Below are 57,671 nucleotides of genomic sequence, written 5' to 3' on the forward strand. Positions count from 1 at the left end.
TCATTTTCGCCGCCAGATCCTCTTTTCCCACCTCAAAAACTAGTGGTTATTTACAATACACAAACTACCAAAGTAAACAAAACACGTGTTATGTTTAGCGCTTTGTACGATAATATTCGTGCAGGAAATACAAGTTTACCAAATTATCCAGGTGGAAACAGTTCTAGTTTCTTTGCTTCCGGACGTTTGCCTTATTTAGTAAATGTTGAAACGAACATTAACGGCGTTAAAAAAGAAATCAACATTATCGATCTTCACGGTCGTGCCAATAGCGGAACTGATATTTCGAAATATAACATGCGTAAATACGACGCTGAATTACTAAAGGATAGTTTAGATGTAGAATATCCAAATGCAAACTTTATGATTCTTGGAGATTATAATGATGATGTCGATGTATCTGTTATTACTCCGAATCCTTCTTCGTATCAAAAAATAGTAGAAGATACTGCTCGTTATAATGCTTTAACTTTAGAAATCAGTAAAGCCGGAGCTTATAGCTACTTAGCTTCGGGAGGCTTTTTAGATCATATTATTATTTCTAATGAACTGACAAACGAGTACATTCCAAATTCTATTGCTGTTTATGATCCTCGTTTAGATATTCCGAATTATGTAAATACAACATCTGATCACGGACCTGTTATTGCTCGTTTTGATTTTAAGAAAGCTGCACAAAGCATCAACTTTCCTTCCATTACGATTACAGAAGCTACATCTTATGATCTAAATGCTACAGCCACATCTGGTTTAGCGGTTACTTATGCAAGTTCGAATGAAGCTATAGCAAAAATTATTAACGGGAAAATCCAAATTCTTAGCGCAGGAACTGTAACAATTACAGCTTCTCAATTAGGAAACGAATATTATTTAGCTGCTGCTGATGTCGCTCAATCTCTAACCATAACTGATACAAAATTACCTGTTATTATAGCTCCGGCAACAATAAAGCAAGCTAATGATACAGGAATATGCGGAGCAAAAGTTACTTATGTAGCCCCAATAGGAACTGACAATTTTCCGGGAGCAACTACTGTTCAAACGACAGGATTGGCTTCAGGTAATGTATTCCCAGTTGGAACAACAACAAATACATTTAAAGTAACCGATGCATCTGGCAATACAGCAACATCTTCATTTAATGTAATTGTAACTGATACTGAACTACCAATATTAAGTTGTCCTGAAAACATTATCGAGAAAAAAGATAATAGATTAAACGGTGCAAAAGTAACTTATTCAATTCCTTTAGCAACTGATAACTGTTCAAGTATTACCGTTACACAAACATCAGGATTGGCTTCAGGAAGTGTTTTCCCAATGGGAATTACTACCAATACTTTCAAAGTAATTGATGCAGCAGGAAATACAACCAGCTGTTCATTTACCGTAAACATTGTAAAAACTTTACCACCAGATTGTGGACCAAACGGAGGAGTTTCAATAAAAGCATATCCTAATCCTGCAACTGACTTTGTCAATTTTACTGTTAAAGTAGATAAACCAAAAAATATGACGATAAAATTGTATGATATCTTCGGCTTTTTAGTTGCTGCACCAGTAGAAATAACAGGAAACACAACTGAAAGTACAGTGCAAATAGATATAAGTCGTCTTTGGAGAGGTATTTATATTTACACTTTAAGTAGTGGCAACAAAATACTATCTATTAATAAAATCATCAAAAAATAAAATAACTTCTCTTAATATAAAAATGCCAGATTCCTTTAAAAGAGTCTGGCATTTTTTTATGCTACAATTTTGTTTCCTATCATATTTATTGTTAAGTTTTTCTGTTTTTTTTTAATTTTAAAATTAAGGAATATTAAAGGTTATGCTGATCATTCACTCAAAAATTACTACAGATTTACAATTATCGTTGACAAAAAATAAATTTAGGTATGCATTGCGGATAATTAAACAAATTTGGATCTATAATTTTACTATCACAAAAATGAATTTTTCAAATTTAAATTAAACTAAAGAATATGTCTGATTTTTTAAAACAATTCGGAGAGGATCTCAAAAAAAATGTGGATGGCTTTATCGCAGTTGCAGTAACTGAAATCAAAAACGGAATGTCATATTATACTCAATCTGTTGTGAGTGATTTTGATCCTGAATTAGCTTCTGCATATAATCTCGAAGTCGTTAAAGCAAAAATGAATGCAATAAAAGCTTTAGATCTGAAAGATCAGGTTATTGACAGTATTATGATTACCCTTACTTCTCAAATTCATATTATTGACGTTTCTGATAATGGAGAATATTTCATTTACTTAGCAGTTGATTCTACTAAAGCAAATCTTGGTTTAACAAAATCTATACTAAATAAATACAAAAAAGAAATAGTAAATAAGCTATAATTGTTGTTGTTAAATTAAAAGGGAATATTTACTTAAATATTCCCTTTTTAATTAATGTTGTTTTTTTTAAATATAGGTTTCTTATATTTAATCCATAAAAAAACAAATATTTTAATAATGGAATTACAGGGATATTTCGAAAAATATCACAATGAAGAAACCTGCATCGAAGATTTCAAAAATAAGCGCCTAAAAAATGGCTTAGTTTGTAAGAAATGCTCAAATAAAGTACATTCTTTTAGAAGAGTTGATTTAAAATTTCAATGCACTAAGTGCGGAAAAAGAATTGGCCTTCGATCTGGTACAGTTATGGAGAATTCAAACTTGCCTTTTAGATATTGGATGATCTGCATAGAATTAATGACATTATCCAAAAGGAGATTCTCTATACTGCAATTACAATATCTCTTAGGACACAAACGTTACGAACCAATTTGGTTAATGGTACAAAAAATTCGTTTTGTAATGCAGCAAAGAGATGAAAAATATCTCTTAAGAGCTTATTCTGAATTTGATTCCGAATTTCTTAGAGAAATGGAAAAATTCACACGTTCAAAAGAAAAATCCGGTTTAAGTAAGACAAGTATTAAAAACCAAAATAAACCATTATCAAATTGAACCACTTCCTAAAATAAAAAATAATTTATATTGAAAATTCAAGGTTCTGAGAATTACTAATGAATCTCAAATTAATTTAGCTATAATTTAAAATCAAAATCCATTTTTCGGTATCCCTTCATTTTTATTACTTCAAATTCATCCAAAGTTTCTTTTACAGATTTCAGCTCTTCTAACTTATTTGCAATTATTAATTTGATCTTCTACTCTTTCCATAGTTATTTACGGTATTTTAATTTTACTTTATAAAATAAACTTTATTACAGATTCTTCCTTCTTGAATTATCAATTCATTTTTCTTAAGTTTTTCTACAATAAAGTATTTACGGATTGCTTGTTCTGTTTCAAAATCCATTACTTGAAAACTACTAATCACATCAATTAATTCTGTCATCCTTCAGATTATTATTTAACCAAATTTATCAATAAAATTTAGATCCGAATTTTAAAATGGTGATACAAATCAGTCAAAAAGTAAAACTGTAAAAAATAATCCATTTAAGGTGTTTTTAAATTACTTAAATGCTAGAATCATTTAAAATTTAAAAACAAGCCTTAAAAGAATTCAAAAATCACCAAATAAGATACTATTGTAGCCATAAAAGAAGTTTTGTTATTTATGGCGTTACCTTATGGGTCGGGCTGTACGCTAAATCTTTTGTGATAGTAGCTTTTGTTGAAAATAAGAAGTATAAGTTATCACAAAAGGACATCGCTCCTACCCCTCACGCGCTCTAAGATAATAGGAACAGCTTTTGTAAAACAGCCATTTAAAAAAGGTTATAAAACAAAAAATCCTCATCAAATAAATGATGAGGATTCTTTAAAGAAAGGCGACGACATACTCTCCCACATAACTGCAGTACCATCTGCGCAGGCGGGCTTAACTACTCTGTTCGGGATGGGAAGAGGTGAGCCCCGCCGCAATAACCACCTTAAGGTCGTTAGTTGCTTTAGGCAACTTCTGCATTTAATTAAAAATTTAGAATTAAAAATTAAAATTGCAGTAATATCTTAACATACTGAGATAAAGAAAAGTACTTTTATTTACTATTTTAGAAAGTTTCTCCCCGCACCTTGCGGTGCGGGAAAAGGGTGTACATAAGCTTACGGATTATTAGTACTACTCGACTATGACATTACTGCCTTTACATCTATAGCCTATCAACGTGGTCATCTTCCACGATCCTTAAAAGAAATCTCATCTTGTGGTGGGTTTCGCGCTTATATGCTTTCAGCGCTTATCCCTTCCAAACGTAGCTACTCTGCGGTGCCCCTGGCGGGACAACAGATACACTAGAGGTTTGTCCAATTCGGTCCTCTCGTACTAGAATCAGATCCACTCAAATTTCTAACGCCCACAGTAGATAGAGACCGAACTGTCTCACGACGTTCTGAACCCAGCTCGCGTGCCACTTTAATGGGCGAACAGCCCAACCCTTGGGACCTTCTCCAGCCCCAGGATGTGACGAGCCGACATCGAGGTGCCAAACCCCCCCGTCGATATGAGCTCTTGGGGGAGATCAGCCTGTTATCCCCGGCGTACCTTTTATCCTTTGAGCGATGGCCCTTCCATGCGGAACCACCGGATCACTATGCTCTACTTTCGTACCTGATCGACCTGTATGTCTCTCAGTCAAGCTCCCTTATGCCATTGCACTCTACGCACGGTTACCAAGCGTACTGAGGGAACCTTTAGAAGCCTCCGTTACTCTTTTGGAGGCGACCACCCCAGTCAAACTACCCACCAAGCAATGTCCCCCGGTTTCCGGGGTTAGGCCTCAGATAAACAAAGGGTTGTATTTCAACAATGACTCCACAACGCCTGGCGACGCCACTTCACAGTCTCCAACCTATCCTACACATCATTTATCCAAGGTCAATACTAAGCTATAGTAAAGGTGCACAGGGTCTTTTCGTCCCACTGCGGGTAAACGGCATCTTCACCGTTACTACAATTTCACCGAGCTCATGGCTGAGACAGTGTCCAGATCGTTACACCATTCGTGCAGGTCGGAACTTACCCGACAAGGAATTTCGCTACCTTAGGACCGTTATAGTTACGGCCGCCGTTTACTGGGGCTTCAATTCAATGCTTCTCCGAAGATAACATCTCCTCTTAACCTTCCAGCACCGGGCAGGTGTCAGGCCCTATACTTCATCTTACGATTTTGCAGAGCCCTGTGTTTTTGATAAACAGTCGCCTGGACCTCTTCACTGCGGCCAGCTTGCGCTGGCGACCTTTCTCCCGAAGTTACAGGTCTATTTTGCCTAATTCCTTAGCCATGAATCTCTCGAGCACCTTAGGATTCTCTCCTCAACTACCTGTGTCGGTTTACGGTACTGGTACTAATTACCTGAAGTTTAGAGGTTTTTCTTGGAAGCCCTTAGGCGCACTATCTCTTTGTCCGAAGACTCCGAGTACTATCGTATTTCCCCAAAAGATGTGGATTTGCCTGCATCTCTTATAGGTAGGTACTTCAACGAACTATTCCGTCAGTTCGCGGCGCTTTCATCACTCCGTCACCCCATCACAGTAATTAGTAGTACGGGAATATTAACCCGTTAGCCATCGACTGTCCCTTTCGGGTTCGCCTTAGGACCAGACTAACCCACAGCTGATTAGCATAGCTGTGGAAACCTTAGTTTTTCGGTGTGCGGGTTTCTCGCCCGCATTATCGTTACTTATGCCTACATTTTCTTTTCTAACCAGTCCAGCATACCTTACGATACACCTTCAACCCTGTTAGAATGCTCCCCTACCACTTACAATTGCTTGTAAATCCATAGCTTCGGTAATACGCTTATGCCCGATTATTATCCATGCTCGTCCGCTCGACTAGTGAGCTGTTACGCACTCTTTAAATGAATGGCTGCTTCCAAGCCAACATCCTAGCTGTCTGGGCAGACAAACCTCGTTCTTTCAACTTAGCGTATATTTGGGGACCTTAGCTGATGGTCTGGGTTCTTTCCCTCTCGGACTTGGACCTTAGCACCCAAGCCCTCACTGTTATGAAACATTATATAGCATTCGGAGTTTGTCAGGAATTGGTAGGCGGTGAAGCCCCCGCATCCAATCAGTAGCTCTACCTCTATACAACTTTAAGCATAACGCTGCACCTAAATGCATTTCGGGGAGTACGAGCTATTTCCGAGTTTGATTGGCCTTTCACCCCTACCCACAGGTCATCCGAAGACTTTTCAACGTCAACCGGTTCGGTCCTCCACTGTGTGTTACCACAGCTTCAACCTGCCCATGGGTAGATCACACGGTTTCGCGTCTAACACTACTGACTAAAGCGCCCTATTCAGACTCGCTTTCGCTACGGATCCGTGGCTTAACCACTTAACCTTGCCAGCAACGTTAACTCGTAGGCTCATTATGCAAAAGGCACGCCGTCACCCCACGAAAGGGCTCCGACCGCTTGTAAGCGTATGGTTTCAGGATCTATTTCACTCCGTTATTCACGGTTCTTTTCACCTTTCCCTCACGGTACTGGTTCACTATCGGTCTCTCAGGAGTATTTAGCCTTAGCGGATGGTCCCGCCAAATTCAGACAGGGTTTCACGTGCCCCGCCCTACTCAGGATACCACTATCTATTATACTCGTTACCCATACGGGACTATCACCCTCTATGGTGTCACTTTCCAGTAACTTCCGGTTCCTTGTACATAAAATATCGTGGTCCTACAACCCCAACAATGCCGTAACATCATTGGTTTGGGCTAATCCGCGTTCGCTCGCCACTACTTACGGAATCACTTTTGTTTTCTTCTCCTCCGCCTACTTAGATGTTTCAGTTCAGCGGGTTTGCCCACCTATCGGTGTACTATGTCTTCAACATAGTGGGTTGCCCCATTCAGGTATCTACGGATCAATCGGTGTGTGCCCGTCCCCGTAGCTTTTCGCAGCTTATCACGCCTTTCATCGCCTCTGAGAGCCAAGGCATCCCCCATACGCCCTTATTTTGCTTATTGTACCAATCATAAAATCAATTATGACCGTTTTTTTTTGTCTTTTGTTACTTGTATTACTACTATAACAAAAAACGCTTTCTACTTTTTATTATTTTCTTATCTCAATATGTCAATGAACTTTTATTTACTATCTTCACAGTAAATCAGTGGAGAATAACGGAGTCGAACCGTTGACCTCCTGCGTGCAAGGCAGGCGCTCTAGCCAGCTGAGCTAATCCCCCATTTTTCAATCTTAGATTGTAGAATTCAGACTTTAGATTTCTTAATTCTTCTCTAATTTCTTTTGGTGAATTCCAACTTCCAGAATTTCCTTTTTTCAAGTTAAATAGTAGTCCCGGGCAGACTCGAACTGCCGACCCCTACATTATCAGTGTAGTACTCTAACCAGCTGAGCTACGAGACTCTGTTTTACTTAAAATTTATTATTTGAATTAACAGCAAGAGTAATTGAATCCTTAAATTCAGAATGCACCTCAATAGCATCTTTTTTCCTCAACGTGTTGATTAATCAACTAACATTTGAGGCTCTAGAAAGGAGGTGTTCCAGCCGCACCTTCCGGTACGGCTACCTTGTTACGACTTAGCCCTAGTTACCAGTTTTACCCTAGGCAGCTCCTTGCGGTCACCGACTTCAGGCACCCCCAGCTTCCATGGCTTGACGGGCGGTGTGTACAAGGCCCGGGAACGTATTCACCGGATCATGGCTGATATCCGATTACTAGCGATTCCAGCTTCACGGAGTCGAGTTGCAGACTCCGATCCGAACTGTGACCGGTTTTATAGATTCGCTCCTGGTCGCCCAGTGGCTGCTCTCTGTACCGGCCATTGTAGCACGTGTGTAGCCCAAGGCGTAAGGGCCGTGATGATTTGACGTCATCCCCACCTTCCTCACAGTTTGCACTGGCAGTCTTGTTAGAGTTCCCGACATGACTCGCTGGCAACTAACAACAGGGGTTGCGCTCGTTATAGGACTTAACCTGACACCTCACGGCACGAGCTGACGACAACCATGCAGCACCTTGTAATTTGTCTTGCGAAAGATCTGTTTCCAAATCGGTCAAACTACATTTAAGCCTTGGTAAGGTTCCTCGCGTATCATCGAATTAAACCACATGCTCCACCGCTTGTGCGGGCCCCCGTCAATTCCTTTGAGTTTCATTCTTGCGAACGTACTCCCCAGGTGGGATACTTATCACTTTCGCTTAGCCACTGAAATTGCTTCCAACAGCTAGTATCCATCGTTTACGGCGTGGACTACCAGGGTATCTAATCCTGTTCGCTACCCACGCTTTCGTCCATCAGCGTCAATCCATTAGTAGTAACCTGCCTTCGCAATTGGTATTCCATGTAATCTCTAAGCATTTCACCGCTACACTACATATTCTAGTTACTTCCTAATAATTCAAGTTTAACAGTATCAATGGCCGTTCCACCGTTGAGCGATGGGCTTTCACCACTGACTTATTAAACCGCCTACGGACCCTTTAAACCCAATGATTCCGGATAACGCTTGGATCCTCCGTATTACCGCGGCTGCTGGCACGGAGTTAGCCGATCCTTATTCTTACGATACCGTCAAGCTCCTTCACGAAGGAGTGTTTCTTCTCGTATAAAAGCAGTTTACAATCCATAGGACCGTCATCCTGCACGCGGCATGGCTGGATCAGGCTTGCGCCCATTGTCCAATATTCCTCACTGCTGCCTCCCGTAGGAGTCTGGTCCGTGTCTCAGTACCAGTGTGGGGGATCTCCCTCTCAGGACCCCTACCCATCGTAGCCTTGGTAAGCCGTTACCTTACCAACTAGCTAATGGGACGCATGCTCATCTTTTACCGTTGTGACTTTAATTATAAAATGATGCCATTTCATAATACTATGAGGTATTAATCCAAATTTCTCTGGGCTATCCCTCTGTAAAAGGTAGATTGCATACGCGTTACGCACCCGTGCGCCGGTCTCTAATTCCGAAGAACTATACCCCTCGACTTGCATGTGTTAAGCCTGCCGCTAGCGTTCATCCTGAGCCAGGATCAAACTCTTCATCGTATATTTTAATATTATATATTCGACGCTATCTCTAGTGGTTCTTTTCAAATCTTACGATTCTATTACTCTTATTCTTTTGTTTTAACATCTCTGTTAAAACGGCTGTCAATTCAATATGTCTACGAACGTGTTTCTTTCTTGTTTCGCCTGTATCTCAAAGCGGGTGCAAAAGTAGAAAACTTATTTCTAACTGGCAAATGTTTTTTGAAGTTTTTTTTAAGAAAATTTTCTTCTCTCTAACTTCTCAAACCTGCCAATCTTTCAATGAACTTTCCCTGTTTTGCGGGGTGCAAATGTAATATCCCTTTTCGAATCTCACAAGCTTTTTTAAATCTTTTTTTGAAAATAAATTTTCAGTTTCAATTCCTTTGCTTGCCAGTATTTCTGTGAACGTATATCGCTGTTGCGGGTGCAAAAGTAGGTAGTTTATTCAGTTAAACAATACCTTTTCCAAACTATTTTTATTCTTTTTTCTAACTGACTGGTTTCGCGTTTTTTACACATCAAACTTTTTTTGAGGTTTTGCCAGTTTTGAGCGTTTTTGCCGTTTTTCGGTGGTTTGCCGTTAAAATACTAAGATGCAAAGGTTCTTTTTTCTGCGGTTTTGCTCAGGTTTTTTAATCGCGCAAAGACGCTAAGGCGCTAAGTTTTCTCTTTTGGAACGTATTTTCTTCTCAAATCCTCTGCCCTAGCCCCGATAGCAGGGGAAATCCTTTTGCTTTTTTCTTTAAAAAGCAAAAGATTGGAACGGATAGCGGGAAATAGCTCCTTATTCCAATAATGCTTCTTGAGAACCTTCGGTTCATTCAGAGGGATGAAACTTTCTCTTATATATAGAGTGGATCTTTGTCTTTATATATTAGGTACCAAAAATAAACCCGACAGGTTTTGAAAACCTGTCGGGTTGCGGAACGATATTCTTCCTTATATATAAGGAGTGTGATTTTATACTTATATATGTATACCTATTTACATAACATCTTAATTATTATTAATGATGACTTGTAGAGCTTCAGAACCGAATTAAAACACAAAAAAAGATTCAAAAACAAGTATAAATACCTGATAACAAACCAAGTAATTATGCTAAATTTAACTGTATTTCAAAAAAGACAAAACTAAGTGGTATTCCCATTATATATAAGGAGCATTCTTAAGTTCTACTAAGTGATAATAATTAAACCCCAAAGATTATGAAAATTGGAATTATAGGAATCAGTAGTCTTACGATGGAATTAGCGGTAAGATCTGCGCATGCAGGATATGATGTTATAATGTACAATCCCAAAGGCAATAGTCTTGTGAGGGATGTTGTCGAAAAAATGGGACCACATATTCAGCTTGGTTCTCTTCAGGAAGCTGTTACTACAGAAATGATAGTATTATTTATTCCTAAAGATGATTTGGAAAAGCTAAAACAGGACTTACCTGATATGACGGGGAAATTAATCGTTCATACCAGTGGTTTGATATTTGATCCTCAGTTGCTTTTATCAGGCATTACTAATGCCATGACTTATAAAACGACAGCTGCTTTATTTCATGAGGCTCATGTTGTAAAGCTATTTAATCCTGTTAATACCAAACCAAACAGTATATGCATCCAACAAAAAGATAAGGAAGACATATTTTTTATCGCAGATCATAAGGATTCGAAAAACTCTATAAGGGAGTTTTTAAGAAAATTAAAATTCTCGCCAATTGATCTTTCCAGTAGAGTGCATCTACAAAATGTCGAAGTGAATAAGAGTAAAGAGCAGTTTATTTAAAATAATAATCTTTTAAGAAATATAAAATCTGACTTGAAATTAGCTTTTATTTTAATTTCGCATCAAGCTCTCAATTCTAGAAGGTGAAATTTCCGGATTTGCTCCTGGTGCTTCAGCAACTAATGCTCCAATCGCGCATGCAAAATCAATTGAGTTTTGTGGTGATTTATTAGTAAGCAAAGATGTGATTAAAGCTGCCAAAAACGAATCCCCCGCTCCTACTGTATCAACTACTTTGACCGGATAACCGTCATTATTATAAAATTTTCCTTTCCACATTAACAATGCTCCATGTTTTCCTTTGGTGACACACATATCATTTACTTTGGTTTTCTCTGCAATGAAGCGCATATTTTCTTCCAGGCTTTCAAATGGTGATTGCATTGCTTTTGCAATTTCTGACAACTCCTCATCGTTGAACTTAATAAAATTAGCGGAATTCATTAATTCCTCCAGAATTTCATATGTATAATGTGGTTTTCTTAAATTGACGTCAAAAACTTTATAGGCTTTTGTGTTCAATAGCTCTTTTAAAGTATCTCTCGAAACTTTATCGCGACAAACTAAACTGCCATAAATTAGCAGATCTGCTTCTTGTACTGATTTTTTAGCTAAATCGTTCAATACAATTTTATCCCAAGCCGATGGATATTTGATTTCATAACTTGCCGATCCGCTATCGTTTAAAGTAACATTCACCAAACCTGTCGCGAAATCTTCTGAAGTTACAATAGTATCTGTTTCAAGTCCCAGACTTTTTACTTGTTCTTTAATTGCTTTACCATCTTCATCATTTCCTACGCAGCTGATCATGGTTGTATCGCAGCCAAATGTTTTCATTCGCAACGCTACATTTAAAGGTGCTCCGCCAATTTTTTTTTCGTCAGCAAAAACATCCCAAAGTACTTCTCCATAAGCAACCGCCTTAAGATTTTTTTCGTTATTCATTCTAAAATTATTTTATATTATTGCTATTCGAGCAATTTAATCATCGCTTTTTCTACTGTACACTGAGACATAAGTTTCACTATCTGAAACTGAATTTACTTAAACGATATCAATCTCAACAGTTTTTTAGTAAATAAATCTTTTACAGTTTTATATCCATTATTAAATATAAAGAAACTTATTCAATTAAATACTCAAGCGACAAACCTCTCTTGTCTATAGTTCCAGATCGTTTTTGATCGATATTTTGCATTTAAAACAAATCTGATTGCAATACAACTGAAAAGCAATGAATTTAGGATTTTTTTTGTTTCTATTTTTAGCAGGTTTTTTTTACATAAACAATACAAAAAAACAAATATACTTGAACTATCTGCATATATTTCAATACAAAAGCCTAAATATTTACAATTCAGCATTTTACACAGATAAAAAACATTATTTATTGCGAAAAATTGAAATTCTTTTCTAATTTTGCACCCTCGTTCATAACTGATAATCAAATATTTAAATAATGACAAAATTTAGCAAAACAGTGTTAATTGGTGACTTATTACTATCATCAATTTATACTTATGCTGATGAAGGCCCTCGGGATTACATTCTGACTATAGCAACCGGAAACGGAAAAGTAACAGACTTTAATCTAGCTAATGCCGAAAATTCATCTTTTAATATTTTTGATCAAAATTACAATTTAGTTTACGCAAGAGAATCTGAAATAACCATATTAGAAATATCATCAACAATTAGTTTAGAAGGCTATTCATCCGGAATTTATTTCCTGGAGATAATAGAAAATGGCAAAGCTACAATACACCGAATTAATGTTGAAGCTAAAAAAGTCAAAGCCAAAACTGTAAAACAGATTCCTTCTTTACAGCGTTAATTTTTTGCCCCCACAATTAAGAACAGCTCATTTTGAGTTGACTAAGAACAGCTCTCAATTGGGCTGTTTTTTTTATCTTTTATTTTACTTATAAAAAGATACAATGTTATGCAGGCTGTTTACAAGATTCAAAAAACTCGTAAGCTCTTTTCTCTACATAAGAATATGTCGAATCTCGTAATGGAAAAGCGCAATGTCCTCCGTATTTTGGGGTTTCCAAATAAACATAAGAACTGTCTTGAGCAATCGCTCTTGGATAACATCTTTCGCCTAAAAAAGGATCATCAAGCGAATTAATAATTAAAACCGGAGTGGTAATATTTTTAAGAGAAAATTCAGGAGAGACACGATGATAATAATCATCCCGACTTGCAAAACCATGTAACGGTGCTGTAAAATACTGATCAACCTCATCAAATGAAGTAATTTTATCAATTTGATCGCTATTTATGAAATCAGGAAATTGTGCTGCTTTATATTTCAGCTTTTTTTTAATATCAATTGTAAAATTCTTTAAATAAACTCTGTTAAAGCCTTGCTTGAGTACAGCTGCGCTTGTTGCAATATGTGTTGGAACTGAAATCGAAACCGCTGCCTTTACACGCTTATCGATTTTGGTCCAGCCTAAATAATTCAAAAGCTGAACTCCTCCCATTGAATATCCGATCAAATAAACATCTTCGAACTTTTTTTGTAAAACAAACTGAACTACTTCATCAAGATCGTCAACTGCTCCGTGATGATAAAGTCTCGGAAGTCGATTCATTTCTCCGCCACAAGTACGATTATTCCAAGCGAAAACTGAAAAACCTTTCTGCTGAAAATAAGCCGCACAACTATTATTATAAGTTCTGCGTGAATCACCTTCTAAACCATGGCATAAAATAACTGCCTTTTTAGAATCATTTATCACAAAATCAATATTAATAAAATCACCATCACTTAACTCATGTTTTTCTCTAGTATATCCCGGAACTTCAAATTTTTTGAATAAAGCAGCATAAATAGTAGAAACATGCCTGTTACGATGAATAATAGAAGGAAAATTATATTCTGATTGTTCAATTAGTGGCATGACAAAAAAATTTTATGATATTTACTACAAATCTATGAAATCAATCAACATCAAGTTTAATAAGGCCTTTTTTATTTCACTTTTTAAATCATTAATTACAGAAAATTAAAAAACGTAGCCCTAAACTTTATAATGCATAATATATGCGGGTTAACCTTATATCAAATCAGGCTTTCTCATAAAAAAAACCTCTAAATTAAATTTAGAGGTTTTAATATATCTTTCTTAAATAAAATTTAACCGATTAAATTAATTCGCCGGTTTTTCTTTTTCTTCAATGTTAGTCACAGAATTATTATCTCCAATATTAAAAGACAACGAGAATCTTAACATATTATCTAATGGAGTTTTCTGTTTTGCAGCAGAGCTTAGATATGAAAAATCAAATTTGGCTTTCTTGTATTTAAATCCAGCTCCAAGGGTAAAGAATTTACGATCTCCTTTTTCACTGCTTTCATGAAAATATCCTGTTCTTAAAGCAAAAGCTTTTTGGTATAAATATTCAAGTCCAACCGCCCAAGTCACTTCTTTTAATTCTTCGCCAAAACCACCCGGCGCATCAGAAAAAGAATTAAATGCTCCTTTTACAAATCCAGCATCCTGATATTGAGCATTGGTTTGGTTATTTTGCGGTGATGGAACCAATAGTTTATTAAACTCTATGGAAGTTGCCAATGTATTGTCCTGATCAAAAATAAAATCAAAACCTCCACCTACTTTTAAATTAGCCGGTAGAAAACTGTCAGATCCAGAATCTCCATTATATTTTAATTTAGGGCCAAGATTTGAAACATTAAATCCACCTCGCCAAATACCGTTGAAGTTTTTGAAAGCAGTTTCAGGTGTTTGATAATATCCTGCAATATCTACAGCAAATGAACCGGCTGCATGACCGCCTGCATTAGCTTGCTGAATTTCTAAATTAGAACGAATGTATCTTCCTGTAACCGACATTGCAAACTTTTCGCTTAGTTTTAAGGAATAAGATCCATCCAAAGCAAATTCATTTGGTTTCACTATTTGTCCGGCATCATCTTCATTTTGTTTGAATACAGTTTCTCCAATTCCAAAATATCTCAGACTGAATGCAAATGCACTTCTCTCATTGATCTTGTTAAAGAAATTTAAGTTCAATAAACCTGTATCATTTGACAATGAAGACATATATGGCGTATAACTTAATCCTATACCCAATTTATTTTCGGCAAAAGGATATTTCGCCGCGTTCCATTGTTGCGAATAAACATCGGCTGAAGTCGCAACTCCCAAATCTCCCATTCCCGAAGCTCTGGCATCTGCCGAAACTTGCAAAAAAGGAACTGCGGTGACAATTGGCCTGTTTTGTGCTTGTGCGAGTAAATTTCCAACTCCAAAGAGTAATGAAAATAAAAAATATATTTTTTTCATGTGTATCTATTAATTGTTTTTGATTGAAATTTCAATGCGTTTTGCGATACAATATTTAATACCAAATGTAATTTTGCTATAACATTAAACTTGTACCGCAACGCACTTCATCATTTCATTTCATTATTTACTCCCCTGATCTTTTGATAAATTTGAATACTGATGACGTTCCTTCTTTTCCACTAACATGTAAAAAATAAGCTCCGGTAGGCAAAGTGCTCAAATCTAACTGGCTGTAAGTTTTAAGTTGTACATCATCAATATCAAACTGGCGTACAATTGCACCGTTTAGCGCTACAACCTCAACAACAACATCTCCAGCCCAACGGCTTGTCCATTTAATATTGATTGTATTTACAACAGGATTAGGGAATATATTAAGTTCCATAACTTCTGATTGGTTTACGATAACTGTTACACGTTGTTCTGCAGTTGCTCCGTAAATATCAGTTGCTTTCAAGATCAATTCAGTTTCTCCGTTAGAAAGGCTTTCAATTGTAAAACCAGTCGCTGATGGCGCTATTGATGCAATTTTTCCATCTACTACAGTAGCTTCAAAAGTCAATTGATCACCATCCGGATCGCTGAAATATTTATCATAAGTAAAGCTTTCCTGAACAGACAATCTATTGAACAAAATTGCTTGTGCACCAAGTGCCAAAGGAGCTTTATTATTTACAACCGTTACTTTTATTTGTTGTACAGTACTTAAACCAAAAGCATCTGTTGCAGTCAGGGTTAAGATTGTTTCACCCGCAGCATGTGTTTCAACTACAAATTGACCCAATTCCTGTCCAACGGTTACAGTTGCAATATTTTCATTGGCTACCGTTGCATTAAATGTCATTTTATCTCCATCAGGATCTGTGAAATAATCTCCAAATTGACGCACATCAAAATAATTCAATTTAGAATAAACCATTTCATCTGACTTAATAACTTCAGGCGCACGATTCGTTTTTAATACTTTAACTTCTAATGATGCTGCTGAAGATGCACCTAAATCATCCACTGCAGTGTAATTCAATGTATATATTCCTGCAGTTTCATAACCCGGAGCAAGTTTTACTGAAAGCTCTCCATTAAGCAATTCAAATGTTGCCCATGCCGGTGCATTAGCAGATTGAACTGTAATTTTATTAGCTTCTTTATCAGTCAAGCCGATTTTCACCACTACTTCTGAAGCTTCATTAACAATTGTAGTTTCTACAGGTACATTAGAGAAAACTGGCGCTTCATTAATATGTAACTTAACCGGAATCTTTCCTGTACTGTTAACAGGATCGTTTGTTCTTACATTTAAAACTGCGTGTTGATTTCCACGAACTCCATTTGCAGCAGTAAAGTCAAGTTGAACATCTTTTTTTCCGCCAGGAGCAATAGTTCCGTTTGAAAGTCCGTTGATAGAAACCCATGCATTAGAAGCAAAATTTTGCTCGCCTGCTCTAACCATCCATCCATTCCCAGGATACAAATCTGAAGCTTGCAAATCATACCATTTTTCACCATCACTTAATGTATATCTACCCGGAGTGTTTACAATTCCTGACATAGAACCTTGTGCATAAGCCATTTCATAAGGATATGTAATCACAACGTAGAAATCTTCGTTTGGATAAAGTCCTTTAGGTTCTTTAATTGGCAATGTAACCCAAGATCCGGTTTTACCGCCTTCATAAACATAATCAACAGAACCTTGATCTATTATTGTTGCATCGGCTACAGAAGTTCCTCCTGCACGTATTTCGTAAACAATAGTTCCTGTTGGTTTATCAAGACCAAACATAAAAGTTTGAAAATGTGATAATGTAAAACCGTCTTTCCCAGCATTAAATCTGGTTGCAGTTGTAAAAGGTTCTCCTCCGTCATAACCAAAGTGAGAATCCGCAGCCATTTTATCTTCGTACTTTAATACTCGGTTAAAAGTAGGTTCAGCATAAACGCTAACTCCACCTTTAGGCGCAGGATTTGATTTTACTATAGAATCAACTTTGGCAGTTTTTGCCTTTTTTGCCATTGCTTGCGGACGTGAAGTAATTCCACTTGCCGCTTTTCTTAAATAATCAATACTCAATTCATATTTTAAAGCACCATTACCTTTACTATTATCAAAAACAGCAAATTGTGTATCTGTATCTGTTAAATAATTTACCGTACTATTAACTTCAGTCGTTTGTACTGCTAAAGTTGGCGGTAATGTAACTTCTGCTTTTATCGGAATCAAAAGTTTTGCTACTGTAGCATTACTTTCGATAACTAAATTATCAGTAATAGAACCTGCTGTTGTTGGAGCGTATGTAATTCTGAATTTAGAATTTTCACCCGGTAATATCGCTGTATAGCTTCCCGCTAAATCATTAATATTTGTCCAACTCCAATAACCTCCACCAAACCAGCTTGTGAAATAAGCATAAGCTTCAATCGTGTAAGCAGAAGATCCACTTTCTACAGAAATATTTGAAATTTGAAGTTTTTCAGCACCAGTATTTTGAACTAAAAATTCTTCAGTATAGCTTACTTCAGGATTCACCATAATTTCACCATAATTTATTTCTTCTAAGTTTGAAGTAATAATTGGTGCTCCGGTTACGGTTAATTTAATTGGTTTTTCAAGCCATTCCTGATTTGGAACATTAGTGCGTAATTTTAATGTACTATTATATTCTCCCGCATATATATTACGTGCATCAATATCAATTTGAGCATTCAAAGTAGTTCCAGCCGGAATTATATGTTTTTTTGCCGGACTGATTAAATATGCTAAACCTTGTCCGTGATTTACATTTGCATGATTAGAAATAAGAACAAAATCTGACTGATCGCCATTTTGAAGACCAATACTTGCCAAATTTGTAGTTCGATCTGCAGTTCCGCTTCCGTTAACTTTATATTGAAACTTCATAGTTCCATTTTTATAAATGATAATCTGAGCAGAAGTTGGATCTCCCATTCCACCAAAGAAATTCACAAAATATTCCCATGAAATAATCACTTTATCATTATCGCTGTAATAGAAAACACCTACTTCATCTTTTGGATAAGTTGTTGTATCAAAAGCACCAAATACCCAATATGGAGCAATAACAGTCTTCAATTGATCTGTTGGCATGTTTCCTATTATTGAAGGAGATTCTGTTGGTTGATCAAAAGTTAATAATCCGGTTGTACCAATGTGAATATCTGTATAATCCTTTCCATAATAATTAAATGACCACGGAAGTGTTTTTGTTTTCCAATATTCATCAACATTATTTAAATCACCATCTACTAATATTTGAGTTCCTGTTTTACGAATATCAATCCATTGATAGTTTGTTCCGTCATTTGAAGTTTCATAACTATACGTAAAATTCGGAATTGCTTCTGAAGTACTTACCGGTACAGACATTGTCAACCAATTTGTTCCTGTTGCTACAACTTCAAGGTCTGCTTTACCAGTATTTTCGATCAATAAAGGATATTTAGACGTTTGTCCGTGTTGCAAAGTCTCTGTTAATAAATCTAAAGTAGTAACTTTTATTCCCGGAGGATCTAATACTTTCCCCGCAAGAGTGATAGTATAATTACCACCTTTGTCATCTTTAATATGTAATGCATCTGTAAAATCAGCTACTACATCAGTCGGCAAAGTAACGTCGTAAACTTTAATAAGTCCAGGTGCTATAGTTGCACTTGTTTCGCCTGTTACTTGAAATTTATTATTGTCTAAAGTAAAACTCGTAAGTGCTACAGCTTTAGTACCTGTATTTTTAATACTAAATTTTCTAGATGCAACAGCTCCTTGAAATACATTTCCGAAATCAATATTTGTTTCAGAAACAGTAAGTTCTGCTTTACCGCCACTTGTAATATTAACTTGGATTAAAGGATTAACCTGCGTATTTACCGGATCTGTTGATACAATATTTACATATCTGTTAATTTTACCTTCGTGCAAAGCTGCAGTTTCCATAACAACATCCATCTTAGCAGATTCGCCAGGCAATAAAATTCCTCCCGCATTACTGATAGAAGTAATCATATCCGGACCAGGATAATCAAAACCTAAAGCCAATCCAGAATAAACTTTTGTTACTTTACTATAATTGCTTACCAAAATTCCGTCTACCTGATCATAATCTTCCATAAGAATGTTAAGATATCCTAAGGCATCATCCTGAAAAGTAATATCATTATAGTAAAAACGAATATTTCCGTCTGCAAACAATACCATTTGTGCACTAATATTTCCTGAATATCCATCAGTAAGATTAGAATATTGCACGATAACTCTGTCTGCTTCTACTTTATAATATATAGAACCGCCTTTGCTCAACTCAACATAAGTTCCCAAAGGAGAAATATATCCTTTTGGCGAATAAGGCGCTCCGTCTAAAGCTGGCTCATTAACCGGGTTTGTTGTATCATCAAAAGTTGTAAAACCTTTATAACTAATGAACAGTTTTTGCATTTTCTGAGCATAATAAGGAAAATCAAATCCCATTTCTACAGGATAATATCTGTTTGCTTCAGCTTTAAAATAATTAGTAATATCTGTTCCTGTTCCAGAAATATCTTGATAATCATAGGTTATCGGAGTTGTTTCTGATGCTAAACTTGTACGATATTTATATCCGTATTTGTGATATCCGCCTTCCCAAGTATCGCTGGTTCCTGATTGATCGTACTTTGGAACAAAATATTTCAATGCAGCTTTACCTTCATTTTTTACAGTAATTGATGCCGTAACTTTATCTCCCAATGCAACATTATCGATCAATTGAGTCATTGGATCAACTACGATTTTTGCAGGTTCAGAACTTACTCCAAATAAAATAACTCTTAATGTTTTAGGACTACTTGTAGATGTAAGCGTCAAAAATCCATTATCGTTTCCTGTAGCATTTGGCGTATATTTCACTTTAAGTGTTACTTCGCTATCTGCAGAAAGTTTATTTGGATAACTTCCAATAAGTTCAAAGTTTGGATTAGAAATATTAAGAGCAATATCATTATAATTCCCCAATCCTGTATTTTTTACTACAACTTCCAACTCTTTAGAACTTCCTTGAAATACACTTGAAAAATCCAATTTCTCAGCAGCTTTAAGAACCGGTTGTTGACCAGATACATTTACAGTAACCGGAACTTTTAATTCTCTATTTGTTGCATCATTAGATTTTAAAATAGCATTTGCATAATAAGTACCATTTATTAATTTAGAAGCATCAGCAGAAAGAACTGTTTTTTCATTTGCATTTCCGTTTACTTCACCACTTGTAGGATCTAAAGTCAAATATTCCCCCAAATATTTATTTTGACTTCCTGCAATATTGAACCATGCAAAATCATTACTCGCAAGAGCTACACTTAATGGTCCCCAAGTTTGTCCAACATCAAAAGATATATAACAATTATCTGAACCTTCAGCTGTATTTTCATAACCAATTCCTAAAGGGTAAAGACTTCCAGCCGGAATGTGCAATGCTACCCAAAAAGTTTCTCCTTGTTGAAAATATAATTGTTCATCCAAATTTATAGAAGCATAACCTTCAGTAGCACTAAAAGGTGTATATTCCTGTGCATAGATTAAATTCTCTTTGTTTAATGAAGTTCCTTTGTAAATTTCGATTACAACAGGACCAAATTTTGGATCTACTCTTAGATACGACGTAATTTGCGTTAAGTTGAAACCATCAGCTTCATTAACAAGATATTTTGTCGCAGCCGAATTTGGAATACTGGTATCTTCGTCTCCAATAATGTTTGTTGGATTATCACAATAACTTTTATCTTGTGGCGTAAATCCAAGTGTTTCTATTGCTGCGCTTTTTGATGAAGCTGCAATTTTAGATTTCGTTCTACCCACTTTTACTGCAGAAGTAACTTTTCCTGTTTTTGCAGAAGGATATTTAATATTCTTTGCAGAAAAAGCTGAAAGAGCAGTTTCTTTATGACGGGCTAAAAATTCCCACCTCAAAACACCTTCACCATTATTTAAGACAGTCATATCATGCGTTCCCTTAAAAGAAGTGCTCGCATCGACATCAATTACAATGTCTTTACTATTATCATCAACCGTAATTTTTGGACCTGCATTTGTTGTGCCCTGAACAATATTTGACAATTCAGATAAATTGTTCCATCTGTCTCCAGAAATTACCGTAAAATAATATTTAGTAAGACCTAAAAGTCCGTTAACAGAATGAGTAATTGTTGTTCCCGCTTCAGCCGTATTTTTAATAATATCATACTTTGCCGAAGCCAAATTACTTTTCGTTATTGGTGAAGTGCTGTAATAAATACGAAAATCAACAGGTTTTGTATCGTCAGTATCTGTTGGAACTGTCCATGATAAATTTGCAAATTCCTGAGCAACTCCTGTCAAAGCCAAATCTGTAATGGCATTTGGCGCAACGCCAGCATTATTTTGGATCGCCAAAAATGCATCTATATGTCCCGAACCTAATTTTCCAACGTAATCCGGATTATGAGAATCAATATCAACAACACCGGTTACAAGTTTAGTTCTTAAAACTTCAGGCGTTAATTGGCTTTTTCTATTTGCCAAAGCAAGTGCAGCAATACCAGAAACGTGCGGACAAGCCATTGAAGTTCCCTGATAGAAACCATATTGGTTCTTTGGCAATGTACTTAAAACACCGTTTTTAGATCCAAGTTCAGTTTCTCCACCCGGAGCAGCAACATCTACCCAAGTTCCATAATTAGAATAACTTGCTCTTTCCCAATTTGGTCCAATTGAACTTACACATAACGTATTTTCATAATGACCCGGAAACCAATCTCCATCAGAATTACTGTTTCCAGCAGCAAAAATTACGATTCCACCTTTCATTGGACTATTCGGAAAATCTCCCGCTTCAGCAATAAAATAATCTATCGCTTCTTTTATAGATTCGTCAAAATTTCCAGGTTCTGTATATCCCCAACTATTTTGAGAAATCACAGAACCATTGTTTGCCGCATAAATATAACTTTCTTCAAAACTTCCGCCTCCTAAAGTTTGAACGGACATGATTTTTGTACCATCGTTATTACCACTTCCTCCGGCAACACCACAAACACCAATTCCGTTGTTGTTTACCGCAGATATTGTACCCGCTACGTGAGTTCCATGAGGTTCAGCTTCGATTGCTCCGCTATTCTTGTCAAAATTCCAACCATGGATATCGTCGATATAACCATTTTTGTCATCATCAACTCCCGCAACTCCATTAAGCTCAGCTTGGTTTGTCCAAATATTTGCCTTTAAATCCGGATGTTCAATATCAACTCCCTGATCATGAATCGAAACAATAATTTCCGGATTCCCTTTTACAACATCCCAAGCTTTAAATAAATTAATATCAGAACCGTTTGGATATCCCGTTTGTCCCGTATTATTATAATGCCATTGTTCTGGCAATTTAGGATCATTAAAATAAGAAGCTGCTGCAGAAGATTTTTTACCATCAATTTTAACAGCCTTAAAATTGTAATCAGACAATACTTTTTGTTTCTCTGTTTCTGCTGTTTCTACTTCAGCAATTGCCTTGTATTTAAGTACTGCATCTTTTGCGCTCTGGTTCGCGTCAATGTCTACAACATACCATAAATCAAGTTTGTGTTTTCGCAATTTTGCTTCTAATCTCGGATTAGGATTTTCCGGAAATAGCCTGTGCATATTCCGTGCTCCAACTTTGCTCGAAACCTGATCAAAAGCCAGAATTCCCGTGGTAAGCTTTTTTCCCGTGCTCACATTCATTTTCTTTAAAGCCGATGACATCTGTCCTGAAAATTTAATTTTTACAGAACCTTGTTTGACACCTTGCTTAAAAGTCGCTTGCTGACCAAAGGAAAAAACTGACCAAAGCGAAAAAATAAAAAACCATAATAATCGATTTCCCTTTTTGTAATAATTTGTCATTAAAGTTGTTTTTTGGTTAGTTAATAATTTAATGCAATTGCAAAAACAGTCTCTTAAACCTAAGTACTACTCTTAAAAAATTACGAATAGCTTGCTGTTTTAACAACACATCAAATGTTTCGGGGCAAGAATATGGAAAAATCAAATAGTCAGGCTTCAAACCATAGTTACATCTTATATATAGAGAATAAATCATCATTACATTTGTATTACAACGAATCATAAACATCTAACTACAAGAGCTTTAAATAGTAAAAATTATTCAATTCTAAAGTCTAGAATTTAACCGCAAAGTGCGCGAAGATTTAATCTTATACTGTGTTTAAAAAATACAAAAGTTCGCAAAGCTATACGGAAAGCTTTGCGATCTTTGCGTTTTTACAAGATCTTATTCGCAAAAAAAACTTTGCGTGCTTTGCGGTTAATTTTGTCATAACAGGCACAAACCTTTGCATACTTTGCGGTTAAATCTCTTCTATTTATTTTTTGAGTAAATCGCATTAATATCTTCAAAACATCAAAAATTATTCATAGTTTAGCGTCCAAATCATTTAAATTGAATCGTTTTTATACTTATATAGTTTTTTTTATCTTTATCTGTGAAGCAATGTTTTCACAAAATATTGATCGTCTGAAATTGCAATATCAGAAAACTACTGATCCTGATAAAAAAGCACATTTACTACTTAAAACCGGGCGTATATTAGAGAAACAAAGTTTGGATTCTGCTTTATTTTATTATAAAAAGGTTCTCCCTTATGAAAAAACGGTTACAGATACTCTTTTAGCCAAAGTATATTCCAGTATCGGAAATGTCAATCTATTAAAAGGTAATATTGATGTTTGTCTGGAGTATCAGTTAAAAGCTTTGAAATTATTTGAACGTTATCCGCCACAACAAGATATTGTAGGAGTTTATAATAGTATTGCTCTAGTTTATTTTTATCAGACTGATTTTGACAAAGCACTTGTAAAATACAATCAGCTTAGAGCTTTATTGAATAAAAACATTATAAAAGATCCCAAGAAAGCACATTATGTTCAAGGAAAACTTCTCAATAATATTGGTATTATTTACGATAACAAACATCAGGAAGACCTTGCTCTTGAATATTTTGGTCAGGCCTCAACACATAGCAAAAAGGCAAAAGACAATGAAAATCTGTCTTCTGTTTATTCCAATATGGGAATTATCTACCTTAAAAGTAAACGCTTCGATCTTGCCGAAGCTATTTTTATTGAAGCACTTAATTTGCGAAAAAAAGACAACGATATTTTTGGATTATGCAAATCTAATTATCATTTAGGAAGACTTTATAAAGAAAAAAAGCAATTTGACAAAGCACAGGAATATCTTCTTATCGGTCTTAAATATGCTAAACAAGCCAATTCGTCTTCTACAAGAGCCTCTATTATTGAAGAACTTAGCCTTGTAATGGCCGGAAAAGGAAATTATAAAAATGCCTATGATTATCATGTCGCTTACAAAACTTTAAGTGACAGTCTTTTTAACAAAGAAAACCAGCAAAAAATTACTCAGGCCGAAATGCAGTATAAATTTGATAAAGAAAATCAAGCTGCAAAAATTGCTCAAGATCAAAAAGAACTTGTTTACACTATTATTGCGGTTGGGTTGATTCTAGTAATCATTATTGTGGTTATTATGTATCGCCTTCAGGAAACAAAAGCTAAAATTCAGCAATTGGCAAAAGAAAGTGCGGAATTGAGTAATAAAGAACTTTCTTCAAGAGAAGATATTTTGAAAAGGGAATTAGAATTTAAAAATAAAGAGCTTACAACAAATATCATGTATCTCTTAAAGAAAAACGAATTCAATACCGAAATTTCGAATCGCTTGATGGAGTTGAAAAAACAAATGAAGAAAACCGATCAGGATGTTATTCAAAAAATAATCCTGGACATTAAAAATGCGCAGGATGACGATATTTGGAAAGAATTCGAAGTGAGATTTAGTCAGGTTTATAATGACTTTTATGAGCGTTTAAACATTAAATATCCTGATCTTACGCTTAACGAAAAAAGGATTTGTGCCTTTTTAAGATTAAACATGACAACCAAAGAAATTTGCGCACTTACCCGTCAATCTTATAATAGTCTGAATGTAGCTCGAGCAAGATTAAGAAAAAAACTAAATATCCAGAATGAGGAAATTAATCTGGTAACTTTTTTAGAAAATATATAATCTAAATAATCAAATAAAAAAAATCCCAAATTCCAATTGTTAAGTTGGAATTTGGGATTTTATATATTTAGAATTTATCGAGACTTTAGTCTAAAATAAAACTAACACTTACGTTTGCAGTAACTTCGATTTCACCAATTGCTAAAGTTTCATTTGAAGCTCCGGCAGAATCCGCCGCCATAGATTTCATAGAAGCATACATTGGTTGTGGACGATAAACCTGTGTATTATCAGAAATTGTATAAGCTTTACCAACTTTTTGACCTAAAACTGAAACGTAATCTTCTGCTTTTGATTTAGCATCTTTTATTGCCAATTTTCTAGCTTCAGTTTCAAGTTGAACTAATTTAGAAGTTTCAAAAGAAACTCTGTCGATACGATTGATTCCTTGTTGAACCAAACCTTCCATTAATTCGTCGTATTTAGACAAATCTTTCAAAACAATTTCTACAGTTTGAGTAGCATTATAACTTGTTTTCTTTTTCTCATAATCATATTGAGGATTAAGAGCTACTTGTTTTGTTTTGAAATCTGCTGTAGGAACATTCATTTTTTTAATGAATTTCAAAACAGCATCCATTTTCTCGTCGTTTTGCTTTTTGACATCTTTAGCATTATTCCCTTTTGTTTCAACAGTTGCTGAAATACAAACCTGATCAGGTGCTACTTTTACTTTTCCTTCTCCATTTACATTTATCTGAGGAATTTGTTTGGTTTCTTGAGCGTAAGACATAGTCATAAACATGATTGTTAAAAATAATACTACTTTCTTCATTTTTGTTATATTTAAGTTATTTGATAATGACTTTTCAAAAGTTGTGCCATTAATTATAGTTTCCCCAATTTTGCCATTACGAAAAGTATAAAAATAGGTATTGCCAACAGAACAACCATTAAAGTATGATCAGCAAATAATGAAGGTTCTTTTATCAAAGTTATCATATAACCTCCTATAGCACCTCCAAAGTGCGCTGTATGTCCAATGTTATCATTTTTGGCGCGCATTCCATAAATAGAATACAATAAATATAAAATTCCGAATAAATATGCCGGTATTGGAATGACAAAGAAAATTCCTAACATCATATCCGGTTGAAGCAATATCGCAGAATACAAAACTCCCGTAACTGCTCCCGAAGCTCCAACGGCACGATAACTATAATCATTTTTATGAAAAAGCATCGTTAGTAAACTTCCGAAAATTAAGCTTCCAAAATAAACCAAAACAAAAGAAATAGTTCCCAACCATTGTATTACAACCGGCGCAAAGAACCAAAGCGTCAACATGTTAAAAATTAAATGCATCATATCAACATGCAAAAATCCCGACGAAAGCATTCTGATTTGTTCTCCGGAACGAATACTTCCAACATGAAACTCGTATTTTCTAAAAAAAGAAAGATCATTAAAACCTTTGTAACTAATCAAAGCATTAGCTACTATAATTCCAACTAAAATGGTATTCATAAAAAACATTTAATGTGAATTGTAAATATAGTCATTCTTAAACATATGTTAGCGTCAAAGCAAAATATCAATGGTTATTCATTTTTAATTTATATTTGTAAAAAAAAATACATGCAATTTCTCGTTTATATACTAGCCTATCCTTTTCTTTGGCTAATCTCAATTCTTCCTTTTCGAATATTTTATTGTTTTTCAGATCTAGTCTATTTCATTATTTACAGAATCGTCGGCTATCGCAAGAAAGTTGTTCGTGCAAACTTAGCATTGGCTTTGCCACACTTAAATGATGCAGAAAGAAAAGAGATCGAAAAGAAATTCTATAAACATATGTGCGATATGTTTCTGGAAATGATCAAAACTATGAGTATTTCGGCAGAAGAAATGGACAGAAGATTTAAAGTAACGAATATTGACCTTGTAAACGAATATGCAAAAAAAGGCAAAAGCGTTATTCTTGTAGCTTCTCACTATGCAAGTTACGAATGGCTTTTGACAATTAATCCTAAAATTGATTTTCGCGGAATCGCCGTTTACAAAAAAGTAGCAAATCCATACTTTGATAAATTGGTTCGAAAAATTCGTTCCAGATTTGACACAGAATTGATTGAAACCAGAAAAGCAATTCCAACAATGGCTCAAAATCAGCGTGACGGAATTTTAAGCATGTACGGTTTAGCAAGTGATCAATCGCCAAAACTTGACAGAATTTTTCATTCTATGAAGTTTATGGGAGTTGAAGTTCCCGTACATACAGGCGCAGAAATGCTGGCAAAAAAATACGATCTGAGTGTTGTATTTGTACAAGTAAAAAAAGTACGCCGTGGTTATTATGAAGCTACAATTATTCCAATTGCAGATAATCCAAAAGAATATGAAAATTTCGAAATCACCGAAAAATATCTGAGAGAAGTCGAAAAACAAATTTATGAAGCTCCAGAATTTTATTTATGGACGCATAAAAGATGGAAACATCGTGTTGAATAATCTTTCACAATAACAAAAAAGGTCAAAAAAAGTAACATTCTTTTTTTGACCTTTTTCTTTTCGAAAAACAACAAAACAATTAAACATACTATTTGATCTGCTGAAAACTGATTTTGATGTGTTTTTGTAATATTTTTTCCTAATCGAATGAAAATCAAAAATTACACAAACAACATAAATTTGGAGTTAGAAAATTTATTACTCCAAACCCAAATCAAACCTAGTAATCATGATTAAAAAACTATTATTTACATTTCTAATAATATCCATTTCTAATATTTCTTTTGCCCAGAGTCCCAAACGCGGAATTGCTTATGGCAATAACTCAACATCTGATTTATTAGCCTTAAAACCCGGAGTTTCATGGTGGTACAATTGGGGATCTTTGCCCGAAAATGATACCAACACAAATTACGAATCTATTGGCGTAGAATATGTTCCAATGACTTGGAATGCTGTAAGTGATGCTGATGTACAAGCTTTTATTAATAAAATAAAACCGGGCGCAAAATATTTGCTTGCTTTTAATGAACCTAATTTTAATGATGGAGCAAGATTAACGCCTGAGGAAGCTGTAAATGCTTGGGCAAATGTAGAAAAAATCGCTGCTGCCAAAAACCTTGAAATTGTAAGTGCTTCACCAGCTTACAACGGCCCAGATAGTTATGGCAAGATATCGGATCCAGTTGCGTGGCACGATCAGTTTTTTGCTATTTGTCCCAAATGCAAAGTGGATTATATTGCATTTCATACTTATGATAGTTCAGCCGGAGCAGTTATTGGTGTTACGGGACTTCTTAAAAAATACAATAAACCTGTTTGGGTAACTGAATTTGCAAACAGAGTTATTCAGACTTCTGCCGAAAAAATTGCGTTTATGAAAGAAATCTTAACGAGTTTTGAAAACGATCCTGATATTTACAGATATTCATGGTTTACAGGAAGAGTTCCTGAAACTTGGACAGATATGCTTGAAGGACAATTATTGGCCCCGGAAAGAGGTGTTTTGAAACCAATTGGTACAGAATATATAAATGCTTCTTATACCGATAAAAAAATAAATGTTCCGGGAAGAATTATTGCAAACAAACATTATCGTAGAAGTGGTACCGGATTACAAAACACAACAGATTCCGGAACTGGTCAAAATGTATGTTTTATAAATGAAGGCGACTGGAACGAATTCCAACTAAATGTTGCCAATGCCGGAACTTATAATCTGACTTTTAGAGTAGCTTCACCAACAATTACAGGGAAATTTGATATTATCGTAAATGATGTTGTCGTAAAAACCGGCGAAACTTTTCCTGTAACTGGCGGATATCAAACCTTTGCAGATAAAATAGTAAGTGGAATTACATTGCCTAAAGGACAAGTTTATTTGAAAATTAAATTCAAATCAAATGATATGAATTTTAATTACATTGATGTCGCTCAGGCAAATTTAGGCGTAAACGACCCAACTTTCGAAAAAGATACTTTTACCATTTATCCCAATCCTGTTAAAAATCAATCTATACTTCATATAAAATCTGCAGATACAGAACCGTTATCAATAAAAATTGTAGACATGAAAGGAACGCTTTGTTTCTCGTCAAATTCTTATTACACCAATGAAGATATTAAAATTGGAGATAAACTTTCGACAGGAATTTATATTGTAACGGCAAGTTATGGTTCTGTAAAAAAATCCTTGAAAATTATCAAAGACTAAGATTGAAATTTTACCGCAAAGTGCGCAAAGTTTTAGTTTTAGTTTTACTGTACGCATAGCAAACATAAAGTTCGCAAAGCTTTGTATTGATTTAGCTTTGCGAACTTTGCGAAAAACCTTTGCCACTTTGCGGTTAAATTTTTAAATACCTTTTACAAAAAAACCTCTTTCATTAATTTGAAAGAGGTTTTTATTTATGAAAAAATTGTCAAAAATTAAATTCCTGCAATTGCTTTAATCTCGTCAATAATTCGAAGAGCCAGAACGTCTGCTTTTTCCTGAGAAGGAGCTTCAGTATAGATTCTGATAATTGGTTCTGTGTTTGATTTTCTCAAATGTACCCATTCTGTAGCAAAATCAATTTTCACACCATCAATTGTCGTGATATCTTCGTTTTTATATTTTTCAGTCATTGCAACCAAAATCGCATCAACATCAATTTGCGGAGTTAATTCAATTTTGTTTTTGCTCATATAATATTCAGGATATGAAGCTCTCAATGCCGAAACTGACATTTTTTTATTCGCTAAATGCGTCAAAAACAAAGCTACTCCAACCAAACTATCACGTCCGTAATGAGATTCCGGATAGATAATTCCACCGTTACCTTCGCCACCAATAATAGCGTTATTCTTTTTCATTAATTCCACAACATTCACCTCTCCTACTGCACTCGCTTCATATTTTCCACCGTGAGCAACCGTTACATCACGCAAAGCACGAGACGATGACATATTCGAAACTGTATTTCCAGGAGTTTTACTCAAAACATAATCGGCGCAAGCCACCAAAGTATATTCTTCACCAAACATTTCTCCGTCTTCGCTGATAAAAGCCAAACGATCAACATCAGGATCTACAACAACTCCAAGATGCGCTTTTTCTTTAACCACTAATTCTGAAATATCAGTTAAATGTTCTTTTAAAGGCTCTGGATTATGAGGAAAATGTCCGTTTGGTTCGCAATATAATTTTACAACTTCAACGCCCATTAATTCTAATAATCTTGGAATAATAATTCCACCAGAAGAATTTACACCATCAACAACCACTTTAAATTTTGCAGCTTTTACAGCTTCAACATCTACTAAAGGCAAGTTTAAAACTTCGTCAATGTGGATATCCATATAGGCATCATTGATTGTAATTTCGCCTAAATTATCTACATCCGAGAAATCGAAAGCCTCAGCTTCAGCAATTTCTAAAATTTTTGCACCTTCTGCACCGCTTAAAAATTCCCCTTTTTCATTCAGTAATTTCAAAGCATTCCATTGTTTTGGATTGTGAGACGCTGTTAAAATAATTCCACCATCAGCTTTTTCTAATGGCACAGCAACCTCTACAGTTGGCGTAGTAGAAAGTCCAAGATCAATTACATTAATTCCTAAACCTATTAAAGTATTTACCACAAGATTGTGAATCATTGGTCCAGAAATTCTGGCGTCGCGACCAATCACAACCGTTAATTTTTCTTTTGAAGTATTGTTTTTCAGAAAAGTACCATATGCCGATGCAAATTTTACAGCATCAACAGGAGTCAGGTTATCTCCAACTTTTCCACCGATTGTTCCTCGTATACCTGAAATTGATTTTATTAAAGTCATTTTTGTGAGTTATGGTTATCAATTACAAATATAGAAAAGTTACTAAGGTTCTGAGATGCTAAGGTGCTAAGAATTTTAAAAAAAAGTTGTTAAGGTTCTGAAATACTAAGTTTCTAAGATTTAAAAAACTTAAATTAGAAGCTTTATATTATTTATGTAAATATATAAGTATGACATTTTTGTTTTGTGCCGTTAGGTACAAAATATTGGTAGAAAATATGAATTGAGATAGATTTAAGCGTACCGTAGGTACGCAACAAAACACAAGTCATTACGTACCTACGGCACGTTAGCCAATTTTGAACTAATTATTCTACCAATATTTATTACCTGACGGCACATTCTCACTGTTGATTCATATCATTCACTAAAATGATGTAAAAAAGTTTTCATACTTTTACTAAAATAAACTAGTCTCTTAGAAACTAAAAAACTTAGAAACTTAGCACCTCAGAACCTTAGCGCCTTTAAAAAAAGAACCTTAGAAACTCCAGAAAAAAATGAATTTCCTAGCCCATATATATCTTTCAGGTGAAAATGATTTAATTAAAATTGGCAATTTTATGGCCGATGGAATTCGCGGAAAACAATTTGAACATTTTCCTGAGGATGTCCAAAAAGGAATTATTTTACATCGTTTTATAGACACTTATACAGATTCTCACGATATTTTCAGGCAAAGTACAAAGCGTTTACACGAAAAATATCATCATTATGCCGGCGTAATCGTAGATATTGTTTACGATCATTTTCTGGCGAAAAACTGGGCAAAATATTCTGATGAAAAACTGGATCTTTTCATTAATCGGTTTTATAAATCATTACATGAAAATTATCCTATTCTAACGGAAAGAACACAGAATTTAATGCCAACAATGATTAGAGAAAACTGGCTTTGGAGTTATCAGACTACAGACGGAATTCAGCATATTTTAACGCAAATGGATCGAAGATCTAAAAATCAATCCAAAATGCAATTTGCGACTCAGGAACTCAAAGATTTCTATGCAGAATTTGAATCAGAATTCGATCTTTTCTTTGAAGATATGCAAGCTCAAGCCAAACAAAAAAGACTTTCATTATAGAATCTACCCGATTCCAGAAAATATATTACAATACTTTTTATGAAAAAAATCACATTATTATTAAGCTTTATTTCTTTTTATTGTTCTGCTCAGGAAGCTGTAAAACCAACAGGTTTAGTAGCTACAAAAGCAATGGTTGTTTCGGCACGTCAGGAAGCTTCAAAAATTGGAGCAGACATCATGAAAAAAGGCGGAAATGCTTTTGATGCAATGGTTGCCACCGAATTAGCTTTGGCAGTTGCTTTTCCATATGCAGGAAATATTGGCGGCGGCGGATTTATGGTTTATCGAAAAGCAAATGGCGAAGTTGGATCATTAGATTACCGCGAAAAAGCTCCGCTAGCAGCAACAAAAGATATGTTTCTCGATAAAGACGGAAATGTAATAAAAGGAAAAAGTACAGAAACTGCTTTAGCAATTGGTGTTCCCGGAACAGTTGCAGGAGTTTTTGCCGTTCATAAAAAATTAGGTTCATTACCAATGTCCGAGATTTTAAAACCTGTTATCGCACTTGCCGAAAGAGGTGTAATTGTTACGCTAAAACAGCAAAAACAATTAGAAAATTATCACGATGCGATTGTCAAAGCAAATGGTCCAAATACGCTTATGGCAGGAAAATTTAAAGAAAATGATACGATCAAATATCCTGCTTTAGCCAATACTTTGAAACGTATTCTAAAAAATGGAAAAAATGAATTCTATAAAGGTAAAACTGCCAAAATTTTAGTAGAATATCTTCAAAAAAGAGGCGGAATTATTACGCTTAAAGATTTAGCTACTTACGAAGCAAAATGGAGAAAACCATTACAATTTAATTATAAGAATTTAAAAATTACTTCTATGTCGCCTCCAAGCAGCGGCGGAATCTGTCTGGCGCAAATTATGAAAATGATCGCTCCATATGATTTATCAAAAATGGGACACAATTCTGAAGAATCTATTCAGGTTATTGTTGAAGCTGAAAGAAGAGCTTATGCAGACAGAAGTCAGTTTTTAGGCGATCCAGATTTTGTAAAAATTCCAATTAATGCTTTATTATCCGATACTTATTTAAAAGACAGAATGTCAAGTTTTGATGTCAACAAGGCAAGTTTATCATCTGATATAAAAGAAGGAAAAGTAATGTATAATGAAAGTACCGAAACTACACATTATTCTATTGTAGACGCTCAGGGAAATGCTGTTGCAGCAACTACTACAATAAATGACGGTTTTGGTTCTAAATATTATTGTGATGAATTAGGTTTCTTTTTGAACAACGAAATGGACGATTTTAGCGCAAAACCGGGATCTCCAAATATGTTTGGTTTAGTAGGAAATGAAGCCAATAGTATTGCTCCGAAAAAAAGAATGCTAAGTTCAATGACGCCAACTATTGTTGAAAAAGACGGAAACCTGTTTATGGTTGTTGGTTCGCCTGGAGGTTCGACGATTATTACAACTGTTTTGCAAGCGATTCTAAATGTTTATGAGTATAATTTGAGTATGCAGGAAGCTGTAAATGCGCCACGTTTTCACCATCAATGGCTGCCTGATCTTATTACTTTTGAACCAAATGCGTTTGACACAACAACAATAGATAAACTAAAAGCAAAAGGATATTTAATCAACGAAAAAACAACTCCGGTAATTGGAAAACTGGATTGTATTTTGGTTTTACCAAACAAAAATCTTGAAGGTGGTGCCGATTTCCGTGGAGATGACACAGCGGTTGGTTTTTAATTTAGTTTCCAATTTTCATTTATATTACAACATTATGAACTAAATTTGTGGTTTCCCTAACTCTTTACAAACAGAATGCTAAAAAAATATTTTAGAAAACTAGAAAGCATTATCGCTTTAGGACAGTCATTGATGACGCCAAAGCAATTTATTTTTTTATCAAGTGTTTTAATTGGTATTTCTTGTTCTTTGGCAGTAATCGTTTTAAAAACTTTTGCCCATAGTGTTTTCTCTTTTGCGACTTACATCAACGGAATTTTAAAGTTAAGTTTCATAAACAGTATTTTGCCAATTATTGGTATCGTCTTAACTGTTTTTGTCATCAAAAGAGTTCTAAACGGATCTATAGAAAAGGGAACTTCACAAATTTTATACGCTGTTGCTAAAAAAGCAAGTATCATCCCGAAGAAACAAATGTATGCGCAAATTGTTACTTCTTCGCTTACAGTAGGTTTGGGAGGTTCTGCGGGTTTAGAAAGCCCAATCGTAATTACAGGAGCCGCTTTTGGATCAAACTTCGCCCAAAATTATAAACTACCTTATAAAGACAGAACTTTATTGATTGGCTGCGGTGTTGCAGCAGGAATTTCGGCAGCATTTAACGCTCCAATTGCAGGAGTTTTATTTGCAATAGAAGTTTTATTGGTTGATGTAAGTATTTCGGCCTTTACTCCTATTATGATTTCAGCGGCTACAGGTGCTTTGGTTTCTGCAATTGTTCTGGATGAAACTATTTTATTATCCTTCAAAAAACAAGAAGCTTTTAATTATCATAATATTCCATTTTATGTTCTTTTAGGATTATTAACCGGTTTTATGGCGGTTTATTACGCCCGAAATTTCCAAAAAGTAGAGCATTATTTTTCTAAAATGAAAATCGGTGCTTACAGAAAAGCATTGATTGGTTCTTCATTATTAGCATTATTAATTTTCATTTTTCCAACTCTTTTTGGGGAAGGTTATGAAAGTATCAAAACATTGTCAGAATCAGATCCGGGAAAAATATTAGACAATACATTGTTTGGCGATTTTAGAAACAATCAATGGGTTTTGCTTCTTTTTGTAGGTGCTACAATGATGGTAAAAGTATTTGCTTCTGCACTAACACTAGGAAGTGGTGGAAATGGTGGAAACTTTGCTCCATCCCTATTTTTAGGATCATATTTGGGTTATTTTTTCTCCAAATTCTTCAACTTAATTGGTTTAGCTAAACTGCCAATAAGCAACTTTACAATGGTGGGAATGGCAGGTATTTTGAGCGGATTATTTCACGCGCCACTAACTGCTATTTTCTTAATTGCTGAAATTACTGGCGGTTACAGCCTGATGATTCCTCTTATGATTGTTTCATCGATAAGTTTTGCGATTTCTAAACGTTTCGAGAAATATTCTCTGGATGTAAAAGGTCTTGCCAAAAAAGGTCACGCTTTTACCAGTAATAAAGATTCAAACATTTTATCTACTTTAGATATTGATACTATAATTCAATGTGATTATCTGACCGTACATCCTGAAGAAAACTTAAGCAAACTGGTTGATTTAATTTCACATTCAAATCAAGTTGTTTTTGCCGTTGTAAACAATGAAAAAGAACTCGTTGGTATCGTTCATTTTAATGATATTCGCGAAATTATCTTCAATACTTATCGCGTAAAATATACGTTGATTAAAGATGTAATGAAAACTCCGGCAGCTACAATTTCTTCTTTTGACAGTATGGAAATTGTAATGAGCAAGTTCGAAAAATCAAAAACTGCCTTTCTTCCGGTTATCCGAAATGATAAATATTATGGATTCATTTCCAAATCTATAGCACTTGAAGCCTATAGAACTAAGCTGCGTTCTATGACAATAGAATAAGCTTAATATCGGATAAGTTAAAAATTTGAGTTATCCGATATTAAGACGTATATTTGTAGGAATATGTGGAACATTGACCTAACATACAGAGAAGAATTTCAATCGACATTTGACAGATTGTACCAAAAAAGGCTTGATTTGCAAAACAGCAGACCATTGCCCAATATTGCTTTGCACAAAATACGCGAGAGCTTATCACTAGAATGGACTTACAACTCCAATAGTATCGAAGGAAATACTATGAGTTTGCGAGAAACCCAAATGGTAATTCAGGAAGGTATTACTATCAAAGGAAAATCACTCAGAGAACATTTCGAAACCCACAATCACGATAAAGCAATTGATTATTTATATTCAATTGTCGACGATAATTACAATCTTCGAAGCATCGATATCCTTTCCATACATGGATTGGTTTTACGCTCTATCGAAGATGATTTTGCTGGACGTTTACGAAACGGTGGAGTTCGTATTTCTGGCGCTAATTTCATGCCTCCAAATGCCAATAAAGTTTCAGATTACTTAGATGAATTAATTGATTTTGTCAATACAAATCCTCTGGGTTTAAACGATATTGAACTGGCTACGATTTATCATCATAAACTAGTTTGGATTCATCCTTTCTTTGATGGAAACGGTCGCACAGTTCGTTTGAGTATGAATTTATTACTGATGCGTTGCGGTTTTCCACCGGCAATTATCCTCAAAAATGATCGAAAAAAATATTACGAAGCACTTAATCAGGCTAATGGAGGCAATTATCAAAAACTAACACTTTTGATGTGTCAGGCTCTGGAACGTACACTTAATATATATTTAAGTTCGATGCCCGGAAGCACTTATGATTATCAACCCATACAAAATATTGTAAGCGAGCCAGAAACTCCTTATGGTCAGGAATACATCAGTTTACTTGCCAGAACAGGAAAAATAGACGCTTATAAAGAAGGTAGAAACTGGTACACAACCAAAGAAGCCATCGAGGAATATATGGCAACCCGAAAAAGAAAACGCTAACTAACCAAAACCAATCCAAAAATGAAAAAAAACTTATTCTTAATCTTTTTTACTCTAAGTTTTATCTGTAATGCTCAAACAAAAGATAAAATTGACACCACAAAATTATTCAAAGAACTGACTGATCAGGCTTGCTCGTGTATTGATTCAATATCAACTTACAACCGACCTAAAGATTCTATCACAGCAAATATTGGCTCTTGCATTGATGATAAAGTTGGTGCTTATCAATTAGGACAAAAATTTGCTAATATGGATTTATCAAATCCAACAGGAGAAAAAAAAGAGATTAATGTAACTTTAAATTTAAACAAAAATTCCCAAGAGTATAAAGACATTTATTATGAAATGGAAAAATACTTAATGGATAATTGTTCTGTTCTAAAAGATAAAATTGCAGCCAATAATCTGGTAAATAATAATTCAATGTCTACGAATCAAAAAGCATTGGACTTGTACAATTTAGCAATTGAAGAGACTAAAAAAGAAAATTATAAAGGTGCAATAGAAAATTACAAAAAAGCAGTCAAAATTGATCCAAATTTTGCGTTTGCATATGATAATATGGGAATTTGTTACAGACGTTTGGAGCAATATGATTTAGCACTTGAATCTTATGAGAAGTCACTAAAAATAGATCCGAATGGGCTAATGCCGCTACAAAACATCGCAGTCGTTTACTCTTATAAAAAGGAATATCAAAAAGCGGTTAAAACTTATGAAAAGATTGCTACAATAGACCCAAACAATCCTGAAGTATTCTACGGAATTGGACAATTGTACGCACTTCATTTAAATGACACCGAAAAAGGACTTGACAATATGTGTAAAGCTTACAAATTGTATGTGGAACAAAAATCACCTTATAGAACTGATGCCGAAAAATTAATTCAGATGATTTATGCTGACATGAAAAAAAATGGAAATGAAGCAAAGTTTAATGAAATTTTAAAAGCAAACAACCTTAATTCAAATTAGAAATTTGTTACTATTTGTAACATAAACTTTTGCTATCGAGCACAAAAAGAACAAATCAAAGTGGTAACTTTGCGTTTTGCTCAAATTTATGTTAGAAAAAGACAATACTATTGAAGTTCTTGGTGCAAGAGTTCATAATCTGAAAAATATCGATATTTCTATTCCGCGTGAAAAACTGGTTGTAATTACCGGTCTTTCTGGTTCGGGGAAATCATCTTTGGCGTTTGATACCATTTATGCTGAAGGACAGCGTCGTTATGTTGAAACATTCTCTGCTTATGCCAGGCAGTTTCTTGGTGGTTTAGAGCGTCCTGATGTAGATAAAATTGACGGGCTTTCGCCAGTAATTGCAATTGAACAAAAAACAACCAGTAAAAGTCCGCGTTCTACCGTTGGAACTATTACTGAAATATATGATTTCCTAAGACTTTTGTACGCTCGTGGTGCTGACGCTTATAGTTACAACACTGGCGAGAAAATGGTTTCTTATTCTGATGAGCAGATTAAAGATCTAATCATGCAGGATTTTAATGGGAAACGCATCAATATTCTTGCTCCGATTATTAGAGCCAGAAAAGGTCATTATGCCGAATTATTCCAGCAAATTACCAAACAAGGTTTTCTGAAAGTTCGTGTAAATGGTGAAGTTCAGGATTTAGTTTCAGGAATGAAATTAGACCGTTACAAAACTCACGATATCGAAATTGTTGTAGACAGAATGTTGATCGAAAATACCGAAGACAATCAAAAAAGATTGGCCGAAAGTATTAATACAGCAATGCATCATGGCGAAAATGTATTGATGATTCTGGATCAGGATACAAACGAAGTACGTTATTTCAGTAGAAATTTAATGTGTCCTACAACGGGAATTTCATATCAAAATCCGGAACCAAATTTATTTTCGTTCAACTCTCCAAAAGGAGCTTGTCCGCATTGTAATGGATTAGGAACCGTTCATGAAATCAATGTTAAAAAGATTATTCCGAATCCTAAATTATCGATCAAAGCAGGAGGTTTTGCTCCGCTTGGCGAATATAAATCATCTTGGATTTTTAAGCAATTAGAAGTTATTGGAGAAAAATACGGCTTCAAATTAACAGATCCAATTGAGAAGATTCCAGAAGAAGCCATGAACATGATTTTACATGGTGGAAAAGAAAAATTCACTGTAAATTCAAAAGATTTAGGCGTAACACGCGATTATAAAATTGATTTTGAAGGAATTTCACATTTTATCAAAAATCAATATGACGAAAGTGCATCAACTACAATAAAACGTTGGGCAAAAGATTTCATGGACGAAATAAATTGTCCGGTTTGCGAAGGTTCTCGTCTTAAAAAAGAAGCTCAGTTTTTTAGAGTAAATGGAAAAAACATCACTGAATTGTGTGATATGGATATTTCTGATTTAACGACTTGGTTTCAGGATTTAAATACACATTTAACAGACAAACAACTTTTGATTGCGTCAGAAGTGGTTAAAGAAATAAAAGATCGTTTGAACTTTTTAATGAATGTTGGTTTGAATTATTTGGCTTTAAGCCGAAGTTCAAAATCACTTTCGGGAGGTGAAGCACAACGTATTCGATTAGCGACACAAATTGGTTCTCAATTAGTTGGTGTTTTATATATTTTGGATGAGCCAAGTATTGGTTTACACCAAAGAGACAACGAAAAACTGATTAAATCTTTGGAACAATTACGTGATATTGGAAATTCGGTTATTGTTGTAGAACACGACAAAGACATGATCGAAACCGCTGATTACGTTATTGATATTGGTCCGAAAGCAGGGAAATATGGAGGAGAAATCATTAGTATAGGAACTCCGGCGGAAACTTTAAAATCTAACACTATTACTGCTCAATACTTGAACGGTACAATGAAATTGGAGATTCCGAAAGAGCGAAGAAAAGGAAACGGAAAGTTCTTGAAATTGACCGGAGCAACAGGAAATAACCTAAAAAATGTTTCTATCGAATTGCCTTTAGGACAATTAATTTGCGTAACGGGAGTTTCTGGAAGTGGAAAATCGACTTTGATCAATGAGACGCTCTACCCTATTTTGAACGCTTATTATTTTAATGGTGTAAAAAAACCACAACCTTATAAAAAGATTGAAGGTCTTGAACATATTGACAAAGTAATTGATATTGACCAAAGTCCGATTGGGAGAACGCCACGTTCAAATCCAGCGACTTATACTGAAGTTTTTACCGAAATCAGAAACCTGTTTACGATGACTTCTGAAAGTATGATTCGCGGTTATAAAGCGGGACGCTTTAGTTTTAATGTAAAAGGCGGACGTTGCGAAACCTGCGAAGGTTCTGGTGTTCGTACTATTGAAATGAACTTTTTACCAGATGTTTATGTAGAATGTGAAACATGTCAGGGAAAACGTTTCAATAGAGAAACTTTAGAGATTCGATATAAAGGAAAATCAATTTCAGATGTATTGAATATGACCGTTGACGAAGCAGTTCCGTTCTTTGAAAACATTCCGAAGATTTACAGAAAAGTAAAAACAATTCAGGATGTTGGTTTAGGATATATTACTCTTGGTCAACAAAGTACAACACTTTCTGGTGGTGAAGCACAACGTATAAAACTAGCCGGAGAATTGTCTAAAAAAGATACCGGAAATACGTTTTATATTCTGGATGAACCTACAACAGGATTGCATTTTGAAGACATTCGTGTTTTAATGGATGTTATCAATAAATTGGTTGATAAAGGAAATACAATCCTTGTTATCGAACATAATATGGACGTAATAAAACTTGCCGATTATATTATTGATATTGGCCCTGAAGGCGGAAAAGGCGGCGGACAATTGATCGCCAAAGGAACTCCGGAAGAAGTTGCTAAAAGTAAAAAAAGCTATACGGCGAAGTTTTTGAAAAAGGAATTGGAGAATTAGAATCATGATATCTTTGTCAAAGTTTAAAACTTTGACAAAGATTTGAAACACATAAAAAGTGAAGAAATAAAAAACAGATTTTTTAATGAACGATAAATTAACGTTTCCACTTGTAATTCATGCAAATCCAACAAAATTAGAACGGTATTTATTTTTGTTTTTAGTGGCTTTTATCTTTCTTCCCTTTTCTTATGGTGTTTTCACTGCACAAGGATTCTATTGCTTAAGTCTACCGTTTGGTTTCTTTGGAATGTTGACATATAACCATTTTACAGATTATAAATTCACACCTTTAAAAACAATTCAAAAAAATAAATTCGTATGTTTTAGTGAGAATGAGGTAGAAATTTGGGAAGATGAAGAATCTCTTTTATACAATTGGAATGATTTAGAAAATATCCAAATAAACATAATCGCATTTAAAGGTAAATGGAAAGACGAAGATGGTAGATATGACGGAATTGAAAATTACATATCATTTGCTTTTCAAGGCGTAACTCATAAACATCTTTTTTACATTGATACTCCTAAAGAATTCAATTTCTTATGGGATTATTTTGAAAAAATAATTTTACCAAAATTATATCTATCCAAGAGGATTAAAGAGGAAAGTATAATTATACCATTATTGGATTATACAGAATTACAAAAATTTAAAACAAAATACGACATAAATAGATATACTGATTTTATACATTTCAATTAAGAAATAAGAATATTCAAAAAATATAAAGCGACTAATTATTCCATTCAAAAATAAAACAATTCATTACACACTCCAATCTATTGATAATGAATAAGAATACAAGAATGATCTTATTTTAAATGTTACATTTAAATTAATAAATCCCCATTTCTGTAACAATTCTCGAAAAAAGCAGTAATTTAGTACGCCCTTTTTGTCAAAGCTTTTAATTCTGGCAAAGAGTAAGATAAAATCCATGAATCTAAAAGATAAATTAACTGGTGTAGACCGATATTTTTCGCCTAAAATTATTGATGAAGTAAACGATCAATATATTAAAGTGGCCAAAATAAAAGGTCAGGAAGTTCCGTGGCATAATCATGAGAATGAAGACGAATTATTTTACATTATAGATGGTGAGCTTTTAATGGAAATTGAAAATGAAGCTTCTTTCACGATGAAAAAAGGCGATTTATTCGTTGTAAAAAAAGGCGTAAATCATCGGGTTTCATCGGTTGAGGAATGTTCTATAATGTTGATTGAATCAAAAACTACCGAACATACCGGAAAAGTTAAAAGCAACATCACTAAATCAATTGAAGAACAAACGTATTAATTAAAAGAGAATTTTTCTTTTTATAAAACAATATTTCAATTGAAAACAGATGCCCTAGCCCTGATGGGAACGGCATCTCCCGATTTAGAAAAACAAGGCTTTTTAGCCGTAGTTTTTGTTATCGGGAATATAGTGGACAGCAGGAAATAGCTCCTTCTTCTTCTACTAGACTTGAGATAAAAATTTTAAAACGACACAGCTAGAAATAAAAATATAAATAATTAAAATACCTAAAATGAGATTAGAAGATTTTGATAATGATGAGGACAAAGTAATTCAGGACCGTTTGAAACAAAAAACGTGGAATGAAATTAGAACAAATGACAGCTGGGCGATTTTTAAAATCATGGCCGAATTTGTAAACGGTTATGAAAGCATGGGACGTATTGGTCCTTGTGTATCGATTTTTGGATCGGCGCGAACAAAACCAGATGATAAGTATTATTTATTGGCAGAAAAAATTGCATTCAAAATCAGTAAAGCTGGTTACGGAGTGATCACAGGAGGTGGTCCCGGAATCATGGAAGCTGGAAATAAAGGTGCACATTTAGGAGGCGGAACTTCGGTTGGTTTGAATATCGAATTGCCTTTTGAACAACACTTTAACCCTTATATTGACCACGATAAAAACCTGAATTTCGATTATTTCTTTGTGAGAAAAGTTATGTTCGTTAAATATTCGCAAGGTTTTGTGGTTATGCCAGGTGGTTTTGGAACTCTTGACGAAATGTTTGAAGCGATTACTTTGATTCAGACTAAGAAAATTGGAAAATTCCCAATTATTTTAGTTGGTGTTGAATTTTGGTCTGGATTGATTGACTGGGTAAAAACTGTTTTGGTTGAAAAAATGCATACAGTAAGTCCAGAAGATTTAAACTTATTTAAAATCGTAGATACTGAAGATGAAGTAGTTGACGTATTAGATAAATTCTACAAGAAATATGACTTAAGTCCAAATTTCTAAAAATATTTCGAACATATAAATGATGTAAACTAATTTAAATTCACGTTATGCTATCCTTAAAATAACATGAACTTACATCATCTATATGTTTAATTACATTAAATCTTACAAAAAAGTAAAGCTGTTTTTTAAAACAGCTTTTTTTATGCTATTTTTACATAAAACCAAAACAACTATACGCTCGTAACTTAAGTTATATTCATCAATATCTGAACTATCATTGAAATCAATCTATAGAATTATATTATTTGTTTTAGTTTTATTAAGTTCGGTAAAACAGTTCGCGCAACATCAATCTAAGATGGAAGTGGCGGTTAATCTCGAACTCAAAACTCTAAATGTAAAACAGGATATTACGTTTTACAACACTTCAAACGATTCGTTGGTTTCGATTGTATTGAACGATTGGAATAATGCTTTTTCGGATAAAAACACGCCGCTTGCAAGACGTTTTTCTGATGAGTTTTATAGAGGTTTTCATCTTGCTAAACCTGCTGAAAGAGGAAATACTACTATTTTGAATCTTACCGATTCTGACAATATGGCTCTTGAATGGGAAAGAACGGATAAGAATCCTGATTACATTATTGTTAAGCTAAATAGAAAATTATATCCTGGAGAAAAAATAGATTTGCACCTAACTTATATCTCTAAAATTCCGAGTGATAAATTTACGCGCTACGGTTTTACTCAAAATGGTGGAATGATTTTGAAAAACTGGTTTTTAAGTCCTGCGAGATTTGAAAATCATAGTTTTACAAAAAACAACAATTTCAATCTGGATGATATTGCTAATGCAAGTACTGATTATCAAATCGAAGTAAAACTTCCAAGCAGTTATTCTATTACAACTGATTTGAATTCGGTTTCAAAAGATATTTCGAATCCATCTTTTAGCACTTATTTATTTACTGGAAATAACAGAACTGATTTTAATTTTTATATCGAAAAACAGAATACTTTCAAGAGTTACGATAATGGTCTTGTAGAAGTACTTTCAGATTTAAAAACCAAGAAATTGGACGAGATTCAAAAAGCAATTATCATAGATAAAGTTGCCACTTTTGCGAATGATTTTATTGGAAAATATCCACATGAAAGAATATTGATTTCTCAGGTGGATTATGATAGAAATCCTTTTTATGGATTAAATCAGTTACCATCGTTTATAAGTCCGTTTAGTGATGATTTTATTTTTGAGATTACTTTCTTAAAAACGTATTTGAACAATTATCTAAAGAATTGTTTACGCTTGGATCCCAGAAAAGACAATTGGGTTTATGACGGAATTCAGATTTATGCGATGATGAAATACATGGAGCAACATCACTCGGATCAAAAAATGCTTGGACGACTTTCGGACATGAAACTCTTTAAAAGTTACAACATTACAAATCTGACTTTCAACGAGCAATACAGTTATTATTATATGCTAATGGCCAGAAAAAATTTGGATCAACCACTTGGCGACCCAAAAAATACTTTAATAAAATTCAACGAACAAATTGCGAGCAAATACCGCGCAGGTTTAAGTTTGAGTTATTTAGATGATTATTTAAATCATAATATTGTTCCTGAAAGTGTACAGGAATTTTATAATCTGAATAAAAAAGAACAAACGAATCGCTATGATTTCGAAAAAATACTAACCAAAAACAGTCCAAAAGACATCAAATGGTTTTTTAATACTATTATAGATTCACGTGATATTATTGACTATAAGTTTACGAATGTTTCGAGAACTAAAGACAGCGTTCAGTTTAAAATAAAAAATAAGACTGATAATTTTGTTCCAATTCCCGTTTACGGAATTAAGAAAAATGAAGTCGTATTCAAGAAATGGATCGAACCTAAGAATAATGATTCGATTTATGAATTTGCCCGAAAAAGCGCAGACAAACTTGTTCTGAATTACGACAATGAAGTTCCGGAATACAATCAAAGAAACAACTGGAAATCTTTGAAGAGTTTAGTTATAACCAATCGTCCTATAAAATTTAATTTTGCCAAAGATTTAGAAGATCCATATTACAATCAGATTTTATACATCCCAACGCTTACTTATAATTTATACGATGGTTTGACGCCAGGAATTCGTTTTCACAACAAAACTATTCTTGACAAACCGTTTACTTTTGACATTAATCCTGCTTATTCTATAAATGCCGGAACAATTTCTGGTTCTTCGGCTTTTTCATGGAGCGAATATTATAGAAATAGTACCTTATATAATGTGCGATATTCTTTAAGTCAAAATTATTTTCACTATGCTCCAGACGCCACTTATTTGAGATTAAATCCAATGGTTCAGTTTAGAATTCGTGAAGAAAACTTTAGAGATAATCGAAAACAAATAATTCTGTTTCGTCAGGTAATTGTAAATCGTGAAGAGAGTAAATATATAACTGATAATTCAAAACCAAATTATTCGGTTTTCAATGCGCGTTATACAAATACAAAAACCGAGTTGATTAATCATTTTAGTTATATGAATGATCTTCAACTTTCGGGAGATTTCGGAAAAATTGCCGGAGAAGTTGAATATCGCAGATTGTTCGAAAACAATCATAAATTAAATCTAAGAATGTACGCCGGAGCTTTTATATACAACTCTACAAATTCAGATTATTTTAGTTTTGGTTTAGATCGTCCAACCGATTATCTTTTCGATTATAATTTTTACGGAAGATCTGAAAGCACCGGATTCTTTAGTCAGCAATTTGTAATGGCCGAAGGTGGTTTTAAATCAAAATTAGAACCTGCATACGCCAATCAATGGATGACAACTTTGAATGCCAGTTATTCGATTTGGAACTGGATTGAAATGTACGGAGATATTGGTTTTATGAAAAGTAAGCATCAAAGTGCAGACTTTGTTTATGATAGCGGTATACGGTTAAACTTGGTTCCGGACTATTTTGAACTCTATTTTCCGGTTTATTCGAATAATGGATGGGAGGTTTCTCAAAAAAATTATGACCAAAAAATACGATTTGTGATCACTTTATCACCAAAAACATTAGTCAATCTTTTCACTAGAAAATGGTTCTAATCGAATGAATTTTAAATAAAAACCTGCATTATTATCACAAAAAACAATTTTTACGTAAAAATACCACAAAAAAAGTACGTAGTTTTTTGGTTTTAAATACAAATAATTGAATTATATTTATTTTAAAGAATTATGATTATTGATTGTTTTTAAGTAATTTCGCAGAGTAAACATGACTCTCCAAGATTATGATAAAAGAAAAAAGCAATACTACATTAACATTTGAAGATTTCAAAACTGAGGTATTGAACGACTATAGAATTGCAGTTACCAGCCGCGAATGTAGTCTTTTAGGTCGTAAAGAAGTATTAACTGGTAAAGCCAAATTTGGAATATTTGGAGACGGAAAAGAAGTGCCACAGCTTGCTATGGCAAAAGCTTTTAAAAACGGAGATTTCCGTTCCGGATACTATCGCGATCAGACTTTTATGATGGCAATTGGCGAGCTGACTCCAAAGCAATTTTTTGCAGGTTTATACGGTCATACCGATTTAGATTTTGATCCAATGTCTGCAGGAAGGCAAATGGGCGGACACTTTGTAACGCACAGTTTGAACGAAGACGGATCTTGGAAAGACTTAACAAAACAAAAAAATTCAAGCGCAGATATATCTCCAACAGCCGGACAAATGCCAAGATTATTGGGATTAGCTCAAGCTTCAAAAATTTACAGAAATGTTGATGGTATTACTATCAAAGACAAATTCTCTGTAAACGGAAACGAAGTTGCATGGGGAACTATTGGAAATGCAAGTACATCTGAAGGTTTGTTTTTTGAAACCATAAATGCTGCCGGAGTTCTGCAAGTACCAATGGTTATGAGTGTTTGGGATGATGAATACGGAATTTCGGTTCACGCAAAACATCAAACTACTAAAGAAAACATCTCTGAAATCTTAAAAGGATACCAACGCGACGAAGATTCTAAAGGTTATGATATTTTTAGAGTAAAAGGTTGGGATTATGCCGAGTTAGTTTCTACTTATGAAAGAGCCGGCGCAATCGCACGCGAACAACACGTTCCTGTTTTAATTCACGTAAACGAATTAACCCAGCCACAAGGGCATTCTACTTCTGGTTCTCACGAACGTTACAAAAATGCAGAAAGACTGGCTTGGGAAAAAGATTTTGACTGTATTCGTCAGATGCGTTTATGGATGATCGCTATCAATATTGCATCGCCTGAAGAATTAGCCGAAATTGATTTTGAATTGAAAAAAGAAGTTCTGGAAGCCAAAAAAGAAGCTTGGAACTCTTTTATAAATCCAATTATTGAAGATCAAAAAAATCTTTTAGTATTATTGGAGCAAATTGCTGAGGCAAGCATCAATCATAAAGAAAGAATTAAAAAATACATCTCTGAATTAAGCGCCATAAAATCACCTTTAAAAAAGGAAATGCTTGTTATCGCAAGAAAGATTTTACGCTTTATCGAAGTTCCAAATAGTAAAGCTATACTATCAAAATGGATCACAGATTATATTGGAACTACACAAGAAAAATTCAGCAGTAATTTATATTCTGATTCAGAGCAAAATGTATTTTCAGTTAAAAAAGTACTTCCTGAATATGCTGAAAATGCAAAAGCTGACTTAGACGGACGTATGATTTTACGTGACAACTTTGACGCTTTATTTAGCAAATATCCAGAAACTTTAATCTTTGGTGAAGACGTAGGAAACATTGGTGACGTAAACCAAGGTTTAGAAGGAATGCAGGAGAAATACGGTGAACTTCGTGTTGCCGATGTTGGTATTCGTGAAGCAACTATTCTTGGACAAGGAATTGGAATGGCTTTGAGAGGCTTACGTCCTATTGCTGAGATTCAATATTTAGATTATTTACTGTATGCGATTCAAATCATGAGTGATGATTTGGCTACTTTACAATACAGAACCGTTGGAAAACAAAAAGCACCATTAATTATCAGAACCCGCGGACATCGTCTGGAAGGTATCTGGCATTCTGGTTCTCCAATGGGAATGATTATTAACGCTATACGCGGAATCCACGTTTTGGTTCCTAGAAATATGACGCAAGCGGCAGGTTTTTACAACGCTCTTTTAGAGACTGACGAACCAGCTTTAGTAATCGAATGTTTAAATGGTTACCGTTTAAAAGAAAAAACTCCGTTAAACTTTGGAGAATTCAAAACGCCAATTGGTGTAGTTGAAACTCTAAAAGAAGGTTCAGATATTACTTTAGTTTCTTACGGATCAACATTAAGATTGGTAGAACAAGCTGCAGTAGAATTATTGGATTTAGGAATTGATTGCGAAGTAATCGATATTCAATCTTTACTTCCGTTTGACGTTAACAAGGATATTGTAAAAAGTATTGCCAAAACAAATCGTCTTTTAGTAATTGACGAAGATGTTCCCGGAGGAGCTTCAGCATTTATTTTGCAACAAATTTTGGAAGATCAAGACGCTTATAATTACTTAGACAGTAAACCGCAAACCCTTGCTGCAAAAGAGCACAGACCAGCATACGGAACTGATGGTGACTATTTCTCAAAACCTTCTGCCGAAGATATTTTTGAAAAAGTATACAGCATGATGAATGAAGTTAATCCATCTAAATTCCCTAGTTTATACTAAGAATTTAGTTCGGTTTTGAATATAAAAAAAGCTTGTAGACAATTGTTTACAAGCTTTTTTATTTTTACATAAATTACGTCATTGCGAGGAACGAAGCAACCACACTATCAAAACATGACGTGATAAAGCAAGTGAGATTGCTTCGTTCCTCGCAATGACAAAAAATCCGCGACTTCGCAATAGCGAATCCGTGTCATCCGCGTGCCATTAATCGCAAACTAAGCCTTCAATATAGCCCTAGCCTTTTCTAAATCCTCAGCCGTATCAATCCCAATACCAATATGAGTTGTTTCGACCATTTTAATACGTTTTCCAAATTCTAAATATCGTAATTGCTCTAACTTCTCAGAAGCTTCCAAAGATTTCATTGGTAAACTATAAAAATCCAACAAAGCCTGTTTTCTAAAAGCATAAATCCCGATGTGTTGAAAATAACGCACACCAACATCTTTATCTCTAGGATATGGAATCACTGAACGTGAAAAATACAATGCAAATTGCGATTGATCAACCACCACTTTTACATCATTCGGGTTATTTATATCGTCTTCATCTGTAATTTCACGCATTAACGAAGCCAAATCAATCTTACGGTCTTCATCATTTTTAAAAACAGATAAAACCTGTTCTAATGGTCCAGCTTCTGTAAAAGGTTCATCACCTTGCACATTTACAACAATATCAACATCTAAATTCGCAACAGCTTCAGCAATTCGATCACTTCCGGATTCGTGCTCTTTGATGCTCATAATGGCTTTTCCACCGTGATTTACAATTTCATCAAATATCAAATCAGAATCAGTTACTACAAATACATCATCAAACAATTTTGTAGCAACAGTTGCTTCATAAGTTCTTAAAATCACAGTTTTTCCACCCAAATCCTGCATTAGTTTCGCAGGAAAACGTGTTGAAGCATATCGTGCCGGAATTACAGCTATTATTTTCATTTTAATTCTTTTTTTTAACCAAAACAAATGTAAGTATTCAAAACCTAGATAAAAAACATAATTCAAAGAGATCATATGTTTATAATTTAGAAAAACAGGGAAACTTGCAAAACTCTATAATTCGTTTTTACTACTTTATAATATGATTTAACAAACGCATTTTACCGCAAAGCGCGCAAAGTTTTTTTATTTGCAAGGTTTTATAAAAACGCAAAGTTCGCAAAGCTTTACCGTTAATCTTGCCTTGCGTATTTTACCGCAAAGCACGCAAAGGTTTTTTATCTGTAAGGTTTTATAAAAACGCAAAGTTCGCAAAGCTTTACCGTTAATCTTGTCTTATGTATTTTACCGCAAAGCGCGCAAAGGTTTCTCATTTACAAGGTTTTATAAAAACGCAAAGTTCGCAAAGCTTTGTAAATATAGCTTTGCGAACTTTGCGTTTAATAAGCGTAATCCAGAGCAAAAAAACTTAGCGCACTTTGCGGTAAAAATTTCTACACAATTTCTACACAATTTCTACATAATTTTTACCGAAGTCATACTCAAAGAACCAGCCAATAATTTATCATTAAACAAACTCAATTCTTCTGATTTTTCTTTTAAACCTAAAGTGTATAATAAAGGTAAATAATGATCCGGAGTTGGAATCGCCAATTGAATCGCTTTGTTCATTTTTTCGAAATCAATCAAAGGCTGAAAATTTCCATCTAATAAATAATTATTAACGGTTTCGCGCGCTTCAATTGCCCAATCGTAACCGTAATTATCTTTATCAAAATTTCTAAAATCAACCAGACGAAGATTATGAACGATATTTCCGCTTCCGATAATCAAAACGCCTTTACGACGTAATGATTGCAACTTCTGAGCCAACTCAAAATGATATTGTCCTGATTTTGTATAATCAATACTCAACTGAATTACCGGAACATTTGCTTCTGGATATAAATGCTTGATTACGCTCCAGGCGCCATGATCTAAACCCCAATGTTCGTCTAAATCAACGTGAACAGGATCTAAAATTTTCTGAGTTTCCAAAGCTAATTCAGGACTTCCTTTTGCAGGATATTGCACATCAAATAGCGCTTGCGGAAAACCACCAAAATCATGAATAGTTCTTGGCATTTGCATCGAAGTTACTTTGGTTCCGTTTGTAAACCAATGCGCCGAAACACATAGAATTGCATTCGGTTGTGGCAATGTTTTGGCAAGATCACGAAAACCAGCCACAAACTGATTTTCTTCAATTGCATTCATTGGGCTGCCGTGTCCTAAAAATAAAACCGGCATTTTATCTGTATTCGAAAACGTTGATGAAATCGAATGTAAGTCGTTTAATGTTGTCATTGTGAAAATAGATTTTACAACACAAATTGCACTAATTCACACAAATTCTAAGTCTAAAATAATTCGTGAAAATCTGTGAAATTGGTGTTTTATTCCTCAAAACTCTCGTCTTTAAATCCTATCAAATATAACTTATTTTTGGCACGTGTCATAGCAGTATAAAGCCATCTGATATAATCGCGATCGATTCCGTTTGGCAAATACGGCTGTTCAATAAAAACCGTATTCCACTGCCCTCCTTGCGATTTATGACACGTAATTGCGTACGAGAATTTCACTTGTAATCCGTTAAAATATTCGTTCTCTTTTACTTTCTGAAACTTCTTGTATTTCGTCGTTTCATTTTCATAATCCTTCATCACTTCTTCGTACAAACGATTTGATTCTTCGTACGTTAAAGATGGAGATTCACTTTTGATTGTATCTAATAACAAAACAGTTTCAAAAGGTTTCTGCTCCGGATAATCGACCATTCGTATTTTTACTTTCGCGAAAGTAAATCCGTATAATTCTTTGATTCCAAAAAGCTCCAGAACTTCAATAATATCACCATTGGCAATAAATCCCGCTTCATCAGTTTCTTTTAACCAGAAATAATTATTCTTTACCACCATCAGGAAATCGCCCACAGAAAGTTCACTTTCTTTAAACAAAATCCTCGTTCTGATTTGTTCGTTATATTGATTCGCTCTTTTATTAGAACGAACTATAAACGCCGTATCTTCAATACTATAATTGCTGTAAGCCGAATTAATTGCATCCTGAATATCGTAACCATCCGTTAAACGAACAATATCTTTAAACTTTTTTACATTGAATTTAAACTCGGTAATAAAGCTTTCTTTTAGCAATTCTCGCAATTCCGTCGCATTAAACAAAATCCCTGAACTTTCCTCCTGACGCATTACTTCGTCGAGTTCTATATGTTCGATTTCTTTATTATAATGCGCCGCCAAAGTATGCGTATCAAGCGCCGGACTTATATCTAAATTTACGGGCGGCAACTGAGCGGTATCTCCAAGAAGAATCATCTTGCAATTGGTTCCCGAATATACGTACGAAATCAAATCGTCCAGAAGCGATCCATTATCATAAAGCTTAGAATCTGAATTGCTATCAGAAATCATCGAAGCCTCGTCGACGATAAAAATCGTATTTTTATGCTTGTTCAATTGCTTGGTAAAAGCAACGCCTCCGCCAGCCGACTTTTTAGGAAAATATATTTTTTTATGGATTGTAAAAGCTGGCGTATTCGAATAATTAGCAATTACTTTAGCCGCACGACCCGTTGGCGCCAGCAAAACAAACTTTTTATTAATATCGCCAAGATTGTTTACAATTGTCGAAATCACAGTCGTTTTTCCAGTTCCGGCATATCCTTTTAGTACAAAAATCGTATCGTTATGTGTGTCCGTTAAGAAAATAGCGATTTTCTGAAAAAAAATGTCCTGTTTGTATGTTGGAGCAAACGGAAATCTTTTTTGCAAAACGCCGTAAAACAAAGATGAATTCATAGGGGTAAAATTGAAATACAAAGTACGGGCTTTTTAATGGCAATGTCAATTCCAAAAATCAATATCAATCACAATTTCAATTAAAGCGTTATTCTGATTTTTTTGAGCAAAATAATATGAACTTACATCACTTATAAGGTAAAGAAAATTTAACCTTGCTTTAAAATCTAATTAAAATTGTTTTTTGAAATTGCAATTATAATTCTTCCTTTTTAATTTGTAAGTTTGTACTCGCCTTAAATTCTTTCTTGATTCAAAAACAGGTAACGAATTGTAAATCAAATATGTCATTGCAAAATACTAATATCACTTCAAAAAATTACAAAAAACTTTCTATTCAGGTTTCCTTGAATGGATTTTCGTTTTGTTGTTTTGATACTCTAAATAATACGATTACAGCGTTTAACGAAGTTAACTTTGATGCCGCACAAAAAACATCAAAAATTGAAGACTTATATAGTGCTGCTTTCAAAAACTATCCTGAATTAAAAGATTCTTACGACGAGATTTTGGTAATTCACAACAATAATCTTTCAACTTTTGTACCAACGGCTTTGTTCGACGAAAATTACCTGGCAAGCTATTTACAATACACTACAAAAGTTTTTGAAACTGATTTTTTTACTTTCGATCATCTTTCAAAATACGAAATGAATTCGGTTTACATTCCGTATGTCAATATCAATAACTTTTTAATTGACACCGTTGGTTCGTTTGATTACAAACATGTCAACAGTATTTTAGTCGAAAAAATCATTGAAAATTCAAAAAACAATGATGAGAAAAAAATGGTAGTGAATTTCAATCCAAATCATTTTGAAATAATCGTTGTACAAAATCAAAAACTGCTATTATTCAATTCTTTTGAATACCAGACGCCGGAAGATTTTCTTTATTATATTCTATTTACTGCCGAACAATTGAGCTTAAATCCAGAAAGTTTTCCGCTTGAATTATTAGGAACAATAGATAGAAACGACCCTTTTTATGCCATTGCTTACAAGTACATTCGCCATATTTCTTTTATGGATGTAGAGACTTTACAGCAAAGAAACCGCTTTTCAACTGCACAAAATCAAAAACATTATATCTTATTTCAATCATGAGAATCATTTCAGGAAAATACAAAGGACGCCGAATTTTTCCGCCAAAAAACCTTCCTGTAAGACCTACGACTGACATGAGTAAAGAAGCATTGTTTAATGTTTTAAATAATCATTTTAGTTTTGACGGCTTAAAGGTTTTAGACTTATTTTCGGGAACCGGTAATATCAGTTACGAATTCGCTTCACGCGGAAGTGCTCCAATTACCTCAGTTGACGGTGATTTTGGATGCGTAAAATTTGTCAAACAAGTCGCTTCAGAATATGATTTTAATATCGCTGCTACAAAAAGTGATGTTTATAAATTTCTGGAAAATTGCAAAACATCATACGATATTATTTTTGCAGATCCGCCTTATGGATTAGATCAGAATGCTTTTGAAAAAATTGTTTTAACCGTTTTCGAAAGAGATTTACTTCATGAAGACGGAATGATGATTATCGAGCATTCGAAATACACGAAAATGGAACATTTAAGTAATTTTTCTTTTCAGAAAAGTTACGGTGGATCTTTCTTTAGTTTCTTCGAATTGAATTCTACAGATGACGACGAAGAACTTCCGGACAATTCCATAAAAATAATAGAAGAAGACGAAGGATAATTTTGTTTTGAAATCATAAAAAAATCCCTTGAAAATTTCAAGGGATTTTTTTGTTTTATCTAATTAATTCCAGTTGGTATTTTGAGCCAGATTATGCATTAAAAAATTACCAAAACACAATTAATTGTTTTTTAAATATTTTTGTTCCATCGGAACATTTCATCGGTAAACCAATACTAATGCGTTTTTTTTACGTTCCGTAGGAACGTTTGATTCATAACCAATATATATCAACATACTATTTATCAAACATCCCTAAGGGATGATATCTAATCGCAAACATTTTTTTCTACTACCGATGAAATGTTCCGATGGAACAAGAATAAATAATTATTTTAAAATTAAATACTTCTTTTTTACTAAAATCTCTAATGCGTAATCTGGCTCAAAATACCAACTTGAATTAATTAATTCTATTTTGATTATCGTCGTTTTTCTCCTTAAACTCTGTATCTTTCACTTTTCCGAAAGAATATCTTATCGCGATCGAAACCTCATGATTATCGACAACATATCTTGCTTTAGAATTTATATTATTGATTGTAAATTTCTCCGTTTCGATATTATTTTTAAAAACATTATTACAACTCAAAGTACAATTCCATTTTTTGAAGAACGTTTTTGAAACCGTCACATCAACAATAAATCTTGGATTTGTCACAAAAACTCCCGTATATTGTTTTGTTAATCTCCAGAAATTCAGATTAAAAGAATATTCTTTTGGAAGTTTAAATTCATTATTTGAGCTAAAATAAGCATACGGTTTTGAACCCATAAATGCCGCCGTTCGATCTTCAATCTTTTCTAAAATAAAAATCATAGAATTGGTCGTTGTCCAGAATTTATAGTTAAATGGCAACACAAATTCCGCTGAAAGTCCTGAACTTTTATCAAAGTTAATATCCTTAAAAGTCATTATATTAGTTTGATCATCAAAAGAAAAACTATTATGAACAGGATCTTTAGTTTGATAATAAGTCAATTTAACAGACTTATCATGATATAAAAAAGTAGTCGATATTTCGTTCGTAATTGTTGGATCTAAATTGATATTTCTAGCATATAAAAAATAAGGATTTATATAAGTTGCTCCCTGACCTAAGGACGAATAATTGGGTCTTGAAATACTTCTCGCATAATTAACAGAAACTCTTTTTACGCTGTCAATTGGAAATGTAAACTCTGCTTTCGGGAAAAAATTCGTGTAGTTCTTATCCAGTAATGGCGTTGCATCACTTTTGAATTTCCCTGTTACATTCGAATTTTCAATCCTGAAACCAAGCGAGAAATCTGCTTTTTTAATCTTACCAGACAATTGCGCATATCCGGATAAATTTTCTTCCTTAAAATCATAATTACTCAGTTCATTTTGATTGTTTTCAACATAAAAAATTGCCACATCAGATTTAGAATTTGCTGACGAATACAATCCTCCCATTTCAAATTTCATCTCGTTTTTAAGCTTTTTCTCTGCATCAATTCTTCCGGAAAAATAATTCACTCTAAATTTCTGATCTCTGATTTGCGATAATTCAAACTCTGTATTATTAAAATCATTATTTACTTCGGTAAGCAATCTTTGATCAAAATTAGAATATTGCAATCCTGTATAAATCTGTGTATCAATTGATTTTATTTTCTTCTGATAATTTAGAAATGAGTTCACAAAATTCTTTTTACTATCATTATCAGTAAACGTCACAACATGATTTTCTACCTCTTTATTTTTATTATCCGTTATTGTATTGATCGGAAAAGTATCTGTTTGTAACTTACTATTTATGCTAATCGAAAAATAATCATCTTCGTTTATTTTGTAAAACAAACCTGCACCAAATACATATTGTTTTCTTTTCGTATCCGCCGTTACATCATATTTAGAAGCAATATCTGCAGTTGGAATTTGATAATCGATACTATGGTTTTCCCAAGGATTTAGTCTATTGTAATTGAAATTTGCTTTCAGTTCGAGTTTGTTTTTTTTGAAATTAGAATTAAATCCAAGATAATTGTTGAAGTTTTTTTTGAAAGAAGCAACCTCAGAAATCTCAGTTCGGAAACTATCTTTTTTGCTAAACTTTCTTGTAATTAAAATCACAGAACGACCTTCGGCTTCATATTTAGAAGATGGATTCTGAATAATTTCGATGGTTTTAATATCGGCTACAGCCAAAGCGTTCAAATCGTTTATTCCCACTTTTTGATTGTCGATATAAATCAGCGGACTTCCTTTGCCAATAACCGTAATACTTTCTTTGTCTGAACTCACTTGAACCGTTGGTAATTTTGCCAATAAATCAACCGAATTCGGAATCGAATTGTAAATAGAATTAGCAACATCTACTTTAACATTCCCATTTGTATTCGTAAAAGTTTTTTTGTTTTGAGTAATCACAACTTCATTTAACTTGTTCGAAATACTGTCTTTAGGAGTTTCGGTTTGTGCATTTGCAAATAGAGAACAACAAAATAAAATTAGAATTAAGAAAAGTTTTAAAGGCAAATAAATGTTCATTTTTTGATTGATTTTAGATTGAAACATTGCAAAAGTGCTTCTAAAAATGAGTTCTGAAGGTTAATTGAAGGTTAATGCGGAGTTAACGTGCTTTTTGTACTATAAAAGCATTATTTTTGAACTGGAGATTAGCCCACAGATTTTACGGATTAAACGGATTTACACTGGTTTAGTTTTATTAGTTGACTTTAATAATATGTGTTTAAACCATGTCATTCACGTGCGTTAATTTCATGCATATTCTACAGATTCAAGCAGATTTAAAAAGATCATTTTTAATCTGCCAAAAATCATTTTTAAATCTGCATGAAAAACAAAAAAATCTGTGTAAATCCGTTTGATCCGCGTCATCCGCGCGCCAACATAATAACAAATGAAACAAAGAATCAATTTATTAATCGCATTTTCTGTTATCGCTTTGATCGTTTTATCGACGGTTCAATGCTATTTGGTAAAAACGACATACGATTATAAAGTGGCGCAATTTCATACGGAAATCAAAAATGAAATAGCTCTAATATCCAACAATTACAGTGATATAGATTCTGCAATTGTTTCTAAAAAAGAGGCGCTTTATAAAATCTTGTCTGAGAATTACCTTAAAGGGAAAAAGACCAAATTTGATATTAAAAAACGTATTCTCGACAATGAATTTCAAGATGCATTGACGCAGAAAATCCAACGTAAGTTTGAGCGCGATTTACCAAATCTTAAAATTGATTTTGCGATTGTACTCAATAAATTTATACTGTATCAAAACACAAAAAAAGCAGATACAATTTTCTCCGAAAAGCCATTTATTCAAAACAAATTATACGGAAATCTGGCTTCATTAAATCACGCTTTTCTGGTTCGAAATTATGTTGGGACCACAAACGGAACTTATGCCAATCAGGATTACAAATTATTGACAGAAGATTCAATGTATGTTTCTGTAATCGACTGGGAAATGATTATTTTAAGACGAATGATGGTTGTTTTGATCTTATCATTATTATCGATTTTAACGCTTATCACACTTTTTGTAATCGCAATAAAAGCTTTAATCAAACAGAAAAAAGTAAGCGATGTAAAAACTGATTTCATCAATAATATTACGCACGAACTTAAAACTCCTTTAGCAACTTTAAGTATTTCTACCAAAATCCTAGAGAAGAAAAATAT

33 protein-coding genes, 2 tRNA genes, 3 rRNA genes and 1 pseudogene (2 of these 39 cut by a window edge) are annotated in these 57,671 nt (G+C 34.1%); 22 read left to right on the forward strand and 17 right to left on the reverse strand.

Going from position 1 to position 57,671, the window contains the following annotated elements; genetic code table 11:
* From WN975_RS10115 to WN975_RS10125, 3 genes and pseudogenes are all read left to right on the forward strand, one after another.
* Positions 1-1,692 carry the final stretch of an HYR domain-containing protein gene (locus tag WN975_RS10115; protein WP_337966435.1) on the forward strand. It extends 2,421 nt beyond the left edge of the window, so 1,692 of the gene's 4,113 nt are visible here — the last part of the coding sequence; the start codon falls outside the window, past its left edge; the stop codon is at positions 1,690-1,692.
* Between the two features lie 296 nt (positions 1,693-1,988).
* Positions 1,989-2,366 carry a hypothetical protein gene (locus tag WN975_RS10120; RefSeq protein WP_337966436.1) on the forward strand — a complete coding sequence of 126 codons (378 nt, stop codon included), beginning with the start codon at positions 1,989-1,991 and terminating at the stop codon, positions 2,364-2,366.
* Between the two features lie 117 nt (positions 2,367-2,483).
* A pseudogene (locus WN975_RS10125) lies at positions 2,484-2,882 on the forward strand (IS1595 family transposase); the annotation flags it as partial.
* A gap of 340 nt (positions 2,883-3,222) precedes the next feature.
* Here the strand turns inward: WN975_RS10125 and WN975_RS10130 are convergent.
* From WN975_RS10130 to WN975_RS10155, 6 genes are all read right to left on the reverse strand, one after another.
* The gene (locus WN975_RS10130; RefSeq protein WP_337966437.1) at positions 3,223-3,378 is read right to left on the reverse strand and encodes a hypothetical protein; all 156 of its coding nucleotides are present in this window, start codon (positions 3,376-3,378) and stop codon (positions 3,223-3,225) included.
* Positions 3,379-3,812: 434 nt separating this feature from the next.
* Positions 3,813-3,922, reverse strand: a 5S ribosomal RNA gene (rrf, locus tag WN975_RS10135).
* A gap of 159 nt (positions 3,923-4,081) precedes the next feature.
* Positions 4,082-6,963, reverse strand: a 23S ribosomal RNA gene (locus WN975_RS10140).
* A gap of 147 nt (positions 6,964-7,110) precedes the next feature.
* Positions 7,111-7,184: transfer RNA gene (locus WN975_RS10145), tRNA-Ala, on the reverse strand.
* Positions 7,185-7,292: 108 nt separating this feature from the next.
* Positions 7,293-7,366, reverse strand: a tRNA-Ile gene (locus WN975_RS10150).
* 128 nt (positions 7,367-7,494) lie between these two features.
* Positions 7,495-9,008 (reverse strand): 16S ribosomal RNA (locus WN975_RS10155).
* The 16S, 23S and 5S rRNA genes sit together here with 2 tRNA genes alongside, the layout of an rRNA operon.
* Positions 9,009-10,201: 1,193 nt before the next feature.
* On the opposite strand from WN975_RS10155, the gene WN975_RS10160 reads away from it, so the two are divergent.
* Positions 10,202-10,777, forward strand: coding sequence for an NAD(P)-binding domain-containing protein (locus tag WN975_RS10160; protein WP_337966438.1), 576 nt, complete (start codon positions 10,202-10,204; stop codon positions 10,775-10,777).
* Positions 10,778-10,828: 51 nt separating this feature from the next.
* Here WN975_RS10160 and WN975_RS10165 read toward each other — a convergent pair whose 3' ends face one another.
* On the reverse strand, positions 10,829-11,725 hold the full coding sequence (locus WN975_RS10165) for a carbohydrate kinase (RefSeq protein WP_337966439.1): 897 nt from the start codon (positions 11,723-11,725) through the stop codon (positions 10,829-10,831).
* A 514-nt stretch (positions 11,726-12,239) separates the two neighbouring features.
* Here WN975_RS10165 and WN975_RS10170 point away from each other — a divergent pair.
* A complete protein-coding gene (locus tag WN975_RS10170) occupies positions 12,240-12,614 on the forward strand; it encodes a secretion protein (protein WP_337966440.1) in 375 nt (124 codons plus the stop codon).
* Between the two features lie 106 nt (positions 12,615-12,720).
* Here the strand turns inward: WN975_RS10170 and WN975_RS10175 are convergent, their stop codons facing one another.
* From WN975_RS10175 to WN975_RS10185, 3 genes are all read right to left on the reverse strand, one after another.
* Entirely contained in the window at positions 12,721-13,689 is a 969-nt protein-coding gene (locus WN975_RS10175; RefSeq protein ID WP_337966441.1) for an alpha/beta fold hydrolase, read from the reverse strand.
* Between the two features lie 249 nt (positions 13,690-13,938).
* Positions 13,939-15,096 (reverse strand): type IX secretion system outer membrane channel protein PorV, encoded by a 1,158-nt coding sequence (gene porV / locus WN975_RS10180; RefSeq protein WP_337966442.1) that lies wholly within the window; start codon positions 15,094-15,096, stop codon positions 13,939-13,941.
* A 127-nt stretch (positions 15,097-15,223) separates the two neighbouring features.
* Positions 15,224-23,002: a S8 family serine peptidase gene (locus WN975_RS10185; protein ID WP_337966443.1), complete on the reverse strand. Its 7,779-nt coding sequence runs from the start codon at positions 23,000-23,002 to the stop codon at positions 15,224-15,226.
* 607 nt (positions 23,003-23,609) lie between these two features.
* Here WN975_RS10185 and WN975_RS10190 point away from each other — a divergent pair.
* Complete coding sequence (locus WN975_RS10190; RefSeq protein WP_337966444.1) at positions 23,610-25,205, forward strand: tetratricopeptide repeat protein; 1,596 nt, start codon at positions 23,610-23,612, stop codon at positions 25,203-25,205.
* 85 nt (positions 25,206-25,290) lie between these two features.
* On the opposite strand, the gene WN975_RS10195 is transcribed toward WN975_RS10190, so the two are convergent.
* Together WN975_RS10195 and WN975_RS10200 are read right to left on the reverse strand one after the other, a co-directional pair.
* The gene (locus WN975_RS10195) at positions 25,291-25,980 is read right to left on the reverse strand and encodes an SIMPL domain-containing protein (protein WP_337966445.1); all 690 of its coding nucleotides are present in this window, start codon (positions 25,978-25,980) and stop codon (positions 25,291-25,293) included.
* Positions 25,981-26,033: 53 nt separating this feature from the next.
* Positions 26,034-26,672, reverse strand: coding sequence for a rhomboid family intramembrane serine protease (locus WN975_RS10200; RefSeq protein ID WP_337966446.1), 639 nt, complete (start codon positions 26,670-26,672; stop codon positions 26,034-26,036).
* Positions 26,673-26,783: 111 nt separating this feature from the next.
* Here WN975_RS10200 and WN975_RS10205 point away from each other — a divergent pair, with 111 nt between their 5' ends.
* Both WN975_RS10205 and WN975_RS10210 read left to right on the forward strand, forming a co-directional pair.
* Positions 26,784-27,656: a lysophospholipid acyltransferase family protein gene (locus tag WN975_RS10205; RefSeq protein ID WP_337966447.1), complete on the forward strand. Its 873-nt coding sequence runs from the start codon at positions 26,784-26,786 to the stop codon at positions 27,654-27,656.
* Positions 27,657-27,885: 229 nt separating this feature from the next.
* Positions 27,886-29,370: a glycosyl hydrolase gene (locus WN975_RS10210; RefSeq protein WP_337966448.1), complete on the forward strand. Its 1,485-nt coding sequence runs from the start codon at positions 27,886-27,888 to the stop codon at positions 29,368-29,370.
* A gap of 215 nt (positions 29,371-29,585) precedes the next feature.
* Here the strand turns inward: WN975_RS10210 and glmM are convergent, their stop codons facing one another.
* On the reverse strand, positions 29,586-30,974 hold the full coding sequence (gene glmM / locus WN975_RS10215) for a phosphoglucosamine mutase (RefSeq protein ID WP_099708573.1): 1,389 nt from the start codon (positions 30,972-30,974) through the stop codon (positions 29,586-29,588).
* Between the two features lie 500 nt (positions 30,975-31,474).
* On the opposite strand from glmM, the gene WN975_RS10220 reads away from it, so the two are divergent.
* The 11 genes from WN975_RS10220 to WN975_RS10270 all read left to right on the forward strand — a co-directional run bounded on the left by WN975_RS10220 (position 31,475) and on the right by WN975_RS10270 (position 48,476).
* Positions 31,475-32,059 carry an ACP phosphodiesterase gene (locus WN975_RS10220; protein WP_337966449.1) on the forward strand — a complete coding sequence of 195 codons (585 nt, stop codon included), beginning with the start codon at positions 31,475-31,477 and terminating at the stop codon, positions 32,057-32,059.
* Positions 32,060-32,098: 39 nt separating this feature from the next.
* Positions 32,099-33,781: a gamma-glutamyltransferase gene (gene ggt / locus WN975_RS10225; RefSeq protein WP_337966450.1), complete on the forward strand. Its 1,683-nt coding sequence runs from the start codon at positions 32,099-32,101 to the stop codon at positions 33,779-33,781.
* A 75-nt stretch (positions 33,782-33,856) separates the two neighbouring features.
* Complete coding sequence (locus WN975_RS10230; protein ID WP_337966451.1) at positions 33,857-35,641, forward strand: chloride channel protein; 1,785 nt, start codon at positions 33,857-33,859, stop codon at positions 35,639-35,641.
* Between the two features lie 63 nt (positions 35,642-35,704).
* The gene (locus WN975_RS10235; protein WP_337966452.1) at positions 35,705-36,658 is read left to right on the forward strand and encodes a Fic family protein; all 954 of its coding nucleotides are present in this window, start codon (positions 35,705-35,707) and stop codon (positions 36,656-36,658) included.
* Positions 36,659-36,679: 21 nt separating this feature from the next.
* On the forward strand, positions 36,680-37,636 hold the full coding sequence (locus WN975_RS10240; protein ID WP_337966453.1) for a tetratricopeptide repeat protein: 957 nt from the start codon (positions 36,680-36,682) through the stop codon (positions 37,634-37,636).
* Between the two features lie 88 nt (positions 37,637-37,724).
* Positions 37,725-40,559 (forward strand): excinuclease ABC subunit UvrA, encoded by a 2,835-nt coding sequence (uvrA, locus tag WN975_RS10245; protein WP_337966454.1) that lies wholly within the window; start codon positions 37,725-37,727, stop codon positions 40,557-40,559.
* 85 nt (positions 40,560-40,644) lie between these two features.
* Entirely contained in the window at positions 40,645-41,265 is a 621-nt protein-coding gene (locus tag WN975_RS10250; RefSeq protein ID WP_337966455.1) for a hypothetical protein, read from the forward strand.
* A 235-nt stretch (positions 41,266-41,500) separates the two neighbouring features.
* Entirely contained in the window at positions 41,501-41,860 is a 360-nt protein-coding gene (locus tag WN975_RS10255; protein ID WP_337966456.1) for a cupin domain-containing protein, read from the forward strand.
* 235 nt (positions 41,861-42,095) lie between these two features.
* Entirely contained in the window at positions 42,096-42,824 is a 729-nt protein-coding gene (locus WN975_RS10260; protein WP_099708581.1) for a TIGR00730 family Rossman fold protein, read from the forward strand.
* Positions 42,825-43,125: 301 nt separating this feature from the next.
* Entirely contained in the window at positions 43,126-45,876 is a 2,751-nt protein-coding gene (locus tag WN975_RS10265; RefSeq protein ID WP_337968983.1) for an aminopeptidase, read from the forward strand.
* Between the two features lie 188 nt (positions 45,877-46,064).
* A complete protein-coding gene (locus WN975_RS10270) occupies positions 46,065-48,476 on the forward strand; it encodes a thiamine pyrophosphate-dependent enzyme (protein ID WP_337966457.1) in 2,412 nt (803 codons plus the stop codon).
* Positions 48,477-48,694: 218 nt separating this feature from the next.
* Here WN975_RS10270 and kdsB read toward each other — a convergent pair whose 3' ends face one another.
* The 3 genes from kdsB to WN975_RS10285 form a co-directional block, all read right to left on the reverse strand.
* On the reverse strand, positions 48,695-49,426 hold the full coding sequence (kdsB, locus tag WN975_RS10275) for a 3-deoxy-manno-octulosonate cytidylyltransferase (protein WP_337966458.1): 732 nt from the start codon (positions 49,424-49,426) through the stop codon (positions 48,695-48,697).
* Positions 49,427-49,942: 516 nt separating this feature from the next.
* Entirely contained in the window at positions 49,943-50,773 is an 831-nt protein-coding gene (gene ygiD, locus WN975_RS10280; RefSeq protein ID WP_337966459.1) for a 4,5-DOPA dioxygenase extradiol, read from the reverse strand.
* Between the two features lie 89 nt (positions 50,774-50,862).
* Complete coding sequence (locus WN975_RS10285) at positions 50,863-52,287, reverse strand: AAA family ATPase (RefSeq protein WP_337966460.1); 1,425 nt, start codon at positions 52,285-52,287, stop codon at positions 50,863-50,865.
* 284 nt (positions 52,288-52,571) lie between these two features.
* On the opposite strand from WN975_RS10285, the gene WN975_RS10290 reads away from it, so the two are divergent.
* On the forward strand, positions 52,572-53,393 hold the full coding sequence (locus WN975_RS10290) for a DUF3822 family protein (RefSeq protein WP_099712656.1): 822 nt from the start codon (positions 52,572-52,574) through the stop codon (positions 53,391-53,393).
* On the forward strand, positions 53,390-53,992 hold the full coding sequence (locus WN975_RS10295) for an RsmD family RNA methyltransferase (protein ID WP_099708590.1): 603 nt from the start codon (positions 53,390-53,392) through the stop codon (positions 53,990-53,992). Before WN975_RS10290 ends, WN975_RS10295 begins: the two co-directional genes overlap by 4 nt.
* Positions 53,993-54,395: 403 nt before the next feature.
* On the opposite strand, the gene WN975_RS10300 is transcribed toward WN975_RS10295, so the two are convergent.
* Complete coding sequence (locus tag WN975_RS10300; protein WP_337966461.1) at positions 54,396-56,507, reverse strand: outer membrane beta-barrel family protein; 2,112 nt, start codon at positions 56,505-56,507, stop codon at positions 54,396-54,398.
* A 373-nt stretch (positions 56,508-56,880) separates the two neighbouring features.
* Between WN975_RS10300 and WN975_RS10305 the strand changes: the two genes are divergently transcribed.
* Positions 56,881-57,671 carry the 5' portion of a HAMP domain-containing sensor histidine kinase gene (locus tag WN975_RS10305; protein ID WP_337966462.1) on the forward strand. The gene runs 568 nt beyond the window's last position, so 791 of the gene's 1,359 nt are visible here — the first part of the coding sequence; its start codon is at positions 56,881-56,883; its stop codon lies beyond the right edge, outside the window.

This window comes from uncultured Flavobacterium sp. (assembly GCF_951805225.1).
In the GTDB taxonomy this organism is placed as follows: domain Bacteria; phylum Bacteroidota; class Bacteroidia; order Flavobacteriales; family Flavobacteriaceae; genus Flavobacterium.

What these genes read in the sequence shown, in the direction of transcription:
- WN975_RS10255 (WP_337966456.1), top strand. Translation starts at nt 41,501, where the DNA reads ATGAATCTAAAAGATAAATTAACTGGTGTAGACCGATATTTTTCGCCT.
- WN975_RS10165 (WP_337966439.1), bottom strand. Translation starts at nt 11,725, where the DNA reads ATGAATAACGAAAAAAATCTTAAGGCGGTTGCTTATGGAGAAGTACTT.
- WN975_RS10240 (WP_337966453.1), top strand. Translation starts at nt 36,680, where the DNA reads ATGAAAAAAAACTTATTCTTAATCTTTTTTACTCTAAGTTTTATCTGT.
- WN975_RS10210 (WP_337966448.1), top strand. Translation starts at nt 27,886, where the DNA reads ATGATTAAAAAACTATTATTTACATTTCTAATAATATCCATTTCTAAT.
- WN975_RS10235 (WP_337966452.1), top strand. Translation starts at nt 35,705, where the DNA reads ATGTGGAACATTGACCTAACATACAGAGAAGAATTTCAATCGACATTT.
- WN975_RS10220 (WP_337966449.1), top strand. Translation starts at nt 31,475, where the DNA reads ATGAATTTCCTAGCCCATATATATCTTTCAGGTGAAAATGATTTAATT.
- kdsB (WP_337966458.1), bottom strand. Translation starts at nt 49,426, where the DNA reads ATGAAAATAATAGCTGTAATTCCGGCACGATATGCTTCAACACGTTTT.
- WN975_RS10195 (WP_337966445.1), bottom strand. Translation starts at nt 25,980, where the DNA reads ATGAAGAAAGTAGTATTATTTTTAACAATCATGTTTATGACTATGTCT.
- porV (WP_337966442.1), bottom strand. Translation starts at nt 15,096, where the DNA reads ATGAAAAAAATATATTTTTTATTTTCATTACTCTTTGGAGTTGGAAAT.
- WN975_RS10270 (WP_337966457.1), top strand. Translation starts at nt 46,065, where the DNA reads ATGATAAAAGAAAAAAGCAATACTACATTAACATTTGAAGATTTCAAA.
- WN975_RS10170 (WP_337966440.1), top strand. Translation starts at nt 12,240, where the DNA reads ATGACAAAATTTAGCAAAACAGTGTTAATTGGTGACTTATTACTATCA.
- WN975_RS10120 (WP_337966436.1), top strand. Translation starts at nt 1,989, where the DNA reads ATGTCTGATTTTTTAAAACAATTCGGAGAGGATCTCAAAAAAAATGTG.
- uvrA (WP_337966454.1), top strand. Translation starts at nt 37,725, where the DNA reads ATGTTAGAAAAAGACAATACTATTGAAGTTCTTGGTGCAAGAGTTCAT.
- WN975_RS10185 (WP_337966443.1), bottom strand. Translation starts at nt 23,002, where the DNA reads ATGACAAATTATTACAAAAAGGGAAATCGATTATTATGGTTTTTTATT.
- WN975_RS10250 (WP_337966455.1), top strand. Translation starts at nt 40,645, where the DNA reads ATGAACGATAAATTAACGTTTCCACTTGTAATTCATGCAAATCCAACA.
- WN975_RS10205 (WP_337966447.1), top strand. Translation starts at nt 26,784, where the DNA reads ATGCAATTTCTCGTTTATATACTAGCCTATCCTTTTCTTTGGCTAATC.
- WN975_RS10230 (WP_337966451.1), top strand. Translation starts at nt 33,857, where the DNA reads ATGCTAAAAAAATATTTTAGAAAACTAGAAAGCATTATCGCTTTAGGA.
- WN975_RS10160 (WP_337966438.1), top strand. Translation starts at nt 10,202, where the DNA reads ATGAAAATTGGAATTATAGGAATCAGTAGTCTTACGATGGAATTAGCG.
- WN975_RS10295 (WP_099708590.1), top strand. Translation starts at nt 53,390, where the DNA reads ATGAGAATCATTTCAGGAAAATACAAAGGACGCCGAATTTTTCCGCCA.
- WN975_RS10290 (WP_099712656.1), top strand. Translation starts at nt 52,572, where the DNA reads ATGTCATTGCAAAATACTAATATCACTTCAAAAAATTACAAAAAACTT.
- WN975_RS10300 (WP_337966461.1), bottom strand. Translation starts at nt 56,507, where the DNA reads ATGAACATTTATTTGCCTTTAAAACTTTTCTTAATTCTAATTTTATTT.
- WN975_RS10130 (WP_337966437.1), bottom strand. Translation starts at nt 3,378, where the DNA reads ATGACAGAATTAATTGATGTGATTAGTAGTTTTCAAGTAATGGATTTT.
- WN975_RS10175 (WP_337966441.1), bottom strand. Translation starts at nt 13,689, where the DNA reads ATGCCACTAATTGAACAATCAGAATATAATTTTCCTTCTATTATTCAT.
- ygiD (WP_337966459.1), bottom strand. Translation starts at nt 50,773, where the DNA reads ATGACAACATTAAACGACTTACATTCGATTTCATCAACGTTTTCGAAT.
- WN975_RS10260 (WP_099708581.1), top strand. Translation starts at nt 42,096, where the DNA reads ATGAGATTAGAAGATTTTGATAATGATGAGGACAAAGTAATTCAGGAC.
- glmM (WP_099708573.1), bottom strand. Translation starts at nt 30,974, where the DNA reads ATGACTTTAATAAAATCAATTTCAGGTATACGAGGAACAATCGGTGGA.
- WN975_RS10285 (WP_337966460.1), bottom strand. Translation starts at nt 52,287, where the DNA reads ATGAATTCATCTTTGTTTTACGGCGTTTTGCAAAAAAGATTTCCGTTT.
- ggt (WP_337966450.1), top strand. Translation starts at nt 32,099, where the DNA reads ATGAAAAAAATCACATTATTATTAAGCTTTATTTCTTTTTATTGTTCT.
- WN975_RS10190 (WP_337966444.1), top strand. Translation starts at nt 23,610, where the DNA reads ATGTTTTCACAAAATATTGATCGTCTGAAATTGCAATATCAGAAAACT.
- WN975_RS10265 (WP_337968983.1), top strand. Translation starts at nt 43,126, where the DNA reads ATGGAAGTGGCGGTTAATCTCGAACTCAAAACTCTAAATGTAAAACAG.
- WN975_RS10200 (WP_337966446.1), bottom strand. Translation starts at nt 26,672, where the DNA reads ATGAATACCATTTTAGTTGGAATTATAGTAGCTAATGCTTTGATTAGT.